This is a genomic window from Corynebacterium sp. LK28, from assembly GCF_014335105.1.
Classification (GTDB): Bacteria; Actinomycetota; Actinomycetes; order Mycobacteriales; family Mycobacteriaceae; genus Corynebacterium; species Corynebacterium macclintockiae.
In genome coordinates this window covers 172,765-230,435 of sequence record NZ_PDGZ01000008.1, presented here as the reverse complement: position 1 = coordinate 230,435, position 57,671 = coordinate 172,765, and the positions used below count along the sequence as shown (strand labels likewise).

Here is a 57,671-nt window from a genome sequence, read left to right as displayed (position 1 = left end):
TAAGCGCGAAGAGCTGTCCGCCGGAGCCGTAGTAGAGGGCAGTGCGGACGACGCAGACAGTCTCTCCCTGGTTTCCCTGGGCCAGGTTTGTTCCCCGCAGACGCTGGCTATCGTGGATCCGGAGACCGGCAAGGAGCTCGCCGACGGCAACGTTGGCGAGATCTGGGTGCACGGCGACAATATGGCAGCGGGCTACCTGAACCGCCCCGAGGAAACCGAAGAAACCTTCCGCAACAACCTGCCCGTAGCCAACCGTCTGGAATCTGGTGGCCACGCGGGCGACGTGCCGGAGGACAACTGGATGCGCACCGGCGACCTGGCCGTCATCGTCGACGGGCACCTGTTTATCACCGGCCGACTGAAGGACCTCATCATCGTCGCAGGCCGCAACCACTACCCGCAGGACATCGAGGCCACCGCCGACGAGGCCACCGCGCAGACCGCTCCGGCCGTTATCGCCGCCTTCGCAGTGGGCGCCGGCGAGGGCACTGCTGCGGCCCGTGGCGCCGACGGCGAATCCGTCGAGGGGCTGGTCATCATCGCCGAGCGCGACCCGGAGGCCACCGAAGATGGCGATGCGGAGGCCATTGAGGCCATGCGAGCCGCCGTCACCGCCACCCACGGCGTGCAGCCCTCGGACGTGCGCATCATCGCGCCGGGCACCCTCCCGCGTTCTTCCGCCAACAAGATCGCCCGCCGCGTAGCTGCGAAGGCGTATCTGGAGGGCACGCTGGGCGCTTAATCCATAAAGCGCTTCAGGCGCGTTAAAATATGGCGATACTAGCGACCCCCGTGCGGCCTTCGACAGCGTTTAAGCCGGTATCTCGGTGGTCGTTTATTGCTTTGTGGCACACACCCACATAACTGCACACGGCTCACTCACGAATTAATGCACGAAAGGAAACGGCGACTTTCCATGGCAGACAATCAGCAGGGCGACCAGAAGGACGGGCAGCAGAACAACCAGCACACCCGCCCCGCGACGATTCAGCAGATGCGGGAATGGTTGCGCGCGTGGGTCGCGGACGCTACCGGCCTGGATGCCGCCGAGATTTCCGACGAACGCTCTATGCAGGACTTCGGCCTGTCTTCCCGCGATGTCGTTGTGCTGTCCGGCGACCTGGAACGCCTGCTGGGCACCACCCTGGATGCCACGATTGCCTACGAGTTCAACACCATTGCCGCGCTGGCCGATCACTTGATGAACGGCCGCGGTTCTGGCGCTGTTTTTGGTACCGACGCCACCGCCTCCGCAACCACCGATACCAGCGCAGGTGGCCCATTGCCGCTGGGTAAGCGGGATATCGCAGTGGTCGGCATGGCAGGCCGCTACCCCGGTGCCGATAGCGCCGATGAGATGTGGGAGCTGTTTTCCAACTACCGCTCTGGCGTGGGCGAGCTGCCCGCCGGGCGCTGGGCGGAGTACTCCCGCGACCCGGAGATGACCCGCCGCATGGAGCAAGCCCAGCTGACCGGCGGCTACATCGAGGACATCGCCTCCTTCGACGCGGAGTTCTTCGGCCTGTCCCCGCTGGAAGCGGCGAACATGGATCCGCAGCAGCGCATCGTGCTGCAGCTGACGTGGGAGGCGCTGGAGGATGCGCACATCCCCGCCAACGAGCTGCGCGGCAAGCCCGTCGGCGTGTTCATGGGTAATACCAACAACGACTACGGCATGCTGATCTCCGCCGATCCGGCGGAGGCGCACCCGTACGCCCTGACGGGTAACTCCAGCTCCATCATTGCCAACCGCATTTCCTATGCCTTCGACTTCCGTGGCCCGTCCGTGGCGATGGATACGGCCTGCTCTTCGTCGCTGGTGGCAATTCACCAGGCGGTGCGTTCTCTGCGCGATGGTGATTCTGATGTGGCTGTGGCGGGTGGCGTCAACCTCCTATGCAGTCCTTTTGCGACCGTGGCGTTTTCCGAACTCGGTGTGCTGAGCCCGACGGGTGGCATCCGTGCCTTCAGCGACGACGCGGACGGCATTGTGCGCTCCGACGGAGCCGGAGTGGTGGTGCTGAAGCGTCTGGAGGATGCCCGCCGTGACGGCGACAATGTGCTGGCCGTGATTAAAGGCTCGGCGGTGAACTCCGATGGCCGCTCCAACGGTCTGACCGCCCCGAACCCGGATGCGCAGGTCGACGTGCTACGCAGTGCTTACGCGGACGCGCGGATCGACCCGCAGTCGGTGGATTACGTGGAGGCTCACGGTACCGGAACCATTCTGGGTGACCCGATTGAAGCCACCGCGCTGGGCACCGTGCTGGGGCGCCAGCGCGACGTGGCAGAGCCGCTGCTGCTGGGAAGCGCGAAGACTAACTTCGGGCACACTGAAGCCGCTGCGGGTGTCGCGGGCGTGATGAAGGTTGTCATGGCGATGCGCGAGGGCGTGCTGCCGCCGAGCCTGAACTACAGCGGCCCGAACCCGTACATCGACTTTGACCGCGAGCACCTGGAAGTCGTGGAGGATCCGCGCGAATGGCCGGAGTACTCGGGGCGCGCCATCGCCGGTGTCTCTGGCTTCGGCTTCGGTGGCACGAACGCGCACGTCGTGATCGCGGCGCCGAACCTGGCTGAGGAAGCTGCGGCGGGAGTGGGCTACGCGGCTGTCACTGAGACCGAGGACAGTGCCCCGATTGGGCTGGACCGTGAGGATGCGGCGGGGGAGGCCCCGCGAGTGTTGCTGCCCGTCAGTGGCCTGCTACCCTCGCGCCGCCGCCAGGCCGCCGAAGCACTGGCCGGATACCTGGAGGACAACCGGGAATCCTTTGGCGACGGAGCCACGGAAGCGCTGCACCTGCGCGACCTGGCACTGGCGCTGGCAGGGCACAACCACGGTCGCTCCCGCGGCGTGGTGTCCGCCGCCACCGTCGACGAAGCTATTGCTGGCCTGCAGCGCATCGCAGCGGGCAAGCAGGGCGCGACGGTAAAGACCGCTGATTCTCCGTCGGCCAATGGCCCGGTGTGGGTGTTCTCCGGCTTCGGTTCGCAGCACCGCAAGATGGCTAAGGACCTATACGAACTCTCTGAGTTCTTCGCCGCCCGCCTGGATGAGCTGGATAAGGTCGTGCGGGCCGAGTCCGGCTGGTCCTTCACCGAGATGGTGTTGGACGACGAGCAGAACTACGACACGGAGCGCGCCCAGGTGGGGATTACCTGCGTGCAGATCGCGCTGAACGACCTTCTGCGCACCTTGGGTGCGCAGCCCGCCGCAGTCGTCGGCCAGTCGATGGGTGAGATCGCAGCGGCCTACGCCGTGGGCGGCATTTCCGCCGAGGAAGCCGTGCGCATCGCCTGCCACCGCGCCCGCCTGATGGGCGAGGGCGAGCGCCTGCTGCCGGAGGACAAGCAGGGTGCCATGGCCGTGGTGGAGTTCGGCGTGGAGGAACTTGCCACCTTCACCTCCGAGCACCCGGAATACGCCAAGGTGGAGCCCGCCGTGTACGCCGCGCCGGGCATGACCACCGTCGGTGGCCCCGCGGAGCCGGTGCAGAAGCTGGTCGAATACCTGGAGGGCGAGGGCAAATTCGCCCGCCTGCTGAAGGTCAAGGGCGCTGGCCACACCTCCATGCTGGACCCCATCCTGGGCGAGCTGCACTACGAGATCTGTGATCTGCAACCCCAGCCGATCCACACCCCGCTGTACTCCACCGTCGACCGCGGTCGCGTGTACACCCCGGGCGAGGTCGTCCACGATGCCGAATACTTCCTGCGCTGCACCCGCCAGCCGGTCTGGTTCTCGGAGGCGACGGGTAAGCAGTTCGACGATGGCTTCCGCACCTTCATCGAGATCTCCCCGAACCCGGTGGCCCTGATGCCGCTGATGAACAACTCCTTCGCGCACAACGCCAGCGATTCCAAGCTGTTGTTCCTGCTGAAGCGCAAGGAGCCGGTCGCGCAGACTCTGCTGTCCACCCTCGCGGAGCTGTACGTTCAGGGCGCTAACTTGAACCTCAAGGCTCTGGCTGCGGGCTCGCGGACCCTGCAGGACATTGCGATGGGCGGCGCGCAGGGCTCGGCTACCGGTGCGGGCACTGGCGCTGGCGCTGGCACTAATACCCGCTCTAAGGCGCTGCCGAAGGTGCCGGGCACTACCTGGAACCTGCAGCGCTACTGGACCAGCGCCCGCCCGTCGTCGGACCCTGCCGTGGAGCTGCCCGGTACTCGCGTGAACCTGCCCGATGGTCGCGTTGTGTTCAGCGCTGCGGCGGAGGACGTACCCAGCATCGCGCTGCTCGCCGAGGCCGCCGCCGAGGTGCTTTCTGGCAGCACTACTGGCGCTTCCGAGAACGCCACCGTCGCCGCCACGCGCGAGCACTCCCCACTGCCGACCGCAGGCCAGCTGACGACTATCGCCACCGGTTCCCTCGGCGGCTGGTCCCTGTCCGTCTACGCCGCCGATGGCCCTGCCGGACAGGCAATGCCGCTGGTTGCGGAGGCTTTTATCGCCACTCTTGGGGTTAATGACGCCACCTCGGCCCCAGCCGCCACCGCTGTCAACGAGGAGCTGAGCGCTTCCGCCGCCAAGGCTTCCGCGAAGGAGAGCGCCGGCAACACTCTGCCCGAGGTCGACGAGACCGCTGACCGCTGGGATCCCAACTCCGGGGAGTCCGCCGGTGACCGCCTGCGCGCCATCGTCTCCGAATCCATGGGCTACGACATCGAGGATCTGCCCGGCGAGCTTCCCCTCATTGACCTGGGGCTGGATTCCCTGATGGGAATGCGCATCAAGAACCGTGTGGAGTACGACTTCGACCTGCCACCGCTGCAGGTTCAGGCGCTGCGCGATGGTTCGGTGGACGATGTGATCGCACTCGTGGAGCAGATGATCGCGGAGCGTCACGCCGGGGAGACCGGCGAGTCGGCTGATGCGGCTGCTGGTGGAGAAGGTGGCGTCACTAAGGAAGAAAGCGATAGCGACAACAACGGCGGCGAGGCGGCAACCGACTACACCGCCACCGCCGGCGGCGTGGCCCCGCGCGACGCGAGCGAAAGGTTGGTGTTCGCGACCTGGGCAAAGGTGACCGGCAAGGCCGCCGCGGGCGTGACCAGTGAGCTGCCGAAGATCGACGAGGAGCAGGCGCGCGGGATCGCAGAGCGCCTGTCCGAACGCTCCGGGGCGGAGGTCAGCGCGGAAGATGTGCTGGCTGCCGAGACCCTCGAGCCGCTGAGCGAAAAGGTGCGCAGCAGCCTGGAAAGCGAAGTGGAGGGCAACATCCGCGTGTTGCGGGCACGCCCCGAAGGCAGCACCCGACCGGCGGTCTTCCTATTCCACCCGGCTGGTGGCTCGTCCGTGGTATACGCGCCGCTGATGCGCCGCCTGCCGGAGGACGTGCCGGTGTACGGCGTGGAGCGCCTCGAGGGCGAGCTGGCGGATCGTGCCAGCGCCTACCTGGCGGAGACCATCGAGCTGTCCGACGGCCGCCCGGTGGTGCTGGGTGGCTGGAGCTTCGGCGGCGCCCTGGCCTACGAGGTTGCCTACCAGCTGGGTAAGCGAGCCACCGCAGGTGAGCCGAGCGCAGAGGTCGAGCACATCGTGCTGCTGGATACCGTGCAGCCGAAGAACCCCGCGCCGGATACGAAGGAAGAAATGCACGCGCGCTGGGACCGCTACGCCGCGTTCGCCCAGAAGACCTACGGGCTGCCCCTGGAGGTGCCGCACGAGCTGCTGGACCAGCAGGGCGAAGGCGTGATGATGCAGATGTTCCAGCAGTTCCTGGCTTCCCCGGAGGCCAAGGGGCTCGGCCTGCCCGCGGGCGTGCTGGAGCACCAGCGCGCCAGCTTCGTGGACAACCGCATCCTGGAATCCCTGGACTTCGGAGCCTGGGCAGACGTGCAGGCACCGGTCACGCTGTTCCGCGCGGAGCGAATGCACGACGGCGCGATTGAGCTGGAGCCGGCCTACGCCGAGGTAGCGCCGGACGGTGGCTGGGGCGAGATCGTCAAGGACCTGGAAATCATCCAGCTCCGCGGCGACCACCTGGCTATTGTGGACGAACCAGAGATCTCTAAAGTGGGACGTGTGATCGCCAAGCACATCACGGATGGCGACTAGACGGCGATTAACTAGATAACCTTTAACCAGGCTTGTCGAGAAACGAAGGGACTTTCACTGTGACTGCTGCCGACGAGGGAGCAACCGGCGCCACCGGCACCGGCGCCACCGGCACCACCGCCGAAAAGCTGGCGGAGCTGCACCGCAGGCTGGAACAGGCGCAGGATCCGGGCTCTGAGAAGGCAAAGGCAAGGCGCGACGAAGCGGGGCTGACCACGCCCCGCCAGCGTATTGCCGCGTTGCTGGACGAGGGCACGTTCGTGGAGATCGGCGCCCTGGGTCGCACCCCCGGCGAGGACGATGCCCCCTACGGCGATGGCGTGGTGACCGGTTACGGCCAGGTCGGCGGCCGTACCGTGGCGGTATATGCCCACGATAAGACGGTGTACGGCGGCTCGGTAGGTGAGACCTTCGGCAAGAAGGTCTGCGAGGTCATGGACATGGCCATTCGCATTGGCTGCCCGGTGATCGGCATTAACGATTCCGGTGGCGCCCGCATTCAAGACGCCGTGATGTCCCTGGCGATGTACTCCGAGATCTCCCGCCGCCAGCTGCCGCTGAGCGGCCAGTCCCCGCAGATTTCCATTCTGCTTGGCCCGTCCGCCGGCGGTGCCGTGTATGCGCCCGTGACCACCGACTTCGTGGTGGCCGTCGAAGGTCGTACGCAGATGTTCGTCACTGGCCCGGCCGTGATCGAATCGGTGACCGGCGAGAAGATCTCGATGGAGGAGCTCGGCGGTGCGCGTCAACAGGCCCGCAACGGCAACGTTTCCTACGTCGCGAGCAGCGAAGAAGATGCGTTTAACTATGTAAAGGATCTGCTGGACTTCCTGCCTGCCAGTACCTTCGACGAGACTCCGGAGTTCTGGGCGCCGAACGACGAGCTCACTGAGCGCGACTTCGAACTGAACGACATCATCCCGGATGACCCGAACGCGGGCTACGACATCATGGAGGTGCTGACCCGCATCTTCGACGACGACAACGTGCTGGAGGTCCAGGGCGACTACGGCTCGAACGTCGTCACCGCCTTCGCTCGTATCGACGGACACTCGGTGGGCGTGGTGGCGAACCAGCCGATGGAGCTGGCCGGTTGCCTGGACGCCGACGCTGCGGATAAGGCTGCGCGCTTTATCCGTATTTGTGACGCCTACAACGTCCCCCTCGTCTGGGTTGTGGACACACCCGGATACATGCCGGGCGTGGAGCAGGAAAAGGCTGGCCTGATTCACCGCGGGGCAAAGCTGGGCTTCGCCACGGTCGAAGCGACGGTTCCGAAGGTGACCGTGGTGGTGCGCAAGGCCTTCGGCGGTGGCTATGCCGTGATGGGCTCGAAGAACCTGGGCGCGGACATCAACCTGGTGTGGCCGACTGCGCAGATCGCCGTGATGGGCGCGGAGGCTGCCGTGGTGATGATGCAGGGCAAGGCTCTGGCTGCCATGCCGGAGGAGCAGCGCCCCGCCGCCAAGAAAATGTTCATGGACTTCTATAACGCCAACATGACCAGTCCTTATGTGGCGGCCGAGCGTGGCTACGTGGACTCCGTGATCACTCCGGACCAGACACGTATCCGACTGCGTCAAGCGATGCGTCAGCTGCGCAACAAGCAGGTACAGGAGCCACCGAAGAAGCACACCATCATGCCGATGTAGCTGGTTTTGATCGGTGAAAGTAGTTGATCCACTGGATTGCTGCCCGTAGGATGATGAATGTAGAGATCGCCTGTAAGCGACTCCACATCGCCGAACCCGCCGGATTGACCGGCGGGTTTCGTGCATCTAAGGCCAGATCCGGCAGCGCCCTTCGTTTCGAATTGTCGCGATCATTTCCCAAAGTAAGTTTTGTGTTTTGAGTGCCTTGGGAGCGGCGTGCGTACAGGTCACAGTGCGGTTGTAAATATAGGTGCAGAGATCTGCCGCCTGGAGCCCGCGATAGCTTCGGGAATCATAGAAATCCATCTCGTCGATTCTGTCGAGTTTTGAGCTTCTGTAGCCGAAGGTTCCCTTGCTCTTGTATTGGATGAACTCCTTGCGGCCTTCGGGTGCGGTGTAGTGGTTGTCCAGGTAGGCAATTGCCCTTTCGTCTAGACGCTTTGCATGCTCTTGAATTCGCTCTAAGACGTAACCAATAGCGACCGTGCGGTGGTGGTAAAGAACTCTGTACCGCTCGGCCTGTTTAACCCTGTCTATCCCCTCTCCATAAAATGCATCCGCATAGGCGTCGATCGCCTTCATCGCCTGTGTAAAGACTGCTGTGGCAAGTCGGAGGGGGATGCCATTCCAGTCACCTTTTTGCTGCATCATGTCATAGCCATGTAACTCAGCCTCCGGTTGGACTGAAGTCGTGGAGGAAAACTCCACCATTATTTTGTCCAGCGCTTGGTTTAGTTTGGCCAGGTTTTCTTGGCGGACAATGAGCGCGCCAAGAAAGAAATAGTTGGCTCCCGACTCTGACTCATCGATGAATGCATGCAGCATCGCTGTGGCCGACTATATCCCGATCTTTGTGCTGGCAGGCAGCTTCAGCTCGTCGGCCTTCACGAAATACGTGTGCATCGTGCCGTTGGTCATTTCCAGGTGTTCGGAGAGAGCATCCGGAGTGCCAAGGCCGATTTTCTTTGCTGCTTCCTGCAGCTCCTTCGGTGCCATGTTGGCATCGATTGGCAGCGGGATCAGCGGCAGGCCAGCCACGCGAGGCGTGACGTTCAGCGAACTCACCACGATGTGAAAATGCCCGGTGAGCGTCGTAGTCTGCCCCGGACCAGTCCGCTGCCAGATTCCGCCTTCAGGCCCAGCTCCCGGCGTGGGGAACTGCACCGACAGGTTCGTCAGGATCGCCTTGTCCGCATCAATGCGCAGTGCCGGCTTAGGCCCCTGGGGTGTGGGCTGCTGCACCAGCGACATTTTGACGTGCCCCAGCAGGCGCGTGTTGTCCGCCTTGATGACGTAGGTGCCCTGCTGAACGGGCTTCTCGCCCTTGATCGGCCCCGGTGGGGTGAGGTCCACCCGCAGGTTCTCCGGCACCTCGGGAGGAGCCGGGGGCGCCGGGAGCTTTGGAGGTGGCGGAAGCTTCGGAGGTGGCGGCGGAGCCGGAAGCGCAGGAGGCGGTGGCAGCTGCAATTGCGCCTCGGCGCTCGGGGTAACCTCGACCGCCAGCGCCGCCACCAGCCCGCACATCGACGCCGCTGCAACGACGGCCTTCGCAGCGCTGGAGCTGCCGCGTTTACGCTGCTTGCTCATCTACCTTCCTTTTCTTGACGCCCTTAGGCGGCTTTTCTTCCTCCGTCCACGACAGCGCCAAAGCTCCACCGATAACGGCGCACAAGGTGCCCAGAACGAAGCCGCCGATGTTCGACATGGGAAGCGCCACGATTCCGAGGATCAGGGAGGCTACGCCCGTGAGCAGGCGAGTGTCTGGCTTGAACCACGTCATCAGTCCAGAGGTGATCAACAACGCGCCGATCAACAGGGTGGACACGCCGGAGATCGTGGAGACCTGGATGACGATGTTCGATACCTCGAACGACAGGTATGCCGGAACGATCATGATGATGCCCGACAGCAGCATGAATAGCCCTGCCCCGAATGGCCGGTTGCGGCGCCAATGACCGAAACCGCTGGGGTTAGCACTCGGCATTGTCACTATCCACAATTGCAATCTTGCTGCCGCCGGCGGTCATCTTATCCGCAGACAGAGAGGTCGCCTCGATTCCCTGCCCCTTCGCTTGCAGGGAGTCGGCGAAGATACCCCAGCCACCGTCCGGAGCGTCTTTATCAATCTTGCCGGCATCAACGCCGATTTGCGGGTTAATCAGGGTTAGATCACCGGAGAGCTTGCGCGCGCCGATCAGCATGTTCTCCGCGGAGAAGTTCTGCCCCGGAACGGTCATTTGGAACTTCTTTTCCCCAACGCCGGGGATCTTTATCGGTGCCGTCATGCAGACGTCCGTCACCTTGGCATCCTTAATGCGCAGGCGGGAGATAGCTTCTTTGCCATTGTGCATCTCGTCAACGTCGGTGAAGAGGTCGAAGCCCTTACCGTCCAGCTCACCGACCTCCATATTGAAGATCGTGCCGGATAGTGCGAGGTGTGCAGAGACGCCACCCTGAGCGACTGCGACGCCCATCCCAGCGGTAGCCAGCATCCCTACACCGAAGATCGATGCGAATCGAAGTTTGCGAGTATGTCCCATGCGAGTGATCTTAGACACACCGCACGGCGGTAGGAGGTTTTCTATGTAAAAAAATCAACTATTCTTAATATTTTTCTGGAATAAAGAGCGGTTGGGGCGTGGGGGCGTCAAGAAGAAATAGCCTTATCGCGCCGCATGGCGGCAAGGGCCGTGACCAGGGCGATAAGGGTCAACAGAATCAACCAAGAGACCAGCAATCCCCAGCTGTGGGCGAAGAAATAGCCGGAGACCCAGCCGATGATAGAGGAACCGAGGTAGTAGCTCAGGATGTAGATGCTCGAAGCCTCGGCGCGATCCTGCCGTGCGACCTCGCCGACCCACGCGCTGGAGATCGAGTGGGCGGGGAAGAATGTGGCGGTGAACAGTAGCACGGCCGCGAGCGTGGTGGGGACAGTCGGGATGAAGGCCAGGAAGAGGCCTACCAGTGCCAGGGCGATGCAGGCGACCACGACCTTCGCCTGGCCGTAGCGATTGACCATCGTGCCCGTGCGCGTGGAAGTCCAGGTGCCCGACAAGTAGATGATGAACACGAGCGCGGCGAGGGATTCCGGCAGGCCGAAGGTGTTGATCAGCCGGAAGGTCATGTAGTTGTACAGGGAAACGAAACTGCCCATCAGCAGGAACGGCAGAAGGAAGAGTTTCAGCAGGATAGGGTCGCGCAGATGATTGGCGAAGGCCTGCAGCTCGTGGGCGAGCGTGATTCTCTTCGGGGTGAAGAAGCGCTGCTTGGGCAGCACCCAGGTGGTCATCAGGGCCATCGCGAAGGCAAAGATCGCGCTCAGGAGGGTGGCTAGGCGCCAATCCGTGAACTCCAGGGCGATGCCTGGGATAAGCCTGCCGATGAGGCCGCCCAGCGAATTACCCGCGATATAGAAACCCATGATGCGGGGGAGGTAGCGCCGGTCGATTTCTTCCGAGAGGAAGGCCATGGTCACGGCTGGCACGCCCGCTACGGCGATGCCCTGCAGGAGGCGCACCGCGATGATCGACTGGATCGACGGCAGCGTGACTAGCGCCAGGGAGAAGAGGGTAGCTGCCAGGACGGATGCCTGGATCACCCGGCGCCGGCCGAAGCGCTCGGAGACAATGCTGAGCGGAATGACCATGAGCGCCAGACCACCCGTGGTGGCGGAGACCGTCAGCGCAGCCAGCGAGGGGGAAACACCGAAGTCCTCCGACAGTGCCGGGAGAACTGCTTGGGTGGCGTACAGGGCGTTGTACGAAGCCAGACCCGAGCACAGGGAGGCGATGAGGGCCTTCTTGTAGCCGTTGTCCTCCGGTGTGAGAGGGCGAATGCCGTTGGTGGTCTCGGTGTCTTCGCGGGGGCCGGTCACCGTTGGTGCTCCTTTCGCTCTACTCGATCCACGGTATAGAAAAGCTCCCTCTCGAGGAAAACCGCGAGAGGGAGCTGGGGAGGGTTAGGCAGCTAACCCAACAACTTAAGCGCCGATGGTGCCGAAGTCTTCCTTCCACGCAACCACGGTAGCCGGGCGGGCGATGGAGTCGCCGCCATCCGGCCAGTGGGACTTGGAGGTCTTGACGGTAGCTTCCTCATCTTCACCCGGGTGCTGAACGTTGACCAGCACGCGCTTGTCGAAGACCAGCGGGCCACAGGTCTCGGCGCCGGCCGGGACGGTCAGGAACTGCTTGGTCAGGCCGCGGGTCTCGCCTTCCAGGGAGACGGCGAACAGGCCGTCGTTGGATTCCAGGGCGTTGCCGTCGGTGGAGACCCACAGGTTGCCGAAGGAGTCGAAGGTGACGTTGTCCGGGCAGGAGATCGGGGAGACCTTGGACTTGTCGAAGCCACCGAAGTAGGTCTCGGCCTCGTCCGGGTCACCACAAACCAGCAGCAGGTTCCACTTGAGGTCTTCGCCGGTGAAGTCATCTTCGATCTCGATGACCATACCGTTCTTGTTTTCCTTGACCGGGGCGTACTCGCGAACACCCTCCTTGTTCTTGCCTTCTTCCTGCGTGCCGCGGTACTTGTTGTTGGTCAGTGCGGCGTAGACCTTGCCGGTGGTCGGGTGCGGCTCGACATCCTCCGGGCGGTCCATCTTGGTAGCCCCGACCTTGTCGCCAGCCTCACGGGTGAAGACGATGACCTCTTCGGCGGACATGCCGTCGACGTGGGACTCGGCGGAGCCGTCCTCCTTGACGGTGACCAGCTTGATCCACTTGCCGGTGCCGTCGAACTTCTCGCCCTTCGGCGGGTTGTTCTCGTCGAAGTCCTTGTTGTTGCCCTCGAAAGTGGCAACATACAGGGTGCCCTCGTCCAGGATCTTCATGTTCTCCTCGCGATCCTTGTCGGTGTTACCGCTGCGGATCTTGCGGGAGGAGACGAACTTGTAGATGTACTCGAAGCGGGAGTCATCGCCGGAGTATGCAACCACGGTGCCGTCGTTGGTGACGTGGATGTTGGAGCCCTCGTGCTTGAAACGACCCAGGGCGGTGTGCTTGACCGGGGTGGACTTCGGATCCCACGGGTTCACCTCAACCACGTAGTTGAAGCGGTGCGGCTCGTTCGGCTCCTTGGTCACGTCGAAGCGGTCGTAGTGCTTTTCCCACTGACGAGCGGTCTTGGCGTCCTCGATGCCGTAGCGGCTCAGGCGCTCGCGTACCTTCTCGTCCTTAACGTTCTCTCCACCAGCGAAGTACTGGTCAACGTTCTCCTCGCCGGACAGGATGGTGCCCCATGGAGTCACGCCACCGGAGCAGTTGTTGAAGGTGCCCTTGACGATCTTGCCTTCCTTGTCGTCAGAGGTCTTCACCAGCTTGTGGCCAACGATCGGGCCACGCAGCTCGAACTCGGTGGTGCCGGTCAGGCGGCGGTTGTACTTGCCCATGACGGGCTTCAGCTTGCCGTCCTTGTCGTTGCCCTCAACCTCGACGATGGACATGCCGTGGCTAGCCAGCTCGATGTCGACGTGCTCCTTGGAGGGGTTCTCCAGGTCGTAGTCTGGGATCATCTGCTGCGGGGTGGAGTACTCGTGGTTGGAGACCAGCAGGAAGCGGTTGTTCTCTCCCTCGATCGGCAGCAGCGCCGCAAAGTCACAGTTGAAGCCGTACTGCTTGGCGGCCTGTTCCGCGGTCTGGTTGTCAACGTCGAATTCCTTGGCGCCCTCAACCACCGGGTCGCCCCAGCGGATAACGACCTCGGACTTATAGCCAGCCGGAACGACGACTTCGTCCTTGGTGTTCGGCTCGACCATCTCGAACTTCAGGCCGTCCGGTGCGTCGGCGTTGCCGGAACCGTTGCCACCCTTGTTCTCGCCGTTGCCGCCCTTTGCGCCACCCTCACCGTTGTCGTCGCTGCAGGCTGCCAGGAAGGAAGCACCGCCGACGGTAACGACTGCTGCGCCACCTGCGCGCAGTGCGCTGCGGCGCGAGAAGGTGCCCTGGATCAGATCCATAAAGTAGTTGTTGTCGGACTTATTGTTCACCGGCTTGGAGCAAGCGTCGCCACACTTGTACACACAGGTGCGGTGGGAACGGCTAGACGTGAAGTCCATTTTCTTCAGCAGATTGCGACCCTTCAGGCCCATGGGGGATCTCTCCTCGATTTTTGCAGTCGGCCATGCCCACACAATGTCGTTCGTCTAGATGTGGTTGGCCATAGTCTTGTTGGGGTTTCAGCTCATCAGCACAGCTAACTGTGCAGATACCTCAAAAGACTTTAAGCAACGTGAAAGAACCCCGTATTGCGCCAAGGTGTACGTCAGGTTAATTCGTTGAAGTGTGCTTCGAACGTTCCTTGACGCGAGCGGACGTCTACTTGTTGAACATCCGCCCCATGCGCTTCATGCGCGAAAGCCTACGCAGCCGACCCAAGCGGAACATCCCGCGCCAGCCGAACAGTAGCAGGCCGCTCATCACGGTCGCCACGATCATGAACGACCAGTGCGGAACCTCCCCGTGGCGAATTCCCCAGATTCCCAACCCTACGATCACATTGGTGATCCACACCATCGCGCCCGTAGAGAACTCGAAGCCACTGAAGCCGTCCGCGCCCGTGACCTGCGCGCTTTTTCGCGGCCGCACCACGCCGATCCACAGCAGCGCCCACACGATCGCCACCCCGATCAGGAATGGCCAGGAGGTATCCAGCCAACCGGTGAAGCTCAGTGGCATCTCTGGGGTATTGTGCGCAATGCGTGCTAGCAGGGCAAACAGCAGTACGGCGAGGACGTCGAAGCTCAGCGCCATCACTGGCGAGCGTTGCGTCTTGCCAGGTAGACCGCCGGTGGCGGTGTTAGTGGGGGTGCTCATGGCCTCGTATCTTACTGTCTTTTTCTATTGTGCTTCGCCGACCGGCTCTTGCACTTTTTCTTGAGGACGCCCATTGTCCGCCGCGACCTGTTCAGCCTCGCCCTTGGGGTTGACCATCTTGGTGGCAAAGAACACGATCCAGCCCACGATGGTCAGACCCACGAAGCTGAGCATACGGAAAACGATCACCGCCCCGAACGCCTGGACGGAGGTAAGCGTGCCGAATCCCACCAGCGCACTGGTCAGAGCAACATCCACTGGCCCCAGGCCACCGGGGGTGACCTGCGCCTGACCCACCAGCTTGGCGGTCAGGAAGGCCAGCACTGCGCCGGCGATGGGCGGGGTGGCGCCGACGGCGTAGATGCAGGCCAACAGACACAGGATTTCGAAAATCCAGTTGCCCAAGCTGGCGGCAATAGCGGCCGCGAGCTTCGGCAGTGGTAGCTCCACGGCGGACAGCTGGCGGGAGAATCCACGGACGCTGTCGGTGAAGCGGTCGGCGGGCTTGCCGCGGCGGGTGTTGTAGGTGCGCAGCCTGTTGACGAGCCACCGCTCCACCACGTCGCGATTCTTGGCCACCCAGTTGGTTAGGAGTGCCAGTGCGACCAGGGCGAGGAGGGACAGAGCCACGGTTACCGGCTTCACGGTCAGGCCGAGGAAAAACACTGCGCCGATGGCCAGGATCGCCATGCCGCCACCGGCCAGGGCGCCGGACAGCAGCATGTACCAGCTGGCGATAACGGGTGTGGCACCCCACTTCAGCTGTTCGCGGAAGATCATGGCTGCCGAAAGCGCCGGGCCGCCGGGGAATGTAGAGGACCAGGAGTTAGCGGCCAGGCCCAGCCAGTTCACGGTTGTGCGCTTTACCTTCACACCGGCGCTGCGCAGAAGCACCACCATCACCTCGGCCTGCGCGACCATGGAGAGCGCCAGCGCCACGACGGCGAGCGCGATCCAGCGTTTATCGGCGTGGGCAAGCTCCCGCCAACCCTCGCCGATGAAGTGCAGGTGTTCCCGGGCGACGAAAGCGATCAGACCGATCAGAGCCAGGGATAACAGTGCCCGCACATCTGCGCGCCGCCAGAGGCTACTCATTCATGCCCCTTTCGTCCATATTCCCGTCGCCTTCAACGTCGCCTTCACCGCCGCCTTCGCCGTTGCCGTCATTGTTGCGCTGGCCTTCCACCCGGCGCATCAGCTCCGCGAAGGGCAGATCCCGCTGGCGTGCGGGAGCATCACCGGAATGCTGGGCGGGCACGGGGGCGATGGCGTCCACACCAGAAAGCTCCGCAACCGTCACCTGCGACGAACGGGAAGCCGTCGCTGCCTCGCGCGGCGAGGGTTCCAGCTGCTCGTTGTGCCCGACCTTCTCCGATAGGCGCTTGACCCATCGCGGTGCCCACCAGTTGTCCGGGCCGAGCAGGTGCATGATGGAGGGCACGAGGAGCATGCGGATGATCGTCGCATCGAAGATCAGCGCGATGACCATGCCAAAGGCGATGTACTTCATCATCACGATCGACGAGAAACCGAAGGCGCCGCAGACCACAATCATGATCAACGCAGCAGCGGTAATGATGCTGCCGGTGGTGGCCGTGCCGAAGCGGATCGCCTGATCCGTGGAGGCACCACGGGCGCGGGCCTCCACCATGCGGGAAACCAGGAACACCTCGTAGTCCGTCGATAGGCCGAAGACGATGGCGATGATCAGCACTAGCACCGGCGAAGTCAGCGGTCCGGCGGTGAAGTTAAACATGCCGGCGCCGTGGCCGTCGACGAAGATCAACGTCAGCAGGCCAAGGGTCGCGCCGGTGCCCAGGATGTTCATGATCACGGCCTTGGCGGGAATGATCAGCGAGCCGAAGATCATGGCCATCAGGACGAAGCTGACCAGCACGATATACAACAGCATCCACGGCAGCTTCTCGAACAGCGCGTCGATGGACTCGACCTCCAGGGCAGGAGTGCCGGCGACGTACACGTTGGCGCCGTCGACGTTGATGTCCTCCAGTGCGCCGACGATGCGGTCGTTATCCTTGCGCTCCGCAATGCCGGTGGACAGCACAGTCACGCCGTCCTTCGTGGGGCGGGAAACCTGGAACGGGGCGGTCAGGCCAGGCACAGCATTGGCCTCCTGGTAGACCGCGCCCACGGCCTGGGAATCACCCTCGATGACCAGCTTGATCGGGTCGGTGCGGAACTGCGGGAATTTCTCCGTGAACTCTTCCTGGTTCACGCGGGTCTGGTTCGACGGCGGCAGGTAGGTCTCGTTGATGCCACCCAGCTTGATACCCGCAATCGGCACTGCCACCAGCAACAGACCGCCGACGATGGCGACCGTGAACAGCTTGGAGTGGCGCATGGCGAAGGCCGGGATGCGGCCCCAGATGCCGTTGACCTGCTCGGAACGGCGGCGGTCGCGCTTCTTTTTGAAGGACCACTTGTCGATGTTCGGCCCCAGCATCGCGAAGATACTCGGCAGCACGGCCACGGACAGCAGTGCCGCCAGCCCCACGGCAGAGATCGCGCCGAAGGCCACGGACTTCAGGAAGGCCTGTGGGAAGATGAACAGCCCGGACAGCGCCACGGCCACCATTGCCGCGGAGAACACCACGGTCTTGCCTGCGGTCGCAGTGGTGTTGCGCACAGCGGTGCGCGTGTCGTTGCCCTCGGCCATTTCCTCGCGGAAGCGGGAGACCATGAACAGGCCGTAGTCGATGGCCAGGCCCAGGCCCAGCAGCGTGACGACCGACTGGGCGAAGACGTTGATCTGCGTGAAGCTGGCCAGGATCGCCAGCACACCCATGGAGCCCAGGATCGACAGGCCGCCCACCAGCAGCGGCATAAACGCGGCGATCAACCCGCCGAAGACGATCAGCAGCAGCAGACCGACGGCGGGCAGGGCGTAGACCTCGGCGCGGTGGATATCCCCGGCCATGCCCTCGTCCAAAGAGTCAGAGACCGCTGTGGCGCCGGCGATCTTCACATCCACGCCAGGGGCGCTGATAGCACGCAGGTCATCCTCGATCTTGCGGAAGTTGATCAGCACGTCATCTTCCACGCCCTTCAGCCCGATGGCTGCAAAAGCGGCAGTGCCATCCGGGTTGGCCATGGCGGCCGGACCGCGGTTAAAGAAGCTGGTCACCCCACCGATCTCAGCGGGGTGATCCTTGCGCAGCTGATCAATCTGCTGGGTCATGGCCTGCTTGACCTCGTCAGAGGTAGCGGACCCCGGCTTGTCGCCGGTGACCATCAGGATGACGTCCCCGTTGGCGTCCCGACCAAAAACGTCTTGCTCGATCTGCGCGGCCTTCGTGGACTGCGAGTGGGGGTCGTCCCACCCCTCCTGGCTCATCCGGTCGGCCAGTTTCAGCCCGGCGACGACATACAGCACCAGGATCGCCGCAATGATCACCAGAGGGATCAGCCGGCGGAACCGGTAGGCGACATCGCCCCAAGAGCTAAACAACGTAAGATCCTTTCCTTTTCGCCAGACCCTTCCTGGCAGATTTCCCTATAGTCTACGAACCCGACCAGGGCGAATGGCAAACCTTTCGGGGTGTGTTAGCTATTTCTTCCGCCACAGGTATTCGCGGATCACGTGCTCTTTGTCCAGCCCCTTGCCCTCGAATTTCGTGATGACCTGCCGGTCCGTCAGCTGTGGAATGTCCGACTGGTTCTCGGGCCAGCCCAGGTACTCCAGCTGCTCTTCGACCTGTACCAATTCGTCGATCCACTCCGCGTAGTCCGCGTGATCGGTGGCGATGTGCAGAATGCCGCCCGGCTTCAATCGGGAGGCGATCAGGTGCAGCGTGCCGGATTGTACGATGCGCCGCTTGTGGTGGCGCGCCTTCGGCCATGGATCCGGGAAGTAAATGCGCACGCCGGACAGCGATTCGGGTGCGAACATGCGCTGCAAGACTTCGACCCCGTCGCCGCGGATCATGCGCACGTTGTGGATGTCCCCGCGCACCAGCGAGCCCAGCAGCTTGGCCAGCCCGGGGCGGTAAAGCTCGACGGCGACGATGTTTTTATCTGCTTCCAGCGGCGCCATCGCGGCGGTCGAGGTGCCCGTTCCGGAACCAATTTCCACAATTGTTTCAGCATCGCGGCCGAACCATTCGGGAAGGTCGATGACCTCATCGGCAAGCACTTTGCCCAGCTCCGGCCAGTGTTCGTTCCACAGCGCCTCTTGGTTGTCGGTCAAGGTGCCGCGGCGAAAGCTGAAATTGCCCAGTCGCGGATAGTCGCGACCGTCGTTAAACTGTGTCTGTAGCGGGCGGCCTGGGGGAAGGCTGCCTGAAGTGTCATCGGAATTATTCATCTAGACCATTCTTGCAGACAGGCTGCAGAATGTCTTAAGCCAAGTGGGGGACTTAACAAAGTGGGGAAGACTATTTCCGTCATCGGCCCGGATGGGCGCGCAGTAGCCGAATGTGCGGCGCTGTTGCGTGCGCGGGTGGAAAGAACAGCAGGTAAGGCAGGGGAAAAGTTAGAGGTCATCGAGGGTGCTGGCCCGCAGCAGCGCCCCGATATCGTCGTTGCGGTGGTCAGCAGCGCCACCCCGGAGGATCGGGAGGTCGCCCGGGCAGTCGCGCAGGCCATGGGCGTGGTGCTGTTGTGGCCCTTTGGTAGTGACGCCCCCTCGTCCGCGTGGGTCGACACCCCAGGTTGGGTCTGGTGCGAGGGCGTGGACGAGGTATGCGATTGGATCCATGAGCTGGGAGTGGATCTGGAGGAGTGGGAGGTCGATGCGCGCCGGGCGGATGCAGAGCGCCTAGACCGGGTGCGCATTGCCACGCGGCTGAGCGCCACCCGGATCGCCCAGGAGGTGTTAGATACGGCCGAGGAAAGCGAGCGATCTGCAGGCAACCGTGAGGATTTCGAGGACCTGCACTCTGCCTTCATGGCTCGTCTGCGCTTGGCAGTACTGGAACAGGGGGCGCTGTTTCCACCACTTCCCGAAACTCAGGTGCAGCCGCCGGCGCGACCGACGGTGGTGGCCGGGGCACGAGCCAGCCTGGTGCCAGTGGCTGCGGCGGGCATTGCAGCGGGATTAGGCCTGGGGACGATGGTCGGCAGGATCTTCGGGGTGATTGCTGGAATCGTGGTCGGGCTGCTGGTGGCGTTGGCCGTGGTCGGCGCGCGGCTGGCGATGTTGCGCCACGAGGCGTGGAAGACTCGTGCAGCTAAGGAATCCGCTGTGCTGCGCCAGCACTGGGCGGGCGTGGTGACGGAAGTTGTTGCTCGCCTAGACATCCCGCCGGTAGCGCCACGGATCCGCAACCTGGCTATGGAGGTGCGCTGATGAGCATGGACATGTTTGACGGGATGTTTGATTCCCCGGAAGGCGCTGTGCCGCAGAATCCTCTGGCGGATCTGGTCGAAGGGCACGGACTGCAGGGTGTGCTGCACAGTGCACTGCCCTCTGCGCTGGGCGATGGGCTCGGCGATGGTCTTAGCGATGGTTTGGGTGGTGGGCTGACCGTCGAATTTAAGGGGCGCGAGTACTTTGTCGACGCGCTCAACTCCCACGATCCCAATGCCCACAACCCCAACCGGGGAGCCGCTACCGGCGCAGACGGAACCGGTCGGGGTTGGGGCGGAGTCGAAGAGTCCGTCACCATTGCCGACGACCGCGGAATGAGCATCCTCAGCGATACGGATGGGGACGGCAAAGTGGACTACGTTTCCACAGTGTCCTACGACGGACAATGGTCAGCCTGGCGATGGATTGAGCCGGGGGAGGCCGAGGGGGCGTCACTAAGAAACAACAAGAACACCCCCGATACGGGGGGTGGGCAGTGGGAAACGGACGCCTGGAAATGCGTTGATCGGGGTGAATGGGGTTAGTGCGGGTGTGATCTGCGTCCACAGGCACCAGAACCGAACAACACCCCTGGGCAACGCGATAGTCTGGGGGTGCAAGGGGACTCGTGTGCCAATGCGCAGACCCGGAAAATTACAGATCAAAGCGATACCGTGCGCCTAAATATCGCAGGTTTTAGTAGACTTTAGGTGAATACAACCGCGTTTGAACAGGACGTTTAAACATACGGCTGGCTAGTGCATTTTGCGCATATGTGGCTGAGTCGGGTTGTGGGAAACAAAAACGTAGGGAGAATATCGATGACAATTCGAGGGCTTGTCGGCAAGGCACCCACCAAGAACCAGGAGATGCTGAATTGGATCGAGGAGGCTGTGGAGCTCTTCCAGCCGGAATCGGTCGTGTTTTGTGACGGCTCCGAGGAGGAGTGGAACCAGCTGGCAGAGCAGCTGGTCGAGCACGGCACCCTGATCAAGCTGGACGAAGAGGCGCAGCCGAACTCCTTCCTGGCGCGCTCCAACCCGTCTGACGTTGCGCGCGTGGAATCCCGCACCTTCATCTGCTCTAAGACTGAGGAAGACGCCGGCCCCACCAACAATTGGATGGACCCGGAGCAGATGCGCGCCGAAATGCGCGAGCACTTCTCCGGCTCCATGAAGGGCCGCCGCATGTACATCGTGCCTTTCTGCATGGGCCCGATTACCGACCCGTCCCCGAAGCTAGGCATCGAGATTACCGACTCCCCGTACGTGGTTATGTCCATGCGCATCATGACCCGTATGGGTAAGGAAGCTCTGGACAAGATCGGCGAGAACGGCGAGTTCGTGAAGGGCCTGCACTCCGTGGGCGCGCCGCTGGAGCCAGGGCAGGAAGACTCCACCTGGCCGTGCAACGACACGAAATACATCACCCACTTCCCGGAGGATCGCGAGATCTGGTCCTACGGCTCCGGTTACGGCGGCAACGCCATCCTGGCTAAGAAGTGCTACGCACTGCGCATTGCTTCCGCCATGGCGCGCGACGAGGACTGGATGGCAGAGCACATGCTGATCCTGAAGCTGATCAGCCCGGAGGAAAAGGCCTACTACATCTGTGCGGCCTTCCCGTCCGCATGCGGCAAGACCAACCTGGCCATGATCCAGCCGACCATCCCGGGCTGGCGCGCAGAGGTCGTCGGCGACGACATCGCATGGCTGCGCTTCGGCGAGGACGGCCGCCTGTACGCCGTGAACCCGGAGAACGGCTTCTTCGGCGTGGCACCGGGCACCAACTACGCCTCCAACCCGATGGCTATGAAGTCCATGGAGCCGGGCAACACCCTGTACACCAACGTCGGCCTGACCGACGACGGGGACGTCTGGTGGGAGTCCAAGGAAGGTGAGCCGCAGCACCTCATCGACTGGCTGGGCAACGAGTGGACCCCGGATTCCGGCAACAAGGCCGCGCACCCGAACTCCCGCTACTGTGTGCCAATCGAGCAGTGCCCGGTTGCCGCACCGGAGTTCAACGACCCGAAGGGCGTGCCGGTTTCCGCCATCCTGTTCGGCGGTCGCCGTGCGGACACCGTGCCGCTGGTTACCCAGGCCCGCGACTGGAACCACGCCACGTTCATCGGCGCCACCCTCGCTTCCGGCCAGACCGCGGCTGCTGCGGAGGCTGCCGTTGGCTCCCTGCGCCACGACCCGATGGCCATGCTGCCGTTCATCGGCTACAACGCCGGTGACTACCTGCAGCACTGGATCGACATGGGCAACAAGGGCGGCGACAAGATGCCAGAGGTCTTCCTGGTCAACTGGTTCCGCCGTGGCGAGGACGGCCGCTTCCTGTGGCCGGGCTTCGGCGAGAACTCCCGCGTGCTGAAGTGGATCGTCGACCGCATCGAAGGCCGCGTGGAGGCCGACGAAACCGTCGTTGGCTACACCGCCCGCTACGAGGATATCTACACCGATGGCCTGAAGGAGACGGAGGAGGACATCCGCGAGGCACTGTCCGTGAACCCGGCTGACTGGGAGCGCGACCTGGCCGACAATGAGGAATGGCTGAAGTTCCTGGGTCCGAAGGTTCCGTCCGAGGTGTGGGACGAGTTCCAGGGTCTGAAGGATCGCGTGCAGGCTGCGAAGTAGCTGTTAGTTGCGCTAGCGCTAGACGCTGATCTGAGCGAGGCGCCGGGAGAGCTTTTCTCCCGGCGCTTTCTTTGTGCCCAGGTTCTTTAAGCCGATGACGCCGCAGCCTCCGACCAGAGCGACGGCTGCAACTAACGCCCCTCGGGCGGGTGGGTAGTGGAACGCAGAGGGCGCGCTGATGAATCCGACAAACCCGCCGAGGAGTACCGCCTGGATAAGTAGCGTGAATCCGAAGGTCGCCCCCCTGCTACACGCCCATACGATGCGCCACCACAGCAGGGAGCAAGCTGATAGCGCCGAACCGAGCGCCAGACAATGCCACAAGGGAGCCGAGGAGATGATGCCCGCAATGAATAGGCCGGCGCCAGCCAGCGTTGAGGATGCGAAAGCTTTCGAGCAATACATGTGCGTGACAAGGCCTGGGACGGCCGAGGTGGCGCGCAGGGAGGCGTCATAAAACCCCAAATTAAGACCCAACAACGTCAGAACCGGGGCGATGTAGAGCACCGTGAGGTTTGGCGGAAGAGGGGTGAGCGAAAGGCTGGCGGCGAAGAAGATTGGTGCAACAAAGACACTGGTGAGAGTGGGGATGTCGCGGAGGTAGGAGTCGAAGAGCAGGCGGACGAGGCCGATCACAGCTAGCACGATTACTGCGATGGCGAGCCCCTGGGCGATGGTCACGAAAACGTCGGAGATATTGGTCGCGTCGGAGGTGTCAGTGGGAGTCCGCGAGGCCACAAAGGTCGCGACGACGGCTGTGACGAGAGCGGGGAGGAGCTCCCAGAAACGCCAACCGAGGAATGCACCGAGGATGATTGCCGGGCGGCCGACGGGAAGTAATGGGTGGCGTAGGTTGATGCAGGCTGTGTCCGGCGGGCGGACCATGAGCAGGCAGAACCACGCAATGGCTAGGCGTGCGAAGGTAATGGGTAGGATGTGCTGGCCGTCGTGGGCGGCTTGAGTGTCCTCCGCGCCGATGACCGGAGCTTGGATCGCTTGGACGGCTAGCAGACAAGCCGGAGCCATGCGAAGAACAGTCAGCAGGCGACCATGTTTGGTGCCTTCGAGCCAGTGCGAATGGCGAACCAGGTTGACTTCGCGTGCAAGGCGTTGAAAGGAAGTCACTGGAATAGCTCCTGCAGGCCGTCTTCAGTTAGCTCGAGGATGTGGTCTTTCGGCGAGAAGTCAGTGTGGGAAATCGCCAGGACGGCGGCGCCGGCCCGAGCCTGTTCTGTGATGAGCTCGGCGATGGTCTTGCGGCCGTGGGAGTCGAGTTCCTCGAAAGGCTCGTCGAGAATGAGGATCTTGCGTGGGATCGCGAAGGCGTTGAGGGCGAAGGCTTTGCGCAAGTTGCCACTGGAAAGCTGATCTAGTCGACTACGTTGAGTGGCACGTCCACCGAGGCGCTGCCAGAGTGACTCGACCTGCTGCTCTTGGATGCCGTAGCCTGTGGAGATCGCTCGGCACCACTGCTGAAAGTTCAGGGAGGGTAGCGGGCTAACGCGCGACGGCAAATAGCCGAATAGGTGTTGGTGAGCTCGTGTTCCGGGGAGGGGAAGACAAGCGTTGCGGGAACCTTCGAGAGGGCGGATAAAGCCGACGATGGTATCCGCCAGCGTGGATTTACCGATGCCGTTGGCGCCGGTCACGCGGTAGACCTTGCCGGGGGTTACAACGAGGTTGAGGCCGCTGGCCAGCGGGGTGCTGGAGCGGCCTATCGTGCAGTCAGTGAGGAGTTGCATCGGAGGGGACTTGATAGGTCTATGCGGCAGCGCGGATGTTCCGTTCGATTTCGCTGAAGGTCCGGTTGAAAAACTCGTTCACGCGGTCTTTGGCGACAATATTGATGTTCGGGGTCGCCGACAAAGTGACGTTAGCTTCGCTGCCGTTCGTTGTGATATCCACCTTTACCGGTGCGGTGTACTTGTTGTAAATCCCTGCACCGATCATGCGGAAAAGGAACTCGCTGCCTACGCGTGCACGTGCCTCCGTTCCGTTTGCGTCCTTAGCCTTGTAGTTGGGCATGCTCTGCAGAGCTTGAATAAGAGCCTCAGCGGATCGAGTGGAAGGTACTCCAAACGACTTAGTGGAAGACATAGCGATTTTCCTTTCATCTGGGGCCGATTGTGATTACTCCGACCCCGATCTTTGGTTGTTAAGGGCAGACAAGGTGCAAACGATTAATCACCGAAAAGCTTATCCGCAGCCCAGCCGATTGCACCACTGGCAGCTCCTCCAACGGCGCCAACTCCTGCTCCCGGGACGCAACCAATGCCACCTTCAGGAAGTCCAGCGATACAACCACCGGCAGCGCCTTGGGCAGCTCCTTTTCCAACGTCTTTAAGAAAACCGTATGGCTGGGTAATGATTGTGCCAGGACTTCCGGCGCTCGTGGCGACCTGTGCGCTTGCTGGGGCGAGTGACATAGGCAGAACTGCAGAGGCTGCAATTAGAGTGCCTGTTGCGATGCGCTTCTTACGCATAGTTATACTCCTTGTTCTCTCGATGGATTGAGCGTTTTGGCTCGATTCCGACGCTAGTTAAAGAGCTGCGAAGAAGAGGTTGGCTAAGTGAATATTATAGAACTGTGGGAAGTTCTAAGGTTGTTTGTTTACCCTTAAATCGCTTAACAAGCGTATTTTGTAATCGAGCTATAAGGCTAAGGTCTATCATTCTGATAACCGAAAACACCCTTCTATGGGGGTGGATTATAAGAGTGTTTATTAGAAAGTCAGTCGAAGAACTCCGTCCTGCTGATACTCATAAACGCGCCCTTACCGGTTTTCGCGTTCCAGCACGTCATGCCGTTGTATTCCGAGTGACAGACATGGTTGCCGAAGTAAATGGTTTTGCCGTAGGGCACATCCTCGATTTCTGAACCTCCATCATCGGGAGCGTAAGGCGGTACGTCGTCCCTCGACATGAGTTCCCAGTTGTTGAAATCCACCCACCAATTTGCACCAACGGTTTTGCTGTATCCGTAGGGTTTCGTATCGCGGTAAGAGGGAATTCCACATCCTGCGAAAGAAGCGTCTACTGCACACTTGATTTTTCCGCTTGGTGACTGAAATACCGCCCGGTCGTGCATGTAAGACTCCTTATAACGCCTTACAACCGTTGCTTCGAGAGCATCCGAAGGAATCGGCCCACCGGCCTTCGCGTATGCCCCTTCGGGGAGGTTCTTATTCGCGGAGGCTGGGGCGTCATTATCCGCATCGTCCTTTTTTACGTAACCCGCAGGCAGATCGGGATTCGGCTTCCTTCCCTTATTCTTCTTGCCTTTCTTTTCCTTGTTTTCGGATTTTCCGGAAGACTCGCCGGAGCCGAAATTAGGGCCAGACTGGTTTTTCTTTAGACCGCTCGCGTCGTCGGTGGCGTACCATTCCAGCTCGATCTGGTCGGCCGGAGTGCCCGTGACCTGGCTCCATTCGCTTCTCTCGCCCTTGGTCAGCTGCTTGCCGTCGAATGTGTAATGAGTTGTAGGAACTTCCGGCCGTCCAGACGAATAAGCCCACTCGAAAATGCCATCGCCCTCGCCCGAAGCCACAACATTAGCCCGGGAACCGGTTGATCCAGCGCCCGTCACCAGCGCAGTGTCTGACGCGAAAGGCTTTCCGTCCTTGCCGATTGCAATAAAAGTCACCGGAGAAAATTCCTTGCAATCGTTTTTCAGCAGCAGCTCCGGAGCTTCATCATTATTCGCCTCAATCAACGCATAAGAATAGGTGCCTGTCGGATAATAATCGTCGCGGTCAGAATAATCGCGTTCGTATTTTTCCGGATTATCCAAAACATCCTTGTACGCATTGATCGCCTGCTGCGTCGGGTCGGCCTTTGCTTCCGCCTTCTCGCCGCCCTTCGCATCGCCCCTATTTGTACTGCTTGCCGCCGTGTTGTCCTGCGGTTCGTCGCTCGAACAGCTGGTCATTGCTAAAGCTGCTATGGTCATGACGCCCACCGCCCCAACCTGCCACCGACCCCGCTTCGCGCGGGCGCCTAAGTGGCCTTCGGTTTTCGACGAGGGGCGGGTGAGGATGGAACGCAAACGCATGGATAATCCTTTTGCCGAGGGTGAGAATTAGGTTCCTTTTCTTAGAGTTTACTCATAAGTACACTATTTCCGCTGGCTATTGGATGGGCTCCCTAGGGTTCCTCAATTCCTAAAGCGAGTATTGGCACAGTTTGGGCAGCATGTGTTTATTCACGCGGCTGTGGTTTTCGCACCAGTCGCTGCGCTCACGAGTATGTGGTGGGCTGTTCGGCCTGGGCGGAAGAGGCTTTTGTGGGGCGCTGTGGCGCAAAACCCGCTCCGTGGAAGGGGGGGGCTAGGTACGAAAATGTCGGAAAAGTTGCAAAACGTAAATGTTGGCTCAAAACTCTGGTCACGTAAAACGCTCTGACCAGGTAATTTGCATAAGCGAAGAACGTACCCAATAACGTTTTGCAACTTTTCCGACATTTAAGCCTGGTATAGGGCACCGCAAGGGTGCCACCAAACCAGCTACGCCTTCGGCGCAGTCACCGTGTACTGCCACGCGCCCAGCGCAGCGTTGGCACCGGCGCCCTGGGCGATCACAATCTGCTTGAAAGGCACGGCGGTGCAGTCGCCGGCGGCGTACACGCCGGGGATGCTGGTGGCGTTGTGCTCGTCCACCACGATTTCGCCCATCTTGTTCAGTTCCAGGCCACTCTCGCCCAGCCACTGAGTATTCGGCACCAGGCCGATCTGGATGAACACGCCCGCCACGTCCAGAGACTTCGACTCATCGTTCGTCCGATCCGTGTAGTTCAGGCTGGTGACGTTCTTGCCATCGCCCACAATCTCCGTAGTAGCTGCCGACGTAATCACGTCGATGTTCGCGGTTTCCTCCACGCGCTGCATCAGGATTTCATCCGCGCGGCAGGCCTCGCCGAATTCCAGAACCGTCACGTGCTTCACCACACCGGCAAGGTCCAGCGCAGCCTCAATGCCCGAGTTTCCGCCGCCAATCACGGCCACGGACTTCCCCTTGAACAGCGGGCCGTCGCAGTGCGGGCAGAAGGTCACGCCCTTGTTGCGGTACTCCTCCTCGCCTGGAACGCCCAGGGTTCGCCACTGTGCGCCCGTAGCGATAACTAGGGCACGGGCGCGCAGGGTGGCGTCATCCCCAAAGTGCACCGTGTGCAGGCCACCCTCCTCGGCGGCAGGGGTCAGACCGGTCGCAGCCTGGGCCTTCACTACGTCAATGTCGTACTGGCCGACGTGCTCCTCGAATTCCGCCGCCAGCTTCGGCCCTTCGGTGGAGGGTACGGAGATGAAGTTCTCAATGGAGTTCGTGTCCAGCACCTGGCCGCCGAAGCGCTCGCCGATCAGGCCAACGCTCAGACCCTTACGGGCGACGTAGATAGAGGCTGCTGCACCTGCCGGGCCCTGGCCAACGACCAGCACCTCGTAGGCGTCCTTTTCGTTCAGCTTCTTCGCCTCGCGCGCTGCGGAGCCGCTGTCCAGCTTGCGCACGAAGTCCTCGATGGTGGTGCGGCCCTGGCCGAACTCCTCGCCGTTCAGGTAGATGGTCGGCACGGCGAGGACGTTGTTCTCGTTGACCTCGTCCTGGAACAGCGAGCCCTCCACCGCGGTGTGCTTGATGCGCGGGTTCAGCACCGCCATGGTGTTCAGTGCCTGCACAACGGTCGGGCAGTTCTGGCAGGTCAGGGACATGTAGGTGACGAATTCGTAGTCGCCGTCCAGGTTTTCTACCTGCTCGATCAGGTCTTTGTCTTCCTTGATCGGGTTACCGCCGACCTGCAGTAGTGCCAGTACCAGGGAGCTGAATTCGTGCCCCATTGGGATGCCCGCGAAGGTCACGGAGATGTCGCTGCCGGTGCGCACGATGCTGAAGGCAGGCTTGCGGTCGTGTGCGTCGTCGTCGCGGCGCGCGGTGATTTTGTCGGATAGCTCGGCGATGTCCTGCAGCAGCTTCTCCAGGTCCTCGGAGGCCGAACGCTCGTCCAGGCCGTACACCAGCTCGACGTCTTCGGTGATGCGCGGGACGAGCTGACCGAGCTGCTTGCGCAGGTTGTCGTCTAGTAGTTGCTTAGCCATTGTGGGTTGCTCGCTTTCTTTTCTTATTGACGCCACCCAAGGGGAAAACGCGCCACGCGTGGGTTCTTCGGGAGGCACTAAAAACGGCGGGCGGGATCCGTGTAAGGAAAGCCCGACCCGCCGTGGGTTTCCCGCCTCTATTCAGCGGGGAGGGGAGTGGAAGGTTTAGTTAGATCTTGCCAACCAGGTCGATGCCCGGGGTCAGGGTCTCTTCGCCTTCTTCCCACTTGGCGGGGCAAACTTCGCCCGGGTGAGCTGCAACGTACTGAGCAGCCTTGACCTTGCGAACCAGCTCGGAAGCGTCGCGGCCGATGCCTTCGGCGGTCTGCTCGATGTACTGGATCTTGCCCTCCGGGTCTACCAGGAAGGTTGCGCGGTCGGCCTGGCCGGCGCCCGGGCGCATGTTCTGGAAGTTGTTGGTCAGCTGGCCGGTGGAGTCGCCCAGCATGTAGTAGTTCACCTTGCCGACCTGCTCGGACTCTGCGTGCCATGCCTTGTGCACGAAGTGGGAGTCGGTGGATACCGCGTAAACCTCTACGTCCATGCCCTTCAGCTCTTCGTAGTGGTCAGCCAGGTCGCCCAGCTCGGTGGGGCAGACGAAGGTGAAGTCGCCGGGGTAGAAGAAGAAGATGGACCACTTGCCCAGGACGTCGTCCTTGGAGACCTCGGTGAATTCACCGTTGTGGAATGCGGGGTTCTTGAAGTCCAGAATCTCGGTGTTAATGAGGGACATGCTGTGCCTCCTAAAGGCTTGGCTTCGATGGATTTTCTTGGCAGTTGTTTCGTAACCGTCGCCACAAAGCCTACCTATTTTCTTCGGCGACGTCGCGAAGTTGAAATAGATTCCAGGTCGGCAATGTAGGCGGTGCGATTGCGATTCACCACTCATTATAGCATTGGCTTTGTAAAGTCTCAACGATTAATAGGTTGCTATTGGTTGTGGGTTATGGGATTGAACCAACCGCCGTTATTAATACTCGTCGGCGACCTTGTGGCGGCGGTCTGTGGTGCTGCGTTTTTGCAAGGGGAGGTAAGTGCGGACTAGTATGGCCGCAACAAACTAGACAGATCGGTTCATTTTTGATTTAGAGTAGGGGAACCCATGATTCTCACCGGACTAGCTTTAGGCGCTGTCCTCGGCTGGGTTATGCAACGCGGCAGGTTCTGCGTGACCGGCATGATCCGAGACATTTTCTTGAACAAGACCTGGCGGGGCTTTACCGCCCTGCTCATCGTCATTGCGGTGCACGCGGTCGGCCTGGCTGCGCTTACAACTGCGGGAGTAATTACTCCCGAGTACAAGCCGTTTGCACCGCTCGCCGTTGTTCTGGGCGGCCTGCTTTTCGGCATGGGCATCGTGCTGGCGGGCGGGTGTGCATCCGGTACTTGGTACCGCTCCGCTGAGGGTCTCATCGGCTCGTGGCTGGCGCTGGTCTTCTACGCCGGCAGTGCTGCCGCTATGAAGGGCGGCTCGCTGGCCGCCCTCAACGAAGGCCTGCGCAGCTGGAAGCTGCCGATTACTACGGTGCACGCCTCCCTGGGAATCTCGGTCTGGTGGCTCGTTATTCCATTTGCCTTGGGAGTTGCCTTCCTGACCCGCCGCTTCCTGGCGCAGGAAGCTCAGGCGCCGAAGATGGCGACTCTGAAGCCAAAGAAGACTGGTCTGGCTCACCTGCTGGCGGAGAAGCCGTGGCACTTTTACCCCACAGCGGCCATCATCGGCGCATTGGGTGTGCTCGCATGGCCGCTGTCGGCAGCGACGGGTCGCAATGACGGTCTTGGCATCACCAGCCCGTCGTCCAACCTTTCCAAGTTCCTGATCAGCGGTGAAGACACGGTTGATTGGGGAGTCATGCTGGTGCTTGGTCTGCTGGTGGGTGCCTTCTTTGCAGCTAAGGCATCCGGTGAATTCCGCCTGCGCGTCCCCTCCGCTGAGCAGGCTGTTCGTTCTGTCATCGGTGGCGTGCTGATGGGCGTGGGGGCCTCTGCCGCCGGCGGTTGCACCGTGGGCAACGGCATGGTGCAGACCTCCCTGTTTAGCTACCAGGGCTGGGTCGCGCTGCTGTTCATCTCGATTGGAATCGGAATTGCCGCCAAGCTATGGCTCAAGCCCACCGACGCGGTGCCGGGGCAGGCATCCAGCCCAAGGGACAGCCAGCCAACTGTCCAGCCAACTGCCCAGCCAACCGGCCAGAACGCTGGTCAGGCGCAGTCTACTCCGCGCGACGCACAGTCCGCCGCAGAGCTGAACGCTATGGCAGAGCATCTGGGATTCCACACCACCGGAACCCTGCTGCTGGATCGAAATGCTCCAGTTGCGAACAATGCAGCTGCGGGCAGCGCGGCGGCGAAGAGTGACCTCGAACTGGTCGGCGATCGCACCTACAAGCTCGACACACTTGGTGCGGTGTGCCCGTTCCCGCTGGTCGACGCAAAGGCAGCCATGGCCGACCTGGAAGTCGGAGATTCCCTGAAGATCGACTTCGACTGCACCCAGGCCACGGATGCCATCCCGCGGTGGGCAGCTACCGACGGCCACGAAGTCACGGAATTTGAGCAAACCACCGACGCTGGCTGGACTATCACCGTCAAGAAGGGCAGCTAGTTTCCAACCCACCGATCCGGTGCCCCCGTCCCCACATTGGGGGTAGTTGAGACGGGAGGGGCGTCACTAAGAAAAGCGAGCGACGGGCGAGCGCAGCAACAATGGGGGCATGAGTGACTCACCGGTAACTAGGCACACAATCTTCCAGAACTCCCTGATGACCGCCCTGCTGGACGGCATTTACGACGGCGAGATGACCGTCGGCGAGCTGCTGGGCAAGGGCAACTTCGGGCTGGGGACGTTCGACGCGCTGGATGGCGAGATGGTCATCATTGATGGCGTTTGTTACCAGCTGCGCCACGACGGCAGCGCCACCCGCGCTGACCTGGAAACCCGCAGCCCTTACGCCGTGGCGACCAACTTCGTGCCGCGCATTCGTCGTCGCGCCCCGGAAAACATCCGCCGCGCGGACCTGTCGAAGTTTATTGACGGCATGACGCCCTCCTCGAACTACATGTATGCCGTCCGCATTACCGGGCACTTCAGCAGCGTGGTCACCCGCACGGTCGTGAAACAAGAGCCGCCGTATCGGCCGATGGTCGAGGTGACGGAGGAGGACGCCGAGCAGCACTTCACCGACGTCACGGGAATTATCGCGGGCTTCCGCACGCCGGTTTACGAGAAGGGGATTTCCGTCCCCGGATGCCACGTGCACTTCATCGACGATTCGCGCACCGTCGGCGGGCACGTGCTGGACTTCACGCTGGATGAGGGAAAGATCGAACTCTGCCCAGGAACCGACCTGGAGCTACGCCTGCCGCTGACTAGTGCGTTCTCCGAGGCGAATCTGGACCCGGAGGACCTGGATGCGCAGCTGCACAAGACGGAAGTAAAGGACTAGCCCCAGCTAGTGGCTCCGCAGAACCAATAACCGGGGCTAGTCACTAAAGGGGCGACAGAAGAACTACTTCTTCAGGGACTCCAGCGGGGTGAAGCGCTCGCCGTACTTAGCGGCCAGCTCCTCGGCGCGGGCAACGAAGCCTGCAACGCCGCGGGTCGGGTAGTCGCCACCGTCGCGGTCCGCAACCTTGCCCTCCGGCAGGGTTGCGGCGGCCGGGCGGTCGTAGTTCTTGATGTACTGGCGGGTACCGCCGGTCCATGCCGGGAAGCCGATGCCCATGATGGAGCCGATGTTGGCATCCGCATCAGAGGTCAGCACGCCCTCGTCGATGCACTTCTGGGTCTCCAGAGCTTCGGCGAACAGCGGGCGCTCCACCAGGTCGATGAAGGCCGGTGCGTCAGCCGGAACGTTGGAGCCAGCAGCTACGCCGCTCGGGTCAGCGGCAGCCTTCTGGGCTGCGCCGGCAGCGGCGGAATCCAGGCCGGTGCCTGCAACGGTGGACTCGCCGTCGGCGACCTTCACCTTGCCGGCGCCCAGCTCGTCCCACAGGCCGCGCCACAGGCCGGTGCGGCGGCCTTCCTCGTTGTACTCGTAGAAGCCCTTGCCCTCGAGCTTGCCCGGGCGGTCGTAGACGTCCAGCATCTTGTCCACAATCTCGGTCACGCCACCGTCGTCGACGGTCAGGCCAGCAGCCTCCTGGGCAGCGCGGGTCTCGGAACCGATCTTGCGGGCCAGCTTCAGGTTCAGCTCGTCCTGCAGCTGCAGCGGCGGTGCCGGGTAGCCAGCCTGGCGGCCAGCGGCCTCGATGACGGCCGGGTCGATGCCCTCAGCCAGCATGCGCATAGCCTCGTTCAGGAAGAAACCGATGACGCGGGAGGTGTAGAAGCCGCGGGAGTCGTTCACGACGATCGGGGTCTTGCGGATCTGGCCGGTGAAGTCCAGGGCCGCAGCCAGGGTCTCGTCGGAGGTCTCCTCGCCCTTGATGATCTCCACCAGCGGCATCTTGTCGACCGGGGAGAAGAAGTGGATGCCGATGAAGTCCTTCGGGCGCTTTACACCCGTAGCCAGCTCGGTAATCGGCAGGGTAGAGGTGTTGGAGCCCAGCACACAATCCTCCGGCACGGCAGCCTCGATCTCTGCCCATACCTTGTGCTTCAGCTCGGTGTTCTCGAACACGGCCTCGATCACAATGTCGCAGTCGGACAGGTCAGCGTAGTCGACGGAAGGCTTGATGCGATCCAGCAGAGCCTTGGACTTCTCCTCGGTGGTCTTGCCACGCTTCAGTGCCTTAGCTTCCAGGCCTTCAGAGTAGGACTTGCCCTTCTCGGCAGCCTCCATCTTGATGTCCTTCAGCACAACCTCCATGCCAGCCTTTGCTGCCACGTAAGCGATCGCTGCGCCCATCATGCCGGCACCAACCATGCCCAGCTTCTTGAACTGCTTCTTCTCAACGTCCTTCGGGCGGGAGCCGCCACCGTTGCAGTACTGCAGGTCGAAGAAGAATGCCTGCATCATGTTCTTGGAGGTCGTACCGGTGACCAGCTCCACGAAGTAACGGGTCTCTACGGCCGTGGCCTCTTCGATGTTCTTCAGCTGTGCGCCCTCAACGGCGGCCTTCAGGATGGCCTTCGGAGCCGGCATCGGTGCGCCCTTGATCTGCTTGGTCACGTTAGCCGGGAAGGAGGGCAGGAACTGTGCCAGCTGCGGGTTGGTCGGGGTGCCGCCCGGGATCTTGAAGCCCTTCTGGTCCCACGGCTGGGAAGCCTCAGGGTTCTCCTTGATCCACTTCTTGGCAGCGTCGATCAGCTGGTCAGCCGGGACGACCTCGTCGATCAGGCCGGTCTTCAGTGCGTCCTCCGCACGGAACTGACGGCCGGTGGTCAGGACCTTCATCAGTGCGTCCTGGATGCCCAGCATGCGGACCACGCGGGTCACACCGCCGCCACCCGGCAGCAGACCCAGGGTGACCTCTGGCAGGCCAACCTTCAGGCCCTTGGCGTCCGAAGCAATGCGGTGGTGCGTGGCCAGAGCGATCTCCAGGCCGCCGCCGAGCGCCGCACCGTTGATGGCGGCGACAACCGGCACACCGAGGGTCTCGATGGCGCGCAGGCCGGCCTTCATGCCGTTGATCTGCTTGGTGATTGCCTCTGCGTCTTCCGGGGTGGACTTGATCATCGACTTGATGTCGCCGCCGGCGAAGAAGGTCTTCTTCGCGGAGGTGATGACCACACCCTTGGCCTCGCCAGATTCCACTGCGCCCTGCAGCTTCTCCACCAGCTCGGGCAGCTCGCCCTGGAAGGTGTCGTTCATGGTGTTGACCGGCTGGTTCGGGTCGTCCATGGTGATGGTTACGATGCCGTCGCCATCCTGGTCCCACTTGAACATGCTCATGTGTGATGCTCCTTGTTTTATTTATTGACGCCCTCACGCTTGCGTTCGCGGGAGGTTGTCAGAAGAAAATTGAGTGTTTCTTGTGTTTTGGTCTGCGGGAAAGGTCAGTTAGACGCGCTCGATGATCGTGGCCACACCCATGCCGGCTGCGACACAGAGGGTGATCAGGGCGTAGCGGCCGCCGGTGCGGTGTAGCTCGTCGACGGCGGTACCGGTGATGATCGCGCCGGTCGCACCCAGCGGGTGACCCATGGCGATGGCGCCGCCGGAGACGTTCAGCTTCTCGTCCGGGATGTTCAGCTCGCGCTGTGCACGCAGAACGACGGAGGAGAATGCCTCGTTGATCTCCCAGATGTCGATGTCCTCGGGCTTCAGGCCAGCCTTTGCCAGAGCTGCGCGGGAGGCCGGTGCCGGGGCGGTCAGCATGATGGTCGGCTCCACACCGGAGGTGGCGACGGAGACAACGCGGGCGCGCGGGGTCAGGCCGAAGTCCTTACCAGCCTGCTCGGAACCGATGGCCAGCAGGGCTGCGCCGTCGACGATGCCGGAGGAGTTACCGGCGTGGTGCAGGTGGTTGATGCGCTCCAGCTGCGGGTACTTGGTCTGTGCGACAGCGTCGAAGCCGCCCTGGTCGCCGATCATGGCGAAGGCGGGCTTCAGGCCGGACAGGCTCTCGACGGTGGTGCCGGGGCGGATGGTCTCGTCGCGGTCCAGCAGGGTGATGCCGTTCTGGTCCTTCACCGGAACGACGGTGCGGTCGAAGTGGCCCTCTTCCCAGGCCTTGGATGCACGCTCGTGGGAGCGGGCAGCGAAGGTGTCGAGGTCCTCGCGGGTCAGGCCGTCCAGGCTGGCGATGATGTCAGCGGAGATACCCTGCGGGATGAAGTCGTTGTAGAAGTTGGAGGCCGGGTCCATTGCCAGGGCGCCGCCGTCGGAGCCCATCGGGACGCGGGACATGGACTCCACGCCGCCGACGAAGACCAGGTCGTCCCAGCCGGAGCGGATCTTCTGTGCGCCCAGGTTCACGGCGGTGAGGCCGGAGGCGCAGTAGCGGTTCACCTGGAAGCCGGTGGCGGTGTACGGCAGGCCGGCGTTCAGGGCGGCGGTGCGGGCGATGTCCATGCCCTGGTCGCCGACGGGGGTGACACAGCCAGCGATGACGTCGCTGATGCGGTTGGGGTCGATGCCCGGGTTGCGCTCGATGATGGCCTCGATCAGACCGGAGAGCAGGTCAACGGGCTTCACAGTGTGCAGGGAACCGCCCGGCTTACCCTTGCCACGGGGGGTGCGGACGGCGTCGTAAATGAATGCCTCAGGGGCGCCAGTGTTACTGGTCATGTCAGTCCTATTTCCTATCGTTCTCGACAGTGATTCATTAGTGCAATGATCGGCTAGGGCAGTGGCTCGTTAATCCAGTGACCTAGCAGGTCACAACACTAGACTTGTGTCTCACGCCACATTACCCGTTCTTCGGGGAAATAGTTGTAGTCTTATGTCTTTTTCTGCCCCTTTATGGTGCCCCCGCTCCAACGGAGCTTGCGCTAGCTCTTCTGGAACACCAGCACCAGGTTGGAGACCGCGAATTCGCGCAGCCCCGGAACCTGCACCATCCACCATGCCCACCAGGGGTGATAGCGGGGGAATGTGGCCACTAGCTCGGCGCCGTCCACCTTGCGCGCATACTCCAGGCCCTCGCCGGCGGAGACGTTAAACAGGCTTTCGCCCCAGCGGTTCTTCGGCGGCTTGCCCATCTTCTTCTCGTAGCGCCGGGCGGCAAACTCGCCACCCACGTAATGCTGCCACAGGCCGGTTTCGTGCCCGCCGAATGGACCCAACCACACCGTGTAGCTGTAGATCATCGCTCCGCCTGGCTTCGTCACCCGCAGCATCTCGTCCGCCATCCGCCACGGATCCGGTACGTGTTCGGCGACATTGGAAGAGTAGGTGATGTCGAAGGCGTCACTAAGAAAAGGCAGGTCCAGCCCCGAACCCCGCACCGAGGTCTGCAGCTTGATGCCCGCGGCGGCCATCTCGCCAACGTCCGGTTCGCAGGTGTAGTAGTCCGCGCCGGCCTTGTCGAAGGCCACGCCGAAATACCCCGGTCCGCCGCCGACGTCCAGGATCTTCGCGTCGCGTAGGGGCTCGTTCTGGCCTGTACCGCGCACACCCGCGTAAATGTCGCGGATCAACCCGACCGTGTCCTCGGCCAGGTGGCCGTAAAAGATATCGGGCTGGGTCTGCTCGTACTTAAAATCGTTCAGCAGGCCGAAGGAACGGCGCAGGGTGGCGCGGCGGCGGAAGATGCTCAACGCTTGGCGCTGCCGGGAGCGCTGTTGGGAGTGCTGGCGGGAAGGGCGGTTATTCGGGCTCATCGAGTGTCTATCTTTGCAGGTTCGGCGCCGGTTCTGGGGAAGATTCGCCAAAGCTATCTAAGGCGCGGGCGGGGCTGGCTAGAATTGTGTTCATCATGAAAGTATTGCTTCTCTGCTGGCGCGACACGGACCACCCCGAAGGTGGCGGCAGTGAGCGTTACTTGGAGCGTGTAGGCCAGCACCTGGCTGCCCAGGGCCATCAGGTGGTTTTCCGCACCGCCCACTATCCTGGCTCTACGCGATCGCAGCAGGTCAGCCGCAACTTTCGCTTCTCCCGCGGCGGCGGCAACCTGACTGTGTACCCGCGCGCCCTGGCGGCGATCGTGGCGGCGCGATTCGGGCGTGGCTCGCTGGCGGATATCGGTCGCCCGGACGTTGTGGTGGATACCCAAAACGGCGTGCCCTTCTTCGCCTCCCTGGTCAGCGGTGCTCCCACCGTCGTGCTGACTCATCACTGCCACCGTGAGCAGTGGTCCGTCGCTGGCCCCGTATTGTCCCGCATCGGCTGGCTGATCGAATCAACCCTCTCGCCGTGGATCCATCGCCGCCGTCGCTGGGTCACCGTCTCTGCACCGTCCGCCGAGGAGCTCGTGGAGCTCGGTGTGCCGCGCGGCAACATCGAGATCATTCGTAACGGCATCGATCCGGTTGCTCCTTCTTTGATTCCGGACGCCCCTAGCCCCAACTCCGACCACGCCAGCGAAGAGCAGACGATTCACCTGGTGGCGCTTTCCCGACTGGTTCCGCACAAGCAGATCGAGCACGCCATGGACGCGGTGGCGGCTGTGGCGCGCACTCACCCGAACGTGCGCCTGGACATCATTGGCGACGGGTGGTGGGCCGACCGACTGCGGGATTACGCCCGCGAACTGGGGATCGAGCCGCTGGTGATCTTCCATGGCTTCGTTTCCGAGGAGCTGAAGCACCGGATCCTCAACCGTGCCTCCGTCCATGTGATGCCCTCCCGCAAGGAGGGCTGGGGCCTGGCGGTGATCGAGGCCGGGCAGCACGGGGTGCCGACGGTGGGCTATGAATCTTCCGCCGGGTTGCGCGATTCCATCATCGACGGGCAGACCGGCCTGCTGTGCGATTCGCCCGGCGGGCTGATGAACGCCGTCGAATACCTGCTGGATAACCCGGACAAGCGCCGGGAAATGGGGCGCGCGGCGAAGCGCCGGGCGGAGGAGTTTTCCTGGGATGCCACCGGCCGGGCGTGGGAGACCCTCCTGTGCGAAGAGGTCGGCGCAGAAGCCCGCGCGGCGGCTGGGAGCTAGCGTTCCTCTGTCTTGGCCCGCACTGGTGACTGCATCTGGCGGACGCTACGCCATAGCCAAATGCACAGACCCCACATCATGAGCATCCAATAGAACGTCATGCCAACGAACAGTGGTGCCTGATCCTGCACCGGGGAACGCGGCAGGGTAGGACTTTGCACGCGGTAGAGGTCGTAATTATCGGCACTGAGGACGCGCCGGATTCCCTGCGAATTCAGCACCTGCAAGGCCTTTGACATGGCCGCGCCATCAGAGATGGAATACCAGTCCACCACCACCCAGCTCACGCCATTGCGCTGCAGGGTGTTCTTGCCGCTCATCAGGTCCGACAGGATCTTCATACTGGCCGGATTGCCGTCCACCATCTTGCCGTCCACGATCAGGAACCCGGGATCCATCGGCGAGCCCGGTAGCAACTTCAACCCCGGGTCGACGTGCGGACGATCGTGCCGAGTGCGGTAGTTGCCCGGGGGCAGCAAAACGATCTTGCCATTCGGAGCCCCGGAAACGATGTTGGCCATCTGTTCCCACGTGCTGGACATCTGTACTCGCTTCAGCGGAGCCACGTCGGTGGGGAAAGCCGGTACGGTCAGCACGCACGCAACTGCCAACCCGGCCGCCGCCGCGCGCGGCGCCCACGTGGCGCGCGCGAACTTTCCAGCCGACTTCTTGGCAGACTTCCCATCGGTGCGGCTGGGGTCCAGTCGTTCCACGGCCACCGCAATCAGCAGCACAAATCCGGGGATAGCTAGGCAGACGAACTTCGAGGTATCGCGGAACATGCCCGCGCCGGGAACGTGGCTAATGGCAAAGCCCATTAAATCCACGCCCCAACCGGTGGCCAGCAGAGGGGGCGTCACTAAGGAAAGAACCGTCAGCACCGCAACGGCGCGGTAGACCTGCCACAGCTCCTTGAAGCCGCGCAGCAGAACCATGCACAAAAGCACGCCGACGACGACGGAAAACAGGGTGCGCGACGGCGGGATGGCATCCGCGTTCCATACTCCCGATAGACCCATGGTGGAGGCTAGGGGGCCCAGGAAGGTCTCGCCGCGGGTGGAGAACAACGCGGCAGACAGGGCATCGGAGCGGGTCTCCGAAGAATTAGATACCCACAGGGCGGGAAGCACCCACGGCAGTGAGGCGATGGCGCTGGCGACAAGATTGCGTATACGTTCCCCGTGTGAAGGGGCAAAGACCAGCGACGTCAGCAGAGCCAGCACCAGGCCCGTAGGGACGAAGCCGCACAGGCAGATCGCCACATACAGCAGGCCGTGGCGCCGCGCGGCTGCGAGATAAGCAACGGCGGGCAACAACATACCCGCGGTGGCGACCGTCCACTGGCCTTGCAGGAAACGCTCAATGACGAAGGGATTCCACACCACGAAAAGAGCCGCCGCGAGTTGTGCGGACAACCGCCCACCCGCCATATCGCGCACCATCGCGCCGGCGAAATAGCAGCCCAGAAGACACGAGCCGATGACCAACGCGCTGGCCAGCATCGTCGAGGGAATCGTGGGGGAGAACAGGGCAAGGATCGCATCCTGCGGCAACGCGCGCGGGGCTCCATCGTTGATGCCCAAGTTGTTGGAGTTTTCCGGCAGCGAGTGCGGGACGAACATATCCCGCAGCATGAAGGCCTTCGAAGAATCAGGGCGCAACCCCAGCCAAAAAGGCCACAGCGTGACCAGCGAGATAAGAAAAGACCACCCCTGCACGATCAAACGATCGCGCGTGGCGGTGGTCTTGGGTTGCTGCGATCTCACAGCGAACAGTCTAGTGGGTCAAAGGGAATTATTTACTGGCGAGGCGTGCAGAGCGGTGTGCGATCCAGCCGATAACCAGAAGGATCAGGCCAACAACACCCAGGATCCACGGCAGGATGGTGCCCATCAGCTTCAGCTTTTCCTTACCCTCGGAAGCCTTCTTCATCTGCGCTGCGCGGGAATCGTCGTCCCATGCGCCGGGGAAGTACACGGCGGTGCGGGTCGGGTTGTTGATTTCCTCTTCCTTGTTGTCGAAGATGCGCTGTGCGTCCTCGTCGTCCTGCGCGTAGTACTGGAAGACCTCTTCGGAACCGTTGACGATCACGCCGGTCTCCGGCAGCACGCGGAGCACGCGGTGGACGGTGTAGTAGCGGGACATCTCGACCTCGGGACCGAGGTCCTCCTTCTTGTCCTCGCCTTCGCCGTTCTCGCCGTCCTTCTTTTCGTCGGCCTTCTTCTCGCCTTCGCCGCCCTTGTTCTTAATCTCTTCCGGCTTTAGGCCCCACACCTTCGCCGGGAACTTCAGGCGCAGCGCGGCCAGGGTGCCCTTGTCGCCCTTGGACAGCTCACCGTCGGCCTCCAGGCGCTCGCGCAGTGCCGGGTACAGCTCGGTCGGGGGAACGGTCTGCTCGAAGCGGTAGACCTTCTCGCCATCCTGTTCTTCCTCACCGACGTAGTCGATCGGCTGGGTCTTCAGGATCTGCATGTCGAAGTAGTCGTAGGACTTGCGGTCCGTGCCCATCGGGAACTGGTAGGTGATGCCCGGGCGGGTGAACGGAGCTACGGAAGCCTCAACCTCTTCGTCCTTGCCCTCCTTGGCGGCTGCATCCAGCGCCGGTGCGTTCAGCTCAATAGAGGAAGTCGGATCCGGCACCGGCATCTGGGTCTTGCGATCCAGGGTGACGTGGTCGATCGACGCGCTGATCAGGTTCTTCGGCTCTTCCTTGTCCGTACGGAACAGGGTCTGGCCGGCCTCCAGGGTGACGACCTTCTTGTCCGAAGGCTCCTGTGCAGTGGTGAAGCGCTGGGACTGCATCTCCAGCCCCTTGTTGATGAAGCACTTGATCTGCGGGTTATCGCCCTTGCATTCCGGCTTGTCCTTGTTATCGCCCACTGGCTTGCCGGAAGCTAGCGCACCGGAATCCAGTAGGTTACCGGGGGTCTTCGGGGTGCCGGTGGTGGAAACCAGGTCCAGCGGCAGGACCTTGCCCTTGGGGACGACATAGGTGGGCAGGGCGAAGGCTAGGACCAGCATCGCTACGCCGAGCACAATCGCTACGGAGGAAAGGATTCTCTTCATAGGAGGGGGTTCCTGACTCTATCTGTCGAAATTTATCCGGTGACTTCATTTAGCCTTGAAAGCTTCCAATACTTTAGCCAATCAAAACTAGATACTTCGTAGTTTCAACATATTTTTCAAGAAAAGTCTGTGAAAGGCCGTTGTCCTGGGTGTTTGTGCATATGTGGGGCTAGCGTTTTTGACTCTGCCCATCCAGATCGTCGGCTATGCTGATCCCGATGAGCACGAAGATCCCGAGTGCTAAGAACTCGAGCACGAATAAGGCCACTGCCCGCCCCGCGCCCTTTCTGCCTGCGCTGGAAGGGCTGCGCGCGATTGCCTGCTCCGGCATCATCATCACCCACGTCGCCTTCCAGACCGGGGCGGATACCGGCAACCTGCTGAACCGCATGATGGCGCGCACCGACTTCTTCGTGCCTGTGTTCTTCGCCCTCTCCGGCTTCCTGCTGTGGCGCCGCCACCGGGCGGATTTCGCGGTATCGACCTCGCGCGACAACCTGCTGACCCTTGCGGGCTACTACGTCAAGCGCCTGGGGCGAATCTTCCCCGCCTACCTGGTCACCGTCGCGATCGTGTTGCTGTTCTTCCCGGTTGCGGGAGCGCCGACGGTGTGGCAGATGCTCTCGAACGTCATCATGGTGCAGATCTACGTCGACGGTGGCCTGATCGGCGGGCTGACCCACCTGTGGAGCTTGTGCGTAGAAATGGCCTTCTACCTTGTGCTTCCTGTGATCGCGGTGGCGTGGGGGCGTCAAGAAAGAAAATGGCGCATCGTGTGCATCGTCGCAGTGGCGGCGGCGAGTTTCGGCTGGGCCTTCATCCCCGCATTCGCTGAGCCACCCGCACCCGGTGGGCTGAATCCGCACATCATGCCACCTGCGTTTATCGCATGGTTTGGGGTGGGGTTGCTCGGCGCGGAGCTGGAGTCGATCGTGCAGGACCGTGCCTACGCGCGCACGGGAAAGGATGGGGCCGAAGGTATTGACGCCCGGTACCAGCTGCCCGAGGTTCGAGCCATCGCGAAGTTCCGCTGGGTGTTCTGGTTGCTGGCTATCGGCGCGCTGGCGGTCGCGGCTTCGGATGGGCCGGAGGGTCTGACTCACGCGGCGCCGGCGGAGTTCGCCCGCCGGACGCTGTACGGGCTGGTGTTCGCCGCCGCGCTGATCATCCCGTACACGCTGGCGCCGCGGTCGAAGTTCCTAGAATCGGCGCCGATGCAGGCGCTGGGCCGCTGGTCGTATGCGATCTTCCTGTGGCACATGTCGCTGCTGTCGCTGGTGTTCCCGCTGCTTGGGGTGCATCTGTTCAGTGGGTACACGGCGCTAGTGTTGGTGGCGACGTTTGTGCTGAGCGTGCCCGTCGCTGCGCTGAGTTATGCGCTGGTGGAGGAGCCCGCGCGCCGGGCGATTAACTCCTGGTGGCGTTCGGTGCGGGCTTCCACGAAGGCCGAGGCGAGGACCGAGGCAACCACGGCCAACAGCACGACGGCGAGTGCGCCGTTCACCACGAACCCGCCCGCGTAGTAGTTTCCGCTGCCCCACGCGCCACGGATGCAGAGCGTTAGCGCGGTCAGTGCGGATAGTCCGACGATGGCCCTGACAGCCAGCAGGATGCGGCGGAGGTGGGGAGAGGTATCGGCAGCAGCGTCGACTGAGTCTGTGTCGGCCGTGCCCGTGCCAGCCGTACTCGCAGCGATCTCCGCGGGCACCGGCATCCGGCGCGTCCGCCGCGCCACAAAGATGCACAAGCCCACCAGCACCAGTGCCGCTACCAGCCCGATGGCCAGCCACGTCCGATACAATCCAGTGCCCTCGAAATGTATGGTGACCAGCCCGGACGCGCCCTCCGGGACGATCCAGCCCTGCTGCCAACCGTTGACGGTGATGGGGGTCAGTTGTGTGGTCTCGCCGTCGTGTTCCAGCGTGGCGATGCGCCCAGGGTTCGCCTGCGAGGGGCTAAACAAAATGCGCTTCTTGTCCGAGGCCTCCAGGTGCGTGGACTGCTCGCCGGGGGCGAGCTGATCCCGCGGGGTGGCCTGCTCCAAGGTCTGCGCGGCCGGGGTCTCGCGCACCGCAGCGCCGAACAGCGGCTCGGCTACCGATAGCGCCACCCAGCGCGCGGTGGTGGATAGCGCGTGCTTCCCCGCAGGCAGGTTCAGGGTGTCGCCGCAGGAAAAGCCCTGGCCGTCGATAGTCACCGGCGCCTGGTCGTCGTCGGCGCACTCGGAGGAATGTACGACGACCGGCAGCTGCCCCGCACCGTTGCCGATGGATTCCGGAACCTCGAAGTTGCGCAGCATCACGGATTCGCTGATTTCCTGGCCGAACACCCACCTGTTCACTGCGGAGCCAGCGCCAGCGCCCTGTGCACCGTCCCCGGCTACTCCGTCGGTCCCGTCAGCCCCGTCGACCCCGTCCGCCGCGTCCACCGCGTCCACCGGGGGCACCGTCGGCACTCGCTGCGGCGTGACGTCCTCTTCGCCCGCCAGCACCTTCGCCTCGGCCACGCCGAAATCGCCGAAGGCTCCCACGATGGTCAGGCGGATCCTGTCGGCCTTGCCCGCCGGCACATTCACCTTGTTAGTCTTGCCCGGTTCCAGGGTCTTCAAGGTGCCTGCCACCACCCGATCCTGCAGGTAGGTTGTCACCTGCACCCGAGTCGGCCGCCCCTGAATGTCCAGCCGCAGCGCCAGTTGGTTGTGTGCCTTTTCCAGGCGGAATTCGATGTATTGGCCAGCCACGTTGCCGACGGTCGGCCGCCACGCGGTCCGGCGCGATCCATCCACTGCGGAGGTTGCGGACGAGTATGTTTCCGCCCCGCCGAATCCCGTCGGATCCGCGGCGGTTGAGGAGACCCGCACTTCGCCGCGCCCCTCCACGCGCGTCATCTGTTCCGGCGCCAGCTCCCGCCCATCTGCGTCGCGCACTGGGTAGTCGCGCACGGGGTTGAGCACCTTGCTTTCGTCGTCGATGCTGCGGATCTCGCTGTCCGCGCCCACCACGTTGCCGTAGTTGTGGTCGCGCAGCGCAGGCGTATCGGTCACCGTCTGTGCTGCTAGCCCTAGTTCTTTACCTTGGGACGCCCCCACGCGCGTCCTCGCTGAACCCTGTCTACCCAGGGCAGCGTCTGCCGCAGCGAGGCGGGGGAGGGATTCGGGGCCGGAATGGGCGACGTCGAGACGTTCGGCGTCAATAATCCGCAGGTCCCCAGAGCTACCAGCGCCAGGACCGCCAGCGCCAGCATCGACGCGGTAGATGCGCACCTGGTCGTCGCCGAAGGAGGCGACCTTGTCGAACCCGCCGGAGCGTTCGAGGGTGTGCTGAATCCGCTTGGCTCCGGGGGTATCGGCAGCGCTCGTGAGGTCATAGCGCAGCACCAGGTAGCTCACACCCTGCTGCCACAACGTGGCGGCGAGGGAGGGGATGGCCGTGCCGGTTTCCAACTCGCGCTGCACGCCGTCGAGGCCACGGATGGCCTCTGGCTGCACCAGCGGCACGGAGTCGCGGACGACCCACGGTACGTCCAAGAGCGGTTGGGCGGGTTCGTCGCGGGTGTTTCCCCAGGTCTGGCGGGCGAAGCGGGCCTTGGGGAGGATCATCGTGCGGGCGGGGACGTGCGAATCCCCGGCTTCCTTCGCTACTTCGGAGTTCAGCCAGTCCGCGGCCTCGGTCCAGTAGTCGGGTACCGTGCGGTAGGCATCCGCGGCGGCGATTCGCCCGGACCAGCCGGTGGCGGTGACCACGGCGACCAGCAGACTGACGGCGATGGCGCGGGGTACCTCGGCGTGCTTCTCCGGGTTGCGCCACCGCGCCCAGCGTTCGCGGCTTAACCCCGGCCACGGCAAGCGCGCCAACCCGTGGGCGATACCCACCACCAGCACCAGCCGCACCAGCGGATCGAACTTGTGCAGGTTGCGAAGGGGCGCACCCGCGCCATCGAGGAATACGCGACCCCAGACGGAGAACGGGGAGATCGGGGCGGTGGCGAACACCATCGCAGCCACACCCACCAGTAGGATCACCAGCCAGCGGCCCGCGAATGGCAGGCGCGGGCGGGTTAGCCCCCACAGCCCCAGGAATGCAACCAGCAGGGTGCCGGCGACGAAAACGGGCTCTCCGACCAGCGCGTACCCGCCTTGGCGCTCGGCGGAAAGGAAGGCCGTCCAGCTGGTGGTTCCCCGCAGAACCTCGGCCAGGTTCATCCAGTTGGTGGTCAGTGATGCGGACTCGATGTAGTCCGTGAACGGCGGGGAGTACTTGCCCAGCAGAAGTAGCGGGCCGATCCACCAGAACGTGGCCAGCAGCCCGGCGGGCACCCACCACAGTGCAAAGTACAGGCCCACCCGCGGGCGGCGAATGCACATGCCCAGCCAGAAGATCACGGCGGGCAGGATGGCCACGGCGGTGGCGACGGCGTTCACCGCGCCCAGGCACAGCACTGCCAGTGCGCTAAGCAGCGCGTATTTGGCCAGGTAGGCTCGTGTGCGCTTGTCGGGCCAGCCACGCGCGCGATCGCTAGTTCCCCGCGCCAGCAGAGCCGCACTGGCCACCGGCAGCAATACCCACGGCACTAGCGCACACACCCACGCCTCGGAGCTAATGGCCCCCAGGGTGGTCAGGATGCGCGGGGAGAGGGCAAAAAGAATGCCCGCGACGACCCGCGATCCGCGGCTGCCGATCCGCAGCCTCTGCAGTAGAAGAACCGTGCCGGAAAACGCCAACGTCAGCAGTAAACCCCACCACAGGCGCTGCACTACCCACCCGGGCAGAAAGGAAAAAACGGCGAAGAACAGGCCGTGGGGGAACAGGTACCCATAGGCCTGGTTCTGCAGCTGCCCTAGCGGGAATGTGTCAGTCCACGGATACAGCGCCTGGCCAAGGAACCCCCAGGGGTTGGCGGTCAGGTTCAGCTTCGTATCGGCGGAGGTCAGCCCCGGGGACTGTAGGAATGCGAAAAGAAACCACGCGAGGGTGGTGTACACCCAAGCGCGGCGAGAAAGGGGGCGTTGCGCCGTCGTTGGCACGTGGCGTTGCGCCTTTATTCGCTGGTGCGGCCGCCGTACTGGACGGCACCCAGGAAGGCATTGTCCTGGTTGACGGCGATCTGTTCGTCGGTGGGCAGTTCCGTAGAGTCGGCCATTGCACCTGCGCCGAAGGCGGCGCCGCCGCCCAGAACCAGGCCTGCGACTGCGGAGGCGACCAGGGCGCCCAGGCCACGACGGTTGGAGGCAGTTTCGTAAGCCATGTTAATTCCTGTTCCTATTGGGACTGTTGTGGTTTTAGCGTACTAGCTTCTTGTTGATCGTACCTAATGAAACGCCCACAAACGTTCGTTTGTGAAAACTAGTCCTCATCTTCGATCGGCGGGACAATCAGCACGGGGCGACCAGCGTTTTTGATGATGCTGTCCGACACGCTGGACTGCAGGAAGGACTTCCAGCCCGATAGTGCACGGGTTCCCGTGACGATCAGATCCACATCCAGCTCATCGGCGGCATCCACGATGGCGCTCCAGATAGCTGTTCCGGACTCTACCAAAAAAGGTTCGGTTGCAAAACCATGGGAGTTGGCCAGCTCCACGCCCTCGTTGCAGATGTTCACTGCCTCTGCGTATGCCGGATCGTCGTCTTCCGGGTGCTCGCCGGTCTCGTTGGACCAGTCGTGCTGCATCATGCCGCTCATGCCCGCTGCGCGCGCAGCCTGGCGGTGGATCGGCTCCCATACGGTCAGGATGTAGGCGTTCTTTGCGGACAGGAAGCGCCCGGAATGTTCCACGGCGCCGCGAGCCTCCGCAGAGCCGTCGTAGGCGATCAGCACCGTATCGCCGCTCGCGTCGAAGGCCTTGTGCTGTGCCTGCTGTGCTTGCTCTGCCTGCTCGGTCATGGTTATCGCTCCTCGATTGCACTCTTCGATTGGTGCTCTGCTTGTTGCGTTTGTTACTACGTTAATACTATGCCCCGTAGACACGTAGCCGCTGGCGCTTTAGGTTTCGCTCTTCTTGTTGCCTCTAGCGCTTGTTCCTTATCGACGCCCACTGACCAGCCCACCAACACCTCATCCTCGGGTACCACCACTTCCGCCGCGCCGACCTCCGGAACCTCCGGCGCTGCCGAATCCACCGCAGCCCAGGCGGATGACCGGCCGACGTGTACCCAGGTGGAGGGCAAGGCCCCTAGGGATATGGCTGGGCGGATGCTGGCGGTGGGCGTCACAAACTACGAATCCGCAGAACAAGCCGTCGATTTAGGTGTGCGGCACCTCTTTATTGGTTCGCAGACGGACCGCAGCATCCTCAATGGGCAGGGCGACCCCGCGCGTAGCCTGGCGGCGCTGGAAAAGCGCGCGGGTGAACCGCTGACCGTCAGTGTGGATGAGGAAGGCGGGCTGGTGCAGCGCCTATCGGAGATCATTGGCGAACTGCCGAGCGCGCAGCAGATGGCGAACACCATGAGCCCCGAGCAGGTGCGCGACCTGATGGTGAAGCACGGAAAGAAGATCCGCGCTTTGGGCATCACTGTGGACTTCGCGCCGGTGGTGGACTTGGCCGGTGGTCAGAATGTTTCCGACAATGCGATCGGTTCGCGTGCTTTCAGCGCCGATCCGAAGGTGGCGGCCGACTACGCGCGGGCGTACTCGGAGGGGCTACAGCAGGCTGGGGTGACTCCGGTGTTGAAGCACTTCCCGGGCCATGGGCACGCGACGGGCGATTCGCACATGGGCGCGGTGACCACTCCGCCGCTGGAGAAAATGCAGGACAACGATTTGCTGCCTTTCCGGGAGTTGGTAGGCGTAAAGGGGATGTCCGTGATGGTCGGCCACGTGCAGGTGCCGGGGTTGGGTAAGCCTTTGCCGTCCTCGGTGAACCCGGAGGCTTACAAGCTGCTGCGGAAGGGTGGCTACGGGCCGAAGCAGGACGCCCCAGGTTTCGACGGCGTGATCTACACCGACGACCTGACCGGCATGAAGGCCGTGACGGATGCCTATCCCGGCCCGGAGGCAGCCGTGGCCGCACTGGCGGCGGGCGCGGATGTGGCGCTGGCAGCGGCCGGAGCCGTGGAGATCCCCGATGTGGTGGCGGCTATACGCACAGCGATCGATGACGGCCGGATCCCGGAGGATCGGGTGCGCAAATCCGTGGATCGCACCTGCATTTCCAAGTAAAAGAATTCCCTGATAGGGGGTGTTCACGATAGACTTACCTGCGTGAATTCTCAGGATCAGACTAAGCAAAGCCGGCCCGTTAAGCCACGCAAGCGCCGAGGCATTCCGTGGTGGGTGTGGTTCTTTGTTGGTTTGATCGGCCTGGGGGGTGTGCTTTACGGCGTGGACTTGGCCATGAGTGAAGGCACAGTTCCCCGTGGTGTGACCGTCGGTGGCGTGGACATCAGTGGTGTGGATAAGTCCCAGGCTGAGCAGCGCTTGCGCAACGATCTGGGCGAGCGCACCCGCCAGCCGGTGACGGTGAATGCGGGCAACATGAGCTCCACCATCGAGCCCACGCAGTCCGGCATGCAGGTGGATTGGGGTGCGACGGTGGATCAGGCGGGCCAGCAGCCGCTGAACCCGATTACGCGCATCCGTTCCTTCTTCGAGACCCGCGAGGTAGGCATTATCTCGCGGATCACGGATGAAAGCCTGAACCGGTCCCTGAATCGCGTGGAGCGCGAGCTGACCCGCGATCCGCAGAACGCAGCGCTGACCGTGAACAACGAGGGCAAGGCGGATATCAAGGAAGACAAGCCGGGGCAGACCGTCGACCGCGAGCTGCTGGCTACCGAGGTGCGGGAAAACTGGCTGAACACCGACGGGCGCGTGAACGTGGAAGCCACCATCACACCGGCAGATGCGGATAAGGACGCCGCGGAACGTGCAGCCAAGCAGTACGTGGCCCCGGCGACGGCGAAGAACCTGGTGTTCCACGGCCGCGACAAGGTCGATGGTGTGATCACCCCGCAGGACTGGCACTCCATCCTGACCTTCAAGGTGGATGGCGGAGAGTTCATGCCGCAGTGGAACACGGACAAGGCCAAGGAGGTGCTGGGTGAGCAGCTTTCCAGCACCGAGGTGGAATACCGAGACGCGAGCTTCGAGTTCAACGGCGATGACATCAAGGTGGTGCCGTCGAAGGATGGCGTGGCCATCAAGTGGAAGGACACCTTTGGCGACTTCCAGGCCAAGGCGCTGGATAAAAAGAAGCGCGAACACAAGGTGGTCTATGAGGACAAGAAGGCCAAGTACACCACTGAGCAGGCTAAGAAGGCTCACTTCGACGATGAAGTAGGTGCCTTCACCACGGGTGGATTTAGCGGTCCCTCCGGTGTGAACATCCGCCGCGTGGCGCAGATGGTGAACGGTGCGATTGTACTGCCGGGGGAGACGTTCTCCCTGAACGGCCACACCGGTCCCCGCGGTACGGAGCAGGGCTTTGTGGAGTCCAGCATTATTATCGACGGCCACGCGGGCAAGGCTGTGGGCGGCGGTATCTCGCAGTTCGCAACCACGCTGTACAACGCCGCATACTTCGCAGGCATGGAGGACGTGGCGCACACCCCGCACTCTTATTACATCTCCCGCTACCCGGCCGGCCGCGAGGCGACCGTATTCGAGGGCGCAATCGACCTGCAGTTTAAGAACCCGTTCGATACGCCTGTGCGCATCACGACGGACGTGACCGGTGATTCCGTCACCGTGCGACTACATGGCGTGAAGCAGGTGGATGTGGAATCCATCCCGGGTGAGCGGACCAACCCAACCTCGCCGAACAAGGTTGAGTTGGATGGCGACGATTGCTCGCCGTCTTCCGGCGCGCCGGGCTTCACCACCACCGACACTCGCGTGATCCGCGACCTCAAGGGCAAGGAGCTGTCCCGCGAGACCCAGCGCACGGTCTACGACCCCCAGCCGATTGTGAGCTGCAAGTAGGGGTTAGGCCAACTGGCTCCAGGCCTGGGGTTGAGGACCGGGGAGCCGCCATGGAGGAGCCGGAGGGCAGTAGATCTGTTAGGGAGGGGCTCAGCGGGGAGCGTGCGATGACATGCGCCCCGCTTTTCGTTGCTCTGGGGGTCTTGGTTGCTTCACATAGCCGAGCAAGGGGGTATAGGTGACACGGGGCCGTCCCAGTCCATGACGCTAAACGGTGGTATGGGGCGGTGTGATTGTGTGAGATGAGGTTGTGTGCAAGGGGGAAGTATTTGCTCAGGGAGGGAGCTTCCAGGGAGGGAAGATGCGAGCAGAGTGACTGTAGACATGCGAAAAGGGGCGGGAACGAAGTTTCGTTCCCGCCCCTTGATCGGCTATCAAAGCCTGGAGCTTAGAGCTCTAACAGGTCTTACTTGATGATGCCCTGGTTCTTCAGGTAGTTGCCTACAGCGATGCCCAGGCCAGCAACGGCGCCGATGATAGCAGTGAAGCCGAGGGTCTTGGTCAGGATCCACCAGCCCGGCTGGTTAGGCTGCTGGAACGGGCCGAAGGCCTGCTCACCGGTGAGCTCCTTGTCAGCGCCCAGAACCTTGCCGACCTCCTTGTTTGCTTCGCTAGAGGAGCCGTAAACCGGGCCGACGTGGGTCTTGTCGTGCTCAGCGGAAGCGACAGCGGTGCTACCCAGGGCAACGGAGGAAGCGGTGGCGATGGCCAGAGCGGCCTTGCGGAAGTTCTTCATTTTAAGAATCCTTTTCCTTGAAATCGTGTGATGAAAGAGAATTGCAGCTCTGGATTAGCCCAGGAAGCCGTTGTACTTCAGGAAGTTGTAGGCCGGAGCAACGATCAGGCCGAAAACGGAAGCAGCTGCAGCAGCGATGCCGCCACCAACGAAGATCTTTGCCCAGATCGGCAGTTCGTTGTTCGTGTCCTCGCCCTTCAGCCAGGTAGCGATCTTATCGCCGGAAGCGGTCTTGCCAGACTCGGAATCCCATTCGATTCCCTTCAGGATCTTGCCCTTCAGGTCGGAGGAGCCGGTAGCAGCCGGGGTCTGGTCGCCAGCCTCCTGAGCAGAAGCGACGGAAACGCCGGAGATGGCGACGGTGGTAGCGGTAGCAACAGCCAGAGCTGCGTTACGGAACTTACGCATCTGAAATGCCTTTCTGAATGTGAGTGGTTCGAAGTCAAGGACTTCACTCTTCGCTTCCCGCAATCCCTTGGTAGCCACTCATCTGTTTATAAGAGTTTGCAGCTATAAAGCTGGAGAAACGCTGGTAAGTCCTAACAGCAGCAACCTTAACAGGCTTTCTGCGGATAGGGAAAACCTGAGGAAAACTTCTTGAGTGATATGCATCACGCAATGCTTTATATTGACGTGCTCAGATCAAAAGCGCTGCATTTGTGCAGCTAGGAGCCTTTGTGGCATTTGTGACGGCGTGTCCTCTTGACTTTTTGCAGGGGGTTAATTTGGGGGTGTGACGGTTGGTGAGGGTATGTGATCCAGGTTTAGGGCACATTGGAGAACTTTACAGCCAGCCCGTGCTGATCGGCGCCTGAAAAACACTTAAGACTCGTTAACCAAACGCTGCAAACAAGATCACCTGGAAGTCACTTCCCGTTTACCTAGCAATTGTAGATTTGCCTGCTATGCGTATGACAGTGTTTGGAACGGGATACCTTGGCGCAACCCACGCCGCTTGCATGGCCGAAATGGGTCACGACGTGCTCGGAGTCGATGTCGACCCGGACAAAATCCAAGCTCTCTCGGAAGGGCGCGTCCCTTTCTTCGAACCCGGTCTGCCAGAGATCCTCACCCGCAACATCGAAGCCGGCCGCCTGCGTTTCACGACCGACTACGCCGAAGCTGCTGAGTTCGCCCACGTCCACTTCATCGGAGTCGGCACCCCGCAGCGTAAGGGCTCCTATGCCGCGGACACCACCTATGTAAATGCCGTCATCGAAACGCTCGCCCCACTGGTCAGTGGCAACCACACCATCTTCGGCAAGTCCACCGTCCCGGTCGGCACTGCGCACGAGCTGCAGCAGAAGGCGGATGAGATCGTGGCGGCGTCACCAAACGAAGCCCAAATCACCATCGCGTGGAACCCCGAGTTCCTACGCGAAGGCCACGCGGTGAAAGACACCCTGCACCCCGACCGCATTGTCCTCGGCCTCGGCGGCGATAGCTCCAACAGCGATGACCGCGCCGAGCAGCAGCGCGTAGAGGACATCGCGCGCGAGATCTACGCCCCCGCGCTCGCCGAAGGCACCCCGTTCCTGGTGATGGACCTGCCGACCGCGGAGCTGGTCAAGGTCTCCGCCAACGCCTTCCTGGCCACCAAGATCTCCTTCATCAACGCGGTCTCGGAGCTGTGCGAGATCGTCGGCGCGGATGTCACCGCACTCGCCGACGCGATCGGCATGGACGACCGCATCGGGCGAAAATTCCTCGGCGCCGGGCTGGGCTTCGGTGGCGGTTGCCTGCCGAAGGACATCCGCGCGTTCATGGCGCGCGCAGGTGAGCTCGGCGCCGACCAGGCGCTCACGTTCCTTCGTGAGGTGGACGCCATCAACATGCGCCGCCGCGAAAAGACAGTAGAGCTGGCGCGGGAGACGCTGGGCGGCTCCCTGATCGGCCGGAACGTGACGGTCCTCGGCGCGGCATTCAAACCCAACAGCGACGACGTGCGCGATTCCCCGGCGCTGTCCGTGGCCGGTTCGCTATCGCTGAGCGGCGCAAACGTCACCGTGTACGACCCGCAGGGCATGGAGAACGCAGCGAAGATCTTCCCCACGCTGACTTATGCACCGAATGTAGAGGAAGCACTCGAAGGCGCAGAGATCGTGATCGTGGCGACGGAATGGAAGCAGTTCCAGGAACTCGACCCGGTGGCTGCTCACAAGCTGGTGGCCGGGGACAACCCCACCGTGCTGGACGGCCGCAACTGCCTGCCACGTGAGGCGTGGGAAGCCGCGGGGTGGAAATTCCTGGCGCTGGGGCGGGGTTAGTACACGGCTAGCTGGCTGCGCACAGCGCCACACCCGCTAGGCTATAGAGCGTGTTACTTTCAGACCGAGACATCCGCGCCGCCATCGAATCCGGCGAGCTGAAGATCGACCCCCACGACGATCAGATGGTCCAGCCATCCAGCATCGACGTGCGCCTCGACGGCCTGTTCCGCGTGTTCAATAACTCCAAGTACACGCACATCGACCCGAAGCAGCCGCAAGAGGAACTCACCACCCTGGTGGAAGTCCCCGACGACGAAGCCTTCATCCTGCACCCTGGCGAGTTCGTCCTGGGCGCCACCCTGGAATGCTTCGGCATCCCCGCCCACCTGGCCGGGCGCCTGGAAGGCAAGTCCTCCCTGGGCCGTTTGGGATTGCTGACGCACTCGACGGCCGGGTTCATCGACCCGGGCTTCACCGGGCACATCACCCTGGAACTTTCCAACACCGCCAACCTGCCTATCGCCCTCTACCCGGGCATGAAGATCGGCCAGCTTGCACTATTCACCATGACCAGCCCGGCGGAAGCCCCCTACGGCAGTGGTGCACTGGGCTCCAAGTACCAGGGGCAGCGCGGCCCGACCCCCTCCAAGGCCTACCTGAACTTCCGGAACTAGCTGGGGCGCGAGGTGGCGTCGCTAAGAAAAACAGCAACAGCTACTGCCGGTAGCTAGCCAGGAAGTTACCCAAGCGCTCGATCGCGGCGCGCAGGTCGCGGGCCCACGGCAGCGTAACCACGCGGAAGTGGTCCGGGGTCGGCCAGTTAAAGCCCGTGCCCTGCACCAGGTGAATCTTCTCGGAGCGCAGCAGGTCGAACATGAACTGCTCGTCGTCGTGGATCTCGTGCACGTTCGGGTCCAGGCGCGGGAAGGCATACAGCGCACCCATCGGCTTCACGCAGCTCACGCCCGGGATCTCGTTCAGCGCCTCGTAGGCGGCGTTGCGCTGCTCCAGCAGGCGCCCACCCGGCAGCACTAGATCGTCGATGGACTGGCGGCCAGAAATAGCCACCTGGATCGCGTGCTGCGCCGGCACATTCGGGCACAGGCGCGTGCCCGCCAGCACGTTAATACCCTCGATGAATCCCTTTGCATGCCCCTTTGGGCCAGTAACCACCATCCAGCCGGAACGGTAACCCGCCACGCGGTACGCCTTCGACAGGCCGTTGTAGGTGATGCACAGCAGGTCCGGGCACAGCGAGGCGATATTGATGTGCTGGGCATCGTCGTAGAGGATCTTGTCGTAAATCTCGTCGGCCAAGATCAGCAGGGAGTGCTCGCGCGCAACGTCCACGATCTGCTGCAGGATCTCGCGGGAGTACACCGCGCCCGTCGGGTTATTCGGGTTAATGACCACGATGGCCTTCGTGCGCTCCGTAACCTTCGCCTTGATGTCCTCGATGGAGGGCATCCAGTCGTTTTCCTCGTCGCACAGGTAATGCACGGGGCGGCCGCCGGACAGTGACGTGGAGGCGGTCCACAGTGGGTAGTCCGGGGAGGGGATCAGCACCTCGTCGCCATCGTTGAGCAGCGCCTGCATGGTCATGGTGATCAGCTCGGACACACCGTTGCCCAGGTACACATCTTCGACGTCGAACTGGGGGAAGCCCGGGATGACCTCGTAGCGGGAGACGATTGCGCGGCGGGCGCTGATGATGCCCTTCGACGTGGAGTAGCCCTGCGCCGTCGGCAGCGCGGCGATCATGTCCCGCATGATCACATCCGGCGCCTCGAAGCCGAACACCGCGGGGTTGCCCGTGTTGAGCTTCAGGATGCGGTGCCCGTCGGCCTCCATCCGCTCGGCCTCGGTGTTCACCGGGCCGCGGATTTCGTAGAGGACGTTTTGCAGCTTCGTGGATTGATCCAGCGTGCGCAGTTCGCTGGGGCGTTTGGGGGTACTCATTCTCCCCATTGTGCCATTGTGGCTGCTGTTTTTATAGTTTTTGGTGACGCCCCCCTCGCGCTCGCGTGGCCTGCGCGTGTGGCTATCGGGTTACTCGTCGTATTCGCTGGCGCCAGCGTCCGAGTCTGTGTCTGCGCCAGTGCCAGTGCTGTTGCCGTTGCCCGTGCCGGTGTTTCCGTTGCCGGAGGTGCCGCCTGCGTTACCGCCGACGTTTCCACCCGGACGTTGGCCGCCTACGCTCGGACCGCCAGTGTTCCGGCCGGGCGATGGCTTGGGGGACTTGGAAGGCTTGGCGGGCTTGGCGGGCTTGGAGCCTTCGGACGGCTTGTTTTCCTCAGAGGTTTCCGTTTCAGATTGTTCAGTCGTCTGAGGTACCTGCGGCGCGTAGTAGTAGTCCTGGTAGCTGCCGTAGCCGGGGCCTGCATCGGGGGTCGGCTTTGTATCGTCGTCATCGTACTTGCCGGTGGTGGTGGGCTTGGGGTACGAGGGCTTCAGCTGCTCAGTGCTGCTAGCGCTTCCGGGAGATCCGGTTTCCGTGGAGCGCATCGTGGCGTACGCGGTGACTCCAGCAACGATGGTGGCGATCAGGCCGAGGGTCAGCACCCAGGCCCAGAACGGCATGATCCCAAAGAACTTCCGCAGGCCGGATTTTGGCTTGTCCTCTTCGAGGTCGTCCGGGGCGGTGGGGTTGGCTGGGGTTTCGGAAGGGGTTTCCTCGGCGTCGCTTACAGACTTCCCCGCGTTGAGGGGGTTGTTCTTGTCAGTCGGGTCAGCGTCAGTCATGGGAAACCTACCTCTATCTGCGGGCGTGAGGCGTCGAGCAGCACCAAGCGTTCATGCATTCTTGCATGCCCGTGTGCGCTCCTGTCTAGGGGAGTGTCTATGAGAACTAATTCTAGGCTACGGGGTGCCCGGGGTACATTCCCAACCGGAGATTCTTGCGGTGGGTGCAAGGAGGCTTGCGGCCGGGGTGTCCCAAATCTTCCACTCTACTTTTAGAACCATTCTTTTCGTGCAGGTCAGAGCGTTTTGACGATCCCGTCAAGTCGGCCATTCATTCCCAAAATGGAAGATTTGGGACATCGTGCATGGGGTAGAAACGGCAAAGCGGCGGCGAATCCAGCATGGTGCTGGACCCGCCGCCGCTATGGAGCGTGCGACTTAGCCGCGCTTACTGTGCGCCTGGTGCGCCGGGAGCTCCCGGAGCGCCCGGAACGATCGTGTTCAGCTTGATCGGTCCGCCATCGTTGGCAGGCTGAGCTGGCTGGGCTGGCTGAGCTGGCTGAGCATCTTCGGCGGGAGCCTCAGCTGCCGGTGCCTTAGCCTCAGCCTCTGCTTCGGCCTGCGGCTGCTCGGCGGGAGCCTCTGCGGTTGGTGCCTCCTGTGGTGCCTCAGCCTGCGGTGCTGCTGCGGCAGCAGCCGGAGCTGCGGCGGCGGCTGCAGGGGCAGCAGGAGCGGGTGCTCCCGGAGCGCCTGGCGTCATCGCCGACAGCTTGATCGGGCCACCATCCTGTGCGGGCTGTGCCGCGGGCTGTGCGGGCTGTGCCGTCTCCGCTGCCGGAGCGGACGGAGCCGCAGGGGCAGCGGGAGCGGCAGGAGCAGCCTGCTCAGCCTTAGGAGCTTCGGCCTCTGCCGGAGCAGACTCCTGAGCCTCCGCCTGGTCGGCGTCGTTGTCGCTGGACGCGGCAGCAGCGGCACCTGCGCCAGCAGCGACGGCGCCTGCGCCAGCAGCAGCCGCAGCCGGTGCAGCGGGAGCTGCAGCCGGGGCACCTGGTGCACCCGGAGCGCCCGGAGCGGTGGCGGTCAGCTTGATCGGACCACCATCCTGAGCGGGCTGGGCTGCAGGCTGCGCCTGCTGAGCTGCCGGAGCTTCCTGCTCGGCCTTGGGAGCCTCGGCCTCTGCCGGAGCAGACTCCTGAGCCTCCGCCTGGTCGGCGTCGTTGTCGCTGGACGCGGCAGCAGCGGCACCAGTGCCTGCAGCGACGGCACCTGCGCCAGCAGCAGCCGCAGCCGGTGCTGCGGGAGCTGCAGCTGGAGCGCCTGGTGCGCCCGGAGCGGTGGCGGTCAGCTTGATCGGACCACCATCCTGAGCGGGCTGGGCTGCAGGCTGCGTCTGTTGAGCTGCCGGAGCTTCCTGCTCGGCCTTGGGAGCCTCGGCCTCAGCGGACTTGGCTGGCTCCGCCTTCGGAGCAGCAGGAGCGCCTGGAGCGCCAGGAGCACCCGGTGCACCCGGGGCAGCAGGTGCGCCAGCCTTTGGAGCAGCCGGAGCTGCAGGAGCACCCGGAGCACCCGGAGCTGCCGGTGCGCCAGCCTTTGGAGCGGCCGGAGCTGCCGGTGCGCCAGGGGCACCCGGAGCTGCCGGAGCACCCGGAGCTGCCGGAGCACCCGGGGCAGCAGGTGCGCCAGCCTTTGGAGCAGCCGGAGCAGCAGGAGCGCCAGGGGCAGCAGGTGCGCCAGCGGAAGGTGCTGCAGGAGCCGCCGGTGCACCAGGAGCGGAAGGCGCTGCCGGTGCTGCAGGAGCAGCCGGAGCGGCCGGTGCTGCAGGAGCACTCGGAGCACTCGGGGCAGCAGCAGCGGCACCAGCGGCCGCGGCACCCGCGGCGGCAGCGCCACCAGCAGCGGCTGCGGCTTCCTTCTTCTTCTTGGCCTCTTCAGCCTTGCGCTTCTTTTCCTCGGCAGCCTTCTTCTTGGCTTCTTCCTCGGCCTTGCGCTCGGCTTCCTCGCGAGCCAGCTTCTCCTCGTCAACCC

42 protein-coding genes and 1 pseudogene (2 of these 43 only partly in view) are annotated in these 57,671 nt (G+C 62.7%); 14 read left to right on the top strand and 29 right to left on the bottom strand.

The genetic code is table 11. From position 1 onward, the window contains the following. The 3 genes from CRD15_RS03235 to CRD15_RS03225 form a co-directional block, all read left to right on the top strand. Positions 1–742, top strand: partial view of a FadD32-like long-chain-fatty-acid--AMP ligase gene (locus tag CRD15_RS03235; protein WP_187401888.1) — the final stretch only. Its footprint begins 1,154 nt before the window's first position; 742 of the gene's 1,896 nt are visible here — the last part of the coding sequence; the start codon falls outside the window, past its left edge; its stop codon occupies positions 740–742. A gap of 174 nt (positions 743–916) precedes the next feature. Then, positions 917–6,058, top strand: a complete 5,142-nt coding sequence (pks13, locus tag CRD15_RS03230) for a polyketide synthase Pks13 (RefSeq protein ID WP_187401887.1) — start codon at positions 917–919, stop codon at positions 6,056–6,058. 59 nt (positions 6,059–6,117) lie between these two features. After that, complete coding sequence (locus CRD15_RS03225; protein WP_043011703.1) at positions 6,118–7,710, top strand: acyl-CoA carboxylase subunit beta; 1,593 nt, start codon at positions 6,118–6,120, stop codon at positions 7,708–7,710. A 126-nt stretch (positions 7,711–7,836) separates the two neighbouring features. Here CRD15_RS03225 and CRD15_RS03220 read toward each other — a convergent pair whose 3' ends face one another. The 10 genes from CRD15_RS03220 to trmB all read right to left on the bottom strand — a co-directional run bounded on the left by CRD15_RS03220 (position 7,837) and on the right by trmB (position 18,840). Beyond that, positions 7,837–8,535, bottom strand: coding sequence for a DUF3800 domain-containing protein (locus CRD15_RS03220; protein WP_187401886.1), 699 nt, complete (start codon positions 8,533–8,535; stop codon positions 7,837–7,839). A gap of 12 nt (positions 8,536–8,547) precedes the next feature. Then, a complete protein-coding gene (locus tag CRD15_RS03215; protein ID WP_187401885.1) occupies positions 8,548–9,297 on the bottom strand; it encodes a hypothetical protein in 750 nt (249 codons plus the stop codon). Beyond that, positions 9,281–9,694, bottom strand: a complete 414-nt coding sequence (locus tag CRD15_RS03210) for a DUF6114 domain-containing protein (RefSeq protein WP_230580282.1) — start codon at positions 9,692–9,694, stop codon at positions 9,281–9,283. Before CRD15_RS03210 ends, CRD15_RS03215 begins: the two co-directional genes overlap by 17 nt. Continuing rightward, complete coding sequence (locus CRD15_RS03205; RefSeq protein ID WP_034972603.1) at positions 9,681–10,250, bottom strand: DUF6230 family protein; 570 nt, start codon at positions 10,248–10,250, stop codon at positions 9,681–9,683. The genes CRD15_RS03210 and CRD15_RS03205 overlap by 14 nt, the downstream gene beginning before the upstream one ends. Positions 10,251–10,357: 107 nt before the next feature. Continuing rightward, entirely contained in the window at positions 10,358–11,584 is a 1,227-nt protein-coding gene (locus CRD15_RS03200) for an MFS transporter (protein WP_187401884.1), read from the bottom strand. A gap of 105 nt (positions 11,585–11,689) precedes the next feature. Further along, the gene (locus tag CRD15_RS03195) at positions 11,690–13,792 is read right to left on the bottom strand and encodes a PhoX family phosphatase (RefSeq protein ID WP_034976255.1); all 2,103 of its coding nucleotides are present in this window, start codon (positions 13,790–13,792) and stop codon (positions 11,690–11,692) included. A 226-nt stretch (positions 13,793–14,018) separates the two neighbouring features. Further along, complete coding sequence (locus tag CRD15_RS03190) at positions 14,019–14,516, bottom strand: DUF3054 domain-containing protein (protein ID WP_034994395.1); 498 nt, start codon at positions 14,514–14,516, stop codon at positions 14,019–14,021. Between the two features lie 24 nt (positions 14,517–14,540). After that, positions 14,541–15,611, bottom strand: coding sequence for a YbhN family protein (locus tag CRD15_RS03185; RefSeq protein ID WP_187401883.1), 1,071 nt, complete (start codon positions 15,609–15,611; stop codon positions 14,541–14,543). Then, a complete protein-coding gene (locus CRD15_RS03180; protein ID WP_187401882.1) occupies positions 15,604–17,985 on the bottom strand; it encodes an MMPL family transporter in 2,382 nt (793 codons plus the stop codon). Before CRD15_RS03180 ends, CRD15_RS03185 begins: the two co-directional genes overlap by 8 nt. A 99-nt stretch (positions 17,986–18,084) precedes the next feature. Further along, positions 18,085–18,840: a tRNA (guanosine(46)-N7)-methyltransferase TrmB gene (trmB, locus tag CRD15_RS03175; protein ID WP_034981598.1), complete on the bottom strand. Its 756-nt coding sequence runs from the start codon at positions 18,838–18,840 to the stop codon at positions 18,085–18,087. A gap of 60 nt (positions 18,841–18,900) precedes the next feature. Between trmB and CRD15_RS03170 the strand changes: the two genes are divergently transcribed. The 3 genes from CRD15_RS03170 to CRD15_RS03160 all read left to right on the top strand — a co-directional run bounded on the left by CRD15_RS03170 (position 18,901) and on the right by CRD15_RS03160 (position 22,466). Next, complete coding sequence (locus CRD15_RS03170; RefSeq protein WP_034976248.1) at positions 18,901–19,824, top strand: hypothetical protein; 924 nt, start codon at positions 18,901–18,903, stop codon at positions 19,822–19,824. Continuing rightward, on the top strand, positions 19,824–20,369 hold the full coding sequence (locus tag CRD15_RS03165; protein ID WP_034981601.1) for a DUF6802 family protein: 546 nt from the start codon (positions 19,824–19,826) through the stop codon (positions 20,367–20,369). Before CRD15_RS03170 ends, CRD15_RS03165 begins: the two co-directional genes overlap by 1 nt. A 276-nt stretch (positions 20,370–20,645) precedes the next feature. Continuing rightward, the gene (locus CRD15_RS03160; RefSeq protein ID WP_034981604.1) at positions 20,646–22,466 is read left to right on the top strand and encodes a phosphoenolpyruvate carboxykinase (GTP); all 1,821 of its coding nucleotides are present in this window, start codon (positions 20,646–20,648) and stop codon (positions 22,464–22,466) included. Positions 22,467–22,484: 18 nt separating this feature from the next. On the opposite strand, the gene CRD15_RS03155 is transcribed toward CRD15_RS03160, so the two are convergent. From CRD15_RS03155 to ahpC, 6 genes are all read right to left on the bottom strand, one after another. Then, positions 22,485–23,591, bottom strand: a complete 1,107-nt coding sequence (locus tag CRD15_RS03155) for a hypothetical protein (RefSeq protein ID WP_034981607.1) — start codon at positions 23,589–23,591, stop codon at positions 22,485–22,487. Continuing rightward, complete coding sequence (locus tag CRD15_RS03150) at positions 23,588–24,208, bottom strand: ATP-binding cassette domain-containing protein (protein WP_034981610.1); 621 nt, start codon at positions 24,206–24,208, stop codon at positions 23,588–23,590. The genes CRD15_RS03155 and CRD15_RS03150 overlap by 4 nt, the downstream gene beginning before the upstream one ends. A 19-nt stretch (positions 24,209–24,227) precedes the next feature. After that, on the bottom strand, positions 24,228–24,563 hold the full coding sequence (locus tag CRD15_RS03145; RefSeq protein ID WP_034981612.1) for a hypothetical protein: 336 nt from the start codon (positions 24,561–24,563) through the stop codon (positions 24,228–24,230). Positions 24,564–25,197: 634 nt separating this feature from the next. Beyond that, entirely contained in the window at positions 25,198–26,517 is a 1,320-nt protein-coding gene (locus CRD15_RS03140; RefSeq protein WP_255463711.1) for a hypothetical protein, read from the bottom strand. 450 nt (positions 26,518–26,967) lie between these two features. Further along, on the bottom strand, positions 26,968–28,548 hold the full coding sequence (ahpF, locus tag CRD15_RS03135; RefSeq protein ID WP_187401881.1) for an alkyl hydroperoxide reductase subunit F: 1,581 nt from the start codon (positions 28,546–28,548) through the stop codon (positions 26,968–26,970). A 169-nt stretch (positions 28,549–28,717) separates the two neighbouring features. Next, on the bottom strand, positions 28,718–29,281 hold the full coding sequence (gene ahpC, locus CRD15_RS03130) for an alkyl hydroperoxide reductase subunit C (RefSeq protein ID WP_034969440.1): 564 nt from the start codon (positions 29,279–29,281) through the stop codon (positions 28,718–28,720). 369 nt (positions 29,282–29,650) lie between these two features. Here ahpC and CRD15_RS03125 point away from each other — a divergent pair, with 369 nt between their 5' ends. After that, complete coding sequence (locus tag CRD15_RS03125) at positions 29,651–31,153, top strand: YeeE/YedE thiosulfate transporter family protein (RefSeq protein WP_034994378.1); 1,503 nt, start codon at positions 29,651–29,653, stop codon at positions 31,151–31,153. A 109-nt stretch (positions 31,154–31,262) separates the two neighbouring features. After that, complete coding sequence (gene budA / locus CRD15_RS03120) at positions 31,263–31,994, top strand: acetolactate decarboxylase (RefSeq protein ID WP_034994376.1); 732 nt, start codon at positions 31,263–31,265, stop codon at positions 31,992–31,994. A gap of 63 nt (positions 31,995–32,057) precedes the next feature. On the opposite strand, the gene CRD15_RS03115 is transcribed toward budA, so the two are convergent. The 3 genes from CRD15_RS03115 to CRD15_RS03105 form a co-directional block, all read right to left on the bottom strand. Further along, positions 32,058–34,385, bottom strand: a complete 2,328-nt coding sequence (locus tag CRD15_RS03115; protein WP_187401880.1) for a 3-hydroxyacyl-CoA dehydrogenase NAD-binding domain-containing protein — start codon at positions 34,383–34,385, stop codon at positions 32,058–32,060. 108 nt (positions 34,386–34,493) lie between these two features. Beyond that, a complete protein-coding gene (locus CRD15_RS03110) occupies positions 34,494–35,723 on the bottom strand; it encodes an acetyl-CoA C-acetyltransferase (RefSeq protein ID WP_034969431.1) in 1,230 nt (409 codons plus the stop codon). Between the two features lie 203 nt (positions 35,724–35,926). Continuing rightward, the gene (locus tag CRD15_RS03105; protein WP_080719580.1) at positions 35,927–36,757 is read right to left on the bottom strand and encodes a bifunctional 2-polyprenyl-6-hydroxyphenol methylase/3-demethylubiquinol 3-O-methyltransferase UbiG; all 831 of its coding nucleotides are present in this window, start codon (positions 36,755–36,757) and stop codon (positions 35,927–35,929) included. 95 nt (positions 36,758–36,852) lie between these two features. On the opposite strand from CRD15_RS03105, the gene CRD15_RS03100 reads away from it, so the two are divergent. Beyond that, a complete protein-coding gene (locus CRD15_RS03100; protein WP_034969429.1) occupies positions 36,853–38,031 on the top strand; it encodes a glycosyltransferase family 4 protein in 1,179 nt (392 codons plus the stop codon). Here the strand turns inward: CRD15_RS03100 and CRD15_RS03095 are convergent. Together CRD15_RS03095 and CRD15_RS03090 are read right to left on the bottom strand one after the other, a co-directional pair. Then, the gene (locus tag CRD15_RS03095; RefSeq protein ID WP_187401879.1) at positions 38,028–39,797 is read right to left on the bottom strand and encodes a hypothetical protein; all 1,770 of its coding nucleotides are present in this window, start codon (positions 39,795–39,797) and stop codon (positions 38,028–38,030) included. The two genes, CRD15_RS03100 and CRD15_RS03095, sit on opposite strands and share 4 nt — an antisense overlap. A gap of 28 nt (positions 39,798–39,825) precedes the next feature. Next, positions 39,826–41,097 carry a DUF3068 domain-containing protein gene (locus CRD15_RS03090; RefSeq protein ID WP_187401878.1) on the bottom strand — a complete coding sequence of 424 codons (1,272 nt, stop codon included), beginning with the start codon at positions 41,095–41,097 and terminating at the stop codon, positions 39,826–39,828. Between the two features lie 206 nt (positions 41,098–41,303). Here CRD15_RS03090 and CRD15_RS03085 point away from each other — a divergent pair. After that, positions 41,304–42,446: pseudogene (locus tag CRD15_RS03085) on the top strand (acyltransferase family protein); the annotation flags it as partial. A gap of 23 nt (positions 42,447–42,469) precedes the next feature. Here the strand turns inward: CRD15_RS03085 and CRD15_RS10205 are convergent. The 3 genes from CRD15_RS10205 to CRD15_RS03075 form a co-directional block, all read right to left on the bottom strand. Next, on the bottom strand, positions 42,470–46,120 hold the full coding sequence (locus tag CRD15_RS10205; RefSeq protein ID WP_370546768.1) for a DUF3367 domain-containing protein: 3,651 nt from the start codon (positions 46,118–46,120) through the stop codon (positions 42,470–42,472). Between the two features lie 14 nt (positions 46,121–46,134). Continuing rightward, a complete protein-coding gene (locus CRD15_RS03080) occupies positions 46,135–46,341 on the bottom strand; it encodes a DUF2613 domain-containing protein (protein ID WP_034972623.1) in 207 nt (68 codons plus the stop codon). 98 nt (positions 46,342–46,439) lie between these two features. Continuing rightward, positions 46,440–46,979, bottom strand: coding sequence for a universal stress protein (locus CRD15_RS03075; protein ID WP_051873858.1), 540 nt, complete (start codon positions 46,977–46,979; stop codon positions 46,440–46,442). Between the two features lie 69 nt (positions 46,980–47,048). Between CRD15_RS03075 and CRD15_RS03070 the strand changes: the two genes are divergently transcribed. Both CRD15_RS03070 and CRD15_RS03065 read left to right on the top strand, forming a co-directional pair. Further along, entirely contained in the window at positions 47,049–48,257 is a 1,209-nt protein-coding gene (locus tag CRD15_RS03070; protein WP_187401876.1) for a glycoside hydrolase family 3 N-terminal domain-containing protein, read from the top strand. A gap of 42 nt (positions 48,258–48,299) precedes the next feature. Then, the gene (locus CRD15_RS03065; protein WP_187401875.1) at positions 48,300–50,018 is read left to right on the top strand and encodes a VanW family protein; all 1,719 of its coding nucleotides are present in this window, start codon (positions 48,300–48,302) and stop codon (positions 50,016–50,018) included. Between the two features lie 406 nt (positions 50,019–50,424). Here CRD15_RS03065 and CRD15_RS03060 read toward each other — a convergent pair whose 3' ends face one another. Then, the gene (locus CRD15_RS03060) at positions 50,425–50,754 is read right to left on the bottom strand and encodes a hypothetical protein (protein WP_187401914.1); all 330 of its coding nucleotides are present in this window, start codon (positions 50,752–50,754) and stop codon (positions 50,425–50,427) included. A gap of 54 nt (positions 50,755–50,808) precedes the next feature. Next, entirely contained in the window at positions 50,809–51,162 is a 354-nt protein-coding gene (locus tag CRD15_RS03055; protein ID WP_187401874.1) for a hypothetical protein, read from the bottom strand. A 497-nt stretch (positions 51,163–51,659) separates the two neighbouring features. On the opposite strand from CRD15_RS03055, the gene CRD15_RS03050 reads away from it, so the two are divergent. Then, positions 51,660–53,021: a UDP-glucose/GDP-mannose dehydrogenase family protein gene (locus CRD15_RS03050; RefSeq protein WP_187401873.1), complete on the top strand. Its 1,362-nt coding sequence runs from the start codon at positions 51,660–51,662 to the stop codon at positions 53,019–53,021. A gap of 50 nt (positions 53,022–53,071) precedes the next feature. Further along, positions 53,072–53,638 (top strand): dCTP deaminase, encoded by a 567-nt coding sequence (gene dcd / locus CRD15_RS03045; protein WP_035007586.1) that lies wholly within the window; start codon positions 53,072–53,074, stop codon positions 53,636–53,638. Positions 53,639–53,678: 40 nt separating this feature from the next. Here dcd and CRD15_RS03040 read toward each other — a convergent pair whose 3' ends face one another. The 3 genes from CRD15_RS03040 to CRD15_RS03030 form a co-directional block, all read right to left on the bottom strand. Continuing rightward, positions 53,679–54,923, bottom strand: a complete 1,245-nt coding sequence (locus CRD15_RS03040; RefSeq protein ID WP_187401872.1) for a pyridoxal phosphate-dependent aminotransferase — start codon at positions 54,921–54,923, stop codon at positions 53,679–53,681. Positions 54,924–55,013: 90 nt separating this feature from the next. Continuing rightward, the gene (locus CRD15_RS03035; RefSeq protein WP_034994490.1) at positions 55,014–55,706 is read right to left on the bottom strand and encodes a hypothetical protein; all 693 of its coding nucleotides are present in this window, start codon (positions 55,704–55,706) and stop codon (positions 55,014–55,016) included. 388 nt (positions 55,707–56,094) lie between these two features. Next, on the bottom strand, positions 56,095–57,671 hold the end of the coding sequence (locus CRD15_RS03030; RefSeq protein WP_187401871.1) for a (Fe-S)-binding protein. It continues 2,305 nt past the right edge of the window; only the last 1,577 of its 3,882 coding nucleotides appear in the window; its start codon lies beyond the right edge, outside the window; it ends in the stop codon at positions 56,095–56,097.

Bases quoted from the DNA above. Each gene is read 5' to 3' on its own strand.
- CRD15_RS03110 (WP_034969431.1), bottom strand. From the start codon at position 35,723: ATGACCAGTAACACTGGCGCCCCTGAGGCATTCATTTACGACGCCGTC.
- CRD15_RS03050 (WP_187401873.1), top strand. From the start codon at position 51,660: ATGCGTATGACAGTGTTTGGAACGGGATACCTTGGCGCAACCCACGCC.
- budA (WP_034994376.1), top strand. From the start codon at position 31,263: ATGAGTGACTCACCGGTAACTAGGCACACAATCTTCCAGAACTCCCTG.
- CRD15_RS03220 (WP_187401886.1), bottom strand. From the start codon at position 8,535: ATGCTGCATGCATTCATCGATGAGTCAGAGTCGGGAGCCAACTATTTC.
- CRD15_RS03100 (WP_034969429.1), top strand. From the start codon at position 36,853: ATGAAAGTATTGCTTCTCTGCTGGCGCGACACGGACCACCCCGAAGGT.
- CRD15_RS03195 (WP_034976255.1), bottom strand. From the start codon at position 13,792: ATGGGCCTGAAGGGTCGCAATCTGCTGAAGAAAATGGACTTCACGTCT.
- CRD15_RS03215 (WP_187401885.1), bottom strand. From the start codon at position 9,297: ATGAGCAAGCAGCGTAAACGCGGCAGCTCCAGCGCTGCGAAGGCCGTC.
- CRD15_RS03145 (WP_034981612.1), bottom strand. From the start codon at position 24,563: ATGTCTTCCACTAAGTCGTTTGGAGTACCTTCCACTCGATCCGCTGAG.
- CRD15_RS03115 (WP_187401880.1), bottom strand. From the start codon at position 34,385: ATGAGCATGTTCAAGTGGGACCAGGATGGCGACGGCATCGTAACCATC.
- CRD15_RS03165 (WP_034981601.1), top strand. From the start codon at position 19,824: ATGAGCATGGACATGTTTGACGGGATGTTTGATTCCCCGGAAGGCGCT.
- CRD15_RS03160 (WP_034981604.1), top strand. From the start codon at position 20,646: ATGACAATTCGAGGGCTTGTCGGCAAGGCACCCACCAAGAACCAGGAG.
- CRD15_RS03080 (WP_034972623.1), bottom strand. From the start codon at position 46,341: ATGGCTTACGAAACTGCCTCCAACCGTCGTGGCCTGGGCGCCCTGGTC.
- CRD15_RS03125 (WP_034994378.1), top strand. From the start codon at position 29,651: ATGATTCTCACCGGACTAGCTTTAGGCGCTGTCCTCGGCTGGGTTATG.
- trmB (WP_034981598.1), bottom strand. From the start codon at position 18,840: ATGAATAATTCCGATGACACTTCAGGCAGCCTTCCCCCAGGCCGCCCG.
- CRD15_RS03090 (WP_187401878.1), bottom strand. From the start codon at position 41,097: ATGAAGAGAATCCTTTCCTCCGTAGCGATTGTGCTCGGCGTAGCGATG.
- CRD15_RS03075 (WP_051873858.1), bottom strand. From the start codon at position 46,979: ATGACCGAGCAGGCAGAGCAAGCACAGCAGGCACAGCACAAGGCCTTC.
- CRD15_RS03035 (WP_034994490.1), bottom strand. From the start codon at position 55,706: ATGACTGACGCTGACCCGACTGACAAGAACAACCCCCTCAACGCGGGG.
- CRD15_RS03105 (WP_080719580.1), bottom strand. From the start codon at position 36,757: ATGAGCCCGAATAACCGCCCTTCCCGCCAGCACTCCCAACAGCGCTCC.
- CRD15_RS03040 (WP_187401872.1), bottom strand. From the start codon at position 54,923: ATGAGTACCCCCAAACGCCCCAGCGAACTGCGCACGCTGGATCAATCC.
- CRD15_RS03190 (WP_034994395.1), bottom strand. From the start codon at position 14,516: ATGAGCACCCCCACTAACACCGCCACCGGCGGTCTACCTGGCAAGACG.
- CRD15_RS03150 (WP_034981610.1), bottom strand. From the start codon at position 24,208: ATGCAACTCCTCACTGACTGCACGATAGGCCGCTCCAGCACCCCGCTG.
- CRD15_RS03210 (WP_230580282.1), bottom strand. From the start codon at position 9,694: ATGCCGAGTGCTAACCCCAGCGGTTTCGGTCATTGGCGCCGCAACCGG.
- CRD15_RS03060 (WP_187401914.1), bottom strand. From the start codon at position 50,754: ATGAAGAACTTCCGCAAGGCCGCTCTGGCCATCGCCACCGCTTCCTCC.
- CRD15_RS03140 (WP_255463711.1), bottom strand. From the start codon at position 26,517: ATGCGTTTGCGTTCCATCCTCACCCGCCCCTCGTCGAAAACCGAAGGC.
- ahpC (WP_034969440.1), bottom strand. From the start codon at position 29,281: ATGTCCCTCATTAACACCGAGATTCTGGACTTCAAGAACCCCGCATTC.
- CRD15_RS03205 (WP_034972603.1), bottom strand. From the start codon at position 10,250: ATGGGACATACTCGCAAACTTCGATTCGCATCGATCTTCGGTGTAGGG.
- CRD15_RS03185 (WP_187401883.1), bottom strand. From the start codon at position 15,611: ATGAGTAGCCTCTGGCGGCGCGCAGATGTGCGGGCACTGTTATCCCTG.
- CRD15_RS03070 (WP_187401876.1), top strand. From the start codon at position 47,049: ATGCCCCGTAGACACGTAGCCGCTGGCGCTTTAGGTTTCGCTCTTCTT.
- CRD15_RS03055 (WP_187401874.1), bottom strand. From the start codon at position 51,162: ATGCGTAAGTTCCGTAACGCAGCTCTGGCTGTTGCTACCGCTACCACC.
- ahpF (WP_187401881.1), bottom strand. From the start codon at position 28,548: ATGGCTAAGCAACTACTAGACGACAACCTGCGCAAGCAGCTCGGTCAG.
- pks13 (WP_187401887.1), top strand. From the start codon at position 917: ATGGCAGACAATCAGCAGGGCGACCAGAAGGACGGGCAGCAGAACAAC.